Here is a 57,671-nt window from a genome sequence, read left to right on the forward strand (position 1 = left end):
GACAACTACGCCACGCACAAGACGCCCAGGATCAAGGCATGGCTCGCCCGCCGTCCGCACTGGCATGTCCACTTCACGCCCACCTCGGCATCATGGATCAATCAGGTCGAACGCTGGTTCGCTGAATTGACCCGCAAGCAGTTGCAGCGCGGGGTCCATCGTTCGACTGCCGAACTGGAGGCCGACATTGCCGCCTTCATCGAAGCACACAACGAGAACCCCAAACCATACAGATGGGTCAAGTCCGCCGATGAAATCCTCGCATCGGTCAAGCGGTTCTGCCAGCGAACCCAAACCCTATGCGGCGAACTTTAGATTCGGGTGACTAGCGGATCGACCTGTCATGCGTCCGGCCGTCCATGGGGACGGGGGAAGCGTTCGACCAAGCTACAGCCGCCGATCGTCGTGATCGGCGGCTTTCTTGTGCGGAAAGGTTGGTCAGGCCGAGCTTTGTTCTTCACGCAGCGCAGTTACGCAGTTCCAGCACGCCTGCGATCTCCGCAGAGCCTGAAGGTCGCGCCGCTCAGGTGAAGACGACGCCCCTTCGAGCAATACCTGCAAATGGTCCCGAAGGACCCGCTGGCATTCAGAATGCCGGGGATCGGTCGCCCGGTGATGGTCAGGACGCGTTCATCATGCCCTTTTCGCGGGCCAGTTCCTTCATGCGCTTCTGCAGCTTCTCGAAGGCGCGTACCTCGATCTGGCGGATGCGCTCGCGGCTGACGTCATACTGACCGGATAGCTCCTCCAGCGTGACCGGCGGCTCGGCGAGCCGACGCTGCGTGAGGATATCCTTCTCGCGATCATTCAGCGCGTCCATCGCCTCCAGCAGCAGGTCGCGGCGCACGGCCATCTCGTTGCTCTCGGCATATTGCTCGGCCTGGTCGGCGGTCTCGTCCTCCAGCCAGTCCTGCCACTGCGTGGTGGTGTCGCCGTCCGAGCCGACTGTGGCGTTCAGCGAAGCGTCCCCGCCAGAGAGGCGACGGTTCATCGAGACCACTTCTTCTTCGGTAACGCCCAGGTCGGTCGCGATCCTGGTAACGTTTTCCGGGCGCATGTCGCCCTCTTCGAGCGCGCCGATACGCGACTTGGCCTTGCGCAGGTTGAAGAACAGCTTCTTCTGCGCCGACGTCGTGCCCAGCTTCACCAGCGACCAGGAGCGCAGGATGTATTCCTGGATCGAGGCACGGATCCACCACATCGCGTAAGTGGCCAGCCGGAAACCTTTTTCGGGGTCGAAGCGCTTGACCGCCTGCATCAGGCCCACATTGGCTTCGGAAATGACCTCGGCCTGCGGCAGGCCGTAGCCGCGATAGCCCATGGCGATCTTGGCGGCCAGACGCAGGTGGGAGGTGACCATCTTGTGTGCGGCGGCGCTGTCCTGATGGTCGACCCATCGTTTGGCCAGCATGTATTCCTCTTCGGGCTCCAGCATCGGGAACTTGCGGATTTCCTGAAGATACCGGTTAAGCCCCTGCTCCGGTGAGGGGGCGGGAAGACCCGTGTAATTGCTCATGACTATCCCTCCGTGCCGATTGGACGAGCCTGCGCTCATGGGGTGGCGCAAGATCTTTACGTAATAACTAGGAACTGAACCGTTCGGTTCAAGTATTGATGTTTGCGGTACCTTTACCTTGCTTCAACGCAGGTGGGTGCCTTTTCCGTCGAGTTTAAGCCTGCTGAAACAAAAGTCACAGCCAATTCGGGAAATGTTTCAGCCCGCGCGCAAGGCTGTGACGAGCGCATCCATATCCGCCGGCAAGGGGCTTTTGAAGCTGAGCGCCTCGCCCGTGAGCGGGTGTTTGAAACCGAGCGAGGCCGCATGGAGGGCCTGACGGGGGAAGGTGTTGGCCAGCGTCGCGGCGTCCTCGCCCAAGGCACGCGCCGAGAGCTTGCGCCGCCCGCCATAGATCGGGTCGCCAATCAGACCGTGGCCGACATGGGCCATGTGTACGCGGATCTGGTGGGTGCGCCCGGTTTCGAGCCGGCATTCGACAAGCGCCGCGACCGGCGGCGTGCCGAACGGCTCCAGCAGCCGCGCCCGCGTCACCGCGTGGCGCCCACCGTTCCAGACGACGGCCTGCCGCTGCCGGTCGTGCTTGTGACGGGCAAGCTGGGTGGTGATCCGCAAGACTTCGCCGCTCTCCCAATGCGTGCCCTTCACCCCGCGCAGGCGCGGATCGGCCGGATCGGGGCAGCCATTGACCACGGCGAGGTAGTGCCGCTGGGCGCTATGGGCTTCGAACTGTGCGGCCAGCCCGTGATGGGCGGCGTCCGACTTGGCCACGACCAGCAGGCCCGAGGTGTCCTTGTCGATCCGGTGCACGATGCCGGGACGCTTCTCGCCGCCGATGCCCGAGAGCGTGTCGCCACAATGGAAAAGCAGCGCATTCACCAGCGTGCCGGAGGGCGAGCCGGGGGCCGGGTGAACCACCATGCCGGCGGGCTTGTCGATGACGATCAACACGTCATCCTCGTAGGCGATGGAAAGCGGGATGTCCTCCGGCACGGTCTCGACCTCGGCGGCTGCGGGCAGGGTGATCTCGATCACGTCGCCTTCGGCCACCTTCGCCTTGGCGTTGCTCAAAACGGTGCCACCGCGCGCAACCTGTCCCTCCTCGATCAGCCGGGCGAGGCGCGAGCGGCTCAGCGCTTCGCTCTCCGGCACGTCGCGCGCCAGCGCCTTGTCGAGGCGGGCGGGCGGATCGGGGGCGATCTCGACATGGATCAGGCGGGTTCCGGCGGTCATGGTTTTCCTTCGAAAGCGGGGAAAGACAGCCATAGGCCCGAACCCCGGTCGCGTGCAAGAGGGCAGGGGCCAATCCCGCGACCGGCTGGACCACGCTGCCCGGCTGGCCTATCACCTGTCGCAGCAAGGGGAGCCCGATCATGGAACCGACAGACGAGCAGCCGCTCAGCGAAGCCGATGCACGCAACCTGCGGTTCCTGCGCGTACTGGTGCTGGTTCTGACGGGGACGATGATCGCCGGCATGGTCCTGCTGGTCGCGCTGTTCTATGCGCGGCTGGGCGGTGATGCGCCGGCGCCCGAGGCGCTGGTCGTGCCGGAGCGGTTCGAGATCCCGGCCGGTTCGCAGATCGCCGCTATCACCCAGGCGAAGGCTTTCTGGGTGTTGGTGACCACGCAAGGAGAGGTCCTTTTCTTCGCGCCCACGGGCGGCGCGCCCACCCGGACGATCCCGGCGCCGGATTGAGCCAACTGCGCGGTTGCTGCGCTTGACTTGTGGCTAACAGGTGGTACGGCCTCGATTATGCCCCGTTTTTGGGGTTTCGAAGCCCGTATTTCAGATGGAAGGACGAAGATGGCCGACCAGGAAGACACCCCGCTTGACGACATGCACAAGGATTGGCTGGAAGCCGAGCTGGAGGAGACTCTGGACGAGACGTTCGAGTTGGAATTTTCCGAGCCGATGCTGAGCCGCGAGATCCGCAAGATCTATCGCAAGGCGCATCCAGACCTGCTAGACCGGCACACCTATTTCCGCAACCTGCTGCGGCTTCAGGCCGAGATGATCAAGGTGCAGGACTGGGTCGAGGCGACGGGGGCCAAGGTCTGTATCCTGTTCGAGGGCCGCGACTCCGCCGGCAAGGGCGGCGTTATCAAGCGCATCACCCAGCGTCTGAACCCGCGGGTTTGCCGTGTGGTGGCCTTGCCGGCTCCCAACCGGCGCCAGCAGACCCAATGGTATTTCCAGCGCTACGTGGAACACCTGCCGGCCGGCGGCGAGATCGTTCTGTTCGACCGCTCCTGGTACAACCGCGCCGGCGTCGAGCGGGTGATGGGTTTTGCATCCGAGGACCAGGTGGAAATGTTCTTCCGCGATGTGCCGGAATTCGAACGCATGCTGATCAGAAACGGGATCATCCTGCTGAAATACTGGTTCTCGATCACCGATGCCGAACAGCAATTGCGGTTCCAGGTGCGGATCCATGACCCGATGAAACAGTGGAAGCTGAGCCCGATGGACCTGCAATCGCGCGTCCGCTGGGAGCAATATACCAAGGCCAAGGAGGACATGTTCGCCCGTACCAACATCCCCGAGGCGCCTTGGTACATCGTCGAGGGCAACGACAAGAAGCGCGAGCGGCTCAACTGCATGGAGCATATCCTGACCAAGATCCCCTACGAGCCGGTCGATCATGAGAAGGTCGAATTGCCGGAGCGGGAATACAATCCCGATTACGAGCGGCGCGTGCTGCCCGACGAGCTCTACGTGCCTAAGGTCTATTGATCGCCGGTCCGTTTGAGGGGTAACACACCGCCGGCAACCATGTCGAAAACCCGCCCCGGGCGGGTTTTTTTCAATTCGGGAGAGGCGATGTTCATTCTGCGCCACGGCGAGACGGTCTGGAATGTCGAAGGGCGGATGCAGGGCGGGCTGGTTTCTCCGCTGACCGAACGTGGCCGCGCGCAGGCGCTCCGGCAGGGAGAGATCCTGCGCCGCGCCGGTGCCGAGGGGCTCCCCGTCTATTCCAGCCCGCAGGGCCGGGCGCTGGAGACGGCGCGCCTTGCCATGCCGGGGGCGGCCTTGATCGAAGATCAGCGACTGGCCGAGATCGACATGGGGGCGTGGCAGGGGTTGACCTATGGCGAGATCCGCCGCGTGTCGCCCGAAATACCCGCAGCCCCGGACAGCTTTCTGTGGAAATTCGCCGCCCCGGGGGGCGAGCGTCTGGAGGAGATGCTGGTACGTCTGCGCGATTTCCTCTCCGAAGTGCCCGCGGAGGCCGTCGTGGTCACCCATGGTGTCGCTTCGCAGCTCCTGCGCGGCTGCACACTGAAGCTCGATCTGGCGGCGATGGCGGCGCTTGATGATCCGCAGGGCGTGGTCCATCGCGTAACGGAACATGGAGAGATCTTGCTCTCGTCCTAGGCCCGGTGCCGCCCTTCGAAAGGTCTGCATCGAGCCCTGAGCAGTCTTGTAAAGGGGGCTTTTCCCCCCGCGCTCGTGCGAGCGCTCCCCCCAGGATATTTGAACGAAAGATGATGAGGGCGCTGTCTGCTTTCATTCTTTCCAGCAAATACCTCCGCCGGAGGCATGATCCGCAGGATCTTCGTTGCGCGCGAGGCGCGCGCGCCTGAGTGGGGCGGGGTCAACGTTCCCGTCGTTGCGTGGCTGTTTGCGATTCAATCTCCCGGCAAAAGGTTCTAGGGTCGGGCCAAATTTCAAACCGGAGTCCGCAATGAACGACACCCGCCTCGCTCCCGTTCTCGATCGAATCGATGCCGAACTGCCTGCCGCCCTTGATCGCCTGATGGAGCTTCTGCGCATCCAGTCGATCTCCACCGATCCCGCCTTCAAGGCCGAGTGCGACAAGGCCGCGGAATGGCTGGCTTCGGATCTGGCATCGATCGGTTTCAATGCGGCAAAACGTGCAACGCCGGGCCATCCGATGGTAGTCGGTCATGGTGAGGGTACGGGGCCGCATGTGCTCTTTTACGGCCATTACGACGTGCAGCCGGTCGATCCGCTCTCGGAGTGGAACACCGCGCCCTTCGAACCGGTGCTGCAGGACACGCCTGAGCATGGGCAGGTGATCCGTGGCCGTGGCACCTCGGACGACAAGGGGCAGCTGATGACCTTTGTCGAGGCCTGCCGGGCATGGAAAGCCGTGCATGGCTCGCTGCCTGCGAGGATCTCCTTCTTCTTCGAAGGCGAGGAGGAGAGCGGCTCGCCCTCGCTTATCCCCTTCATGAAGGAGAATGCCGAGGAACTGAAAGCCGATATCGCGCTGATCTGCGATACCGGGATGGTGGCACCGGGGGTACCGTCGATCGCCAGCCAGCTGCGCGGCATGCTGAAAGACGAGTTCACCATTGTCGGTCCGCGGATCGACTTGCATTCGGGCCATTATGGTGGCCCTGGTCTCAACCCGCTCAAGGAGATTTCGCGCATCGTCGCCTCTTTCCATGACAAGACCGGCCGTGTCGCGGTCGAGGGGTTTTACGAGGGTGTTCACGAGATCTCTGACGAGATGAAGCGGCAATGGGAAAATTGCGGCTTTGACGAGAAGACCTACCTGGAATCGGTCGGCTACACCCGGCCGCATGGCGAGACGGGCTATTCGACACTGGAGCAGCAATGGGCGCGTCCGACGCTGGAGGTGAACGGACTCTGGGGCGGCTATAACGGTGCGGGCTCCAAGACGGTGATCCCCTCAAAGGCGCATTGCAAGATCACCTGCCGCCTCGTGGGCGATATGGATCCCAACGCATTGCGGAAGAAAGTCCGCGCCCATGTCGCCGCCCAGCTTTCGCCGGACGCGAAAGTTGTCTGGGATAGCGATCTGGAGGGCTCGCCGGCTGCGGTCATGAACACCGAGCGGCCCGAATTCGAGGCCGCACGCGGAGCGCTTACTGACGAATGGAACCGGGAAGCAGTGCTGATCGGCATGGGCGGCTCGATCCCGATCGCGGGCTTCTTCAAGGATGTGCTCGGCATGGACGCGATGCTGATCGGCTTTGCCAATGAAGACGACGCGATCCATTCGCCCAACGAGAAATACAACGTGGAGAGTTTCCACAAGGGAATCCGTAGCTGGGCCCGCATTCTTGCGGCGCTCTCGGAGTAAGCCGCGCATCGTTCAGGTCACCTTGGTTTCTCAGATGGAAAGCTCGGGGTAACCTTTTTGGCCCATCCTCCGGTGCAGGAATCGAACCCCGCGCCGGATGGATGAGCCGCCCATGAACCACATAATCGCCGTCGAAGAAGATATCGACCGCCAGATCCGCCATATTCGGGACATGATGAACCTTGCCGGGCAGAGCGTCACCGCCTTGCCTGGCCGGCAGATTCTGCAGATCCGGAATGCGCGCTACCACACGGCAGGTTACCTGCCGAATCGGGCGGGAACGCCGACGTCACAAGCCTATGTCGTTTTCCAGGGGGAACCGACGCCGAGTTCACAGGCCACGGGCGGTATCCTGCGTTTCGTTCCGGACGAGGAGATGCGGGTTCCGGTCTATGATGCGTCGCGCCGGACGATCCAGCTCTGGGTGGACTGGTTCTATGTTTCCATGGTGATGGAGCAACTCAAGCACCGCCGCCATTACCTCTGGATCGGCTTCTTCGACAATGGACATGCCTTTGCGGATCTCTATTCGGATCCGTGATCGTCGCCGCGGCGCATGCGCAAGAGCTTTGCTCCTAGCAGAACCAGGGGAAGGCCATGCAGGGCGAGGTCGAAAATGTCGATTGGCCGCTGGAGGCTGCCCTCGAAAAGCATGCGGAGTTTCTCGACCAGGTGCGGTTCCGGCCGAAAGGGCGCCAGCCCGAGCAGCAGGGCGACAAGCAGCAATGTCGTCAGGTTTATCCTATCGAGAAGCCGCATTTCCTTTTCCCCCTCGGTCTGTTTTCGGACTTGAGATCAATGTCACCAATTTGCCCGCAGGCTCGCCGCAGCTTTGCCGCGATGGCGTGCCCGTGCAAGGCGGGGATCGGGTCGAATTGGGGGAGGAAGAAGTGGCGCGGTTGACGGGGCTCGAACCCGCGACCTCCGGCGTGACAGGCCGGCACTCTAACCAACTGAGCTACAACCGCGCGGTCCGCCGGAGGTAGTCCGTCCGCTCCGGCCCGTCAAGCAGAAAATGTCCGGTTACCGGGTGTGAGTTGATGCCCGGCCTGCTGCAGAAGGCGGCCACAGTCGGCAAGGGCGTGGCTGGGAACCGGTCTGCGCGAAGATGTCGGCAAAGTCGGGACGTCGGAGCAGAGCCGGTCATCGGAGTCGCGCGGGTACAAGCCGATATGGACGCTTGTGCGGGTGTCCCGGGCGTCCTGGAAACTTCCCAAAAGCAAAGGCCCCCGCCGGGGCGGAGGCCTTTGATTGAAGCAGCGATGGCGCGGTTGACGGGGCTCGAACCCGCGACCTCCGGCGTGACAGGCCGGCACTCTAACCAACTGAGCTACAACCGCCCGCTGCCGCCTGCGATGGCATCCATCGCTTGGCGTGAGCGGCGTTCTAGGCCGGGGCGCTGGCGGCGTCAAGCGACCTTTTTGCAGTTTTTTGCAGACAGGCCATTTCCTGTAATCGGCTCGGTTCGGGGGCGAGCGATCTTGCGGGCTGGCGCCCCGACATGTCCGGGCCCGGGGCGATCCAGGCCGGAATCACATGCGCGGCGCATCTTGTGTATCCGTGTGGCGCTCGGCTGGCGCATCCGGTGATTCACTTGAAGTTCCTGCAAATTGACAATGGCCCGCTGGCGGGCCGGGTATCTTTCTTGATCGTTCAAATGGCAGCGGCCCGGCAGCAGGACGTAAGATCGCCCTGACAAGGTCGCGCTCTTGCGCGTTCCCCCCAGAATATTTGGGGTCGGAGGAAACGGCTGTGGCGTAGTGAGTTTGGAAATGCCGGTAGCGGTGTCTCGATCGGGCGGTGGTTTCACCGATTCCGGTCGGGAGGGGACGTGAATGCGTTCAGACGCAAAAAGAAACCGGCGGTCTTTCGGCCGCCGGTTCTGGTTTTGGGAGGGGGCGTTGCTTACTCGGCCGGGACGGCCTTGGCGACATTTTGGACCGGGAGCGCGTCGGCCTCCGCCACCAGCGGTTTTTTCAGGGCAACCAGCAGGCCGGTTGTGATCAGCGTGCCGATCACGATGGCAACGGCGTAGGCACCGAGATTGGCGACCGCATTCGGGATAGCCAGCACGAAGATGCCACCATGCGGCGCCACCAGTTCGCAGCCCAGGAACATCACGAGCGCGCCGGTGATGGCGGAGCCGACGATGATGGCGGGGATGACGCGGGCCGGGTCCTTGGCGGCGAAGGGGATGGCGCCTTCGGTGATGAAGGACAGGCCCAGCACCGCGGCGGCACCGCCGGCTTCGCGTTCTTCCTCGGAGAAGCGGTTCTTGGCGACCAGCGTGGCCAGCGCGAGGCCCAGCGGCGGGGTCATGCCGGCGGCCATGACGGCGGCCATGGGGGCGTAGGTGTCGGAGGTCAGCAGGCCGACGGCGAAGGTATAGGCGGCCTTGTTGATCGGTCCGCCCATGTCCACGGCCATCATGCCGCCGAGGACCAGGCCGAGCACGACGGCATTGGCGGTGCCGAGGCTCTGCAGGAAGGCGGTCATCGCGGCCAGGATCGCGGCCACCGGTTCACCGATGACGTAGACCATGACGAGGCCGGTGACGAGCGTGGAGAGCAGCGGCAGGATGAGGACCGGCTTCAGCCCTTCGAGGTTCTGCGGCAAGTGGATATTGTCGCGCAGCCAGCGGGCGGTATAGCCGGCCAGGAAGCCCGCGACGATGCCGCCGAGAAAGCCCGAGCCCAGATTGACCGCGAGCATGCCGCCGATAAGGCCGGGTGTGAGGCCCGGACGGTCGGCGATGGAGAAGGCGATGAAGCCCGCCAGCACCGGCACCATGAGCTTGAAGGCGGCCCCGCCACCGATGGCCATGAGGGCTGCGGCGAGCGTGCCGTCTTCTTCGAAGGCCTTGATACCGAAGACGAAGGAGAGCGCGATCAGCAGGCCACCGGCAACCACCAGCGGCAGCATGTAGGAGACGCCGGTCAGCAGGTGCTTGTAGGGGCCGGAGCGCTGCGAGGAGCGGGCGGCCTTGGCCTTCTTGACCTCGTCGGCGAGGTTGCGGCCGGCGGGGGCGGCCCCGCCGAGGATTTCGCCCTCGGCGAGGGCGGCGTCCAGCACGGCACTCGCGCCTTTCACGGCGGCGCCGACGGAGGTCGAGTAGAATTTCTTGCCCACGAAGCGGCTGTCATCGACATGGGTGTCGGCGGCGATCACCACGAGGTCGGCGGCGGCGATCTGTTCTTCGGTCAAGGCGTTCTGCGAGCCGACCGAGCCTTGCGTTTCCACGGCGATTTCCCAGCCGCGTGCGCCTGCGGCCTTCTGGAGCGCGGCTGCGGCCATGAAGGTGTGGGCAATCCCCGTCGGGCAGGAGGTGATTGCCACCACCTTCAGTTTGTCTCCTGACATGTTTTCTGTCTCCTCTTGGATTAAGGCGAGGGCGGCGTCGAGCACGCCCTCTGTCTTGCGGAGCGCTTCGCTCGTGCTCGTCTCGAAGACGGGCTTGCCGGCGAAACGTTCCTTGTCGGACCCGATATCGGTGGCCAGCAACACGAGGTCGGCGGCGGCGACCTCCTCGGCGGTCAGGGCGTCCTCGACCCCCTGGGCGCTCTGGCGTTCGATACGGATGGAATGGCCTTTGAGCGCTGCGGTCTCGCGGAGCGCCTCGGCGGCCATGTGGGTATGGGCAATGCCGGTTGGGCAAGCAGTGACGGTGACGATATTCGACATGGGATCCTCGCGGTTCTTCTCGTCGTTCAATTGCAGTCGAGCGCGGTCACCTGGACCGCGCGGGCGAAGGTTTCGATCTTGTCGATGGCGGGCAGGCGCGGGCCGATCTCGCCGAGCGCGCCAAGCGAAAAGGCGGTCGCGAGCGCCGCGGTCTCGGAGAGCGGCAGCCCTTGCATGGCAGAGTGGATGAGCCCTGCGACCATCGCGTCGCCCGCGCCGACGGTGCTGGCGATCTCCGGGCTCGGGCCGATGGCGTGGACGGCCTCGGATGCGGTCACGAACATCGCGCCATCGGCGCCCATGGACACGACCACCAGGCCTGTGCCGCGGGCGACGATCTCGCGCGCGGCCGCCACCACCTGCCCATAGCCGTTGAGCGGACGGCCCAGCAGCTCGGAAAGCTCGGCGATATTGGGCTTGATGATGTCGGGTTGGGCGGCCAGCGCCAGCGCCAGCGGCGTGCCGGAGGTATCCAGCGCGACTTTCGCGCCGCCGGCCCGGGCAATCCCGGTCAGCTCGGCATAGGCGTCGGCATCGATCCCGGCGGGCAGGCTTCCGCAGAGCGCCACCCATTCGAGCCCGCACTGAAGCGCGGTCTGTAACCGGCCGGCAACGGCGGCGAGATCGCCGGCCACGGCGTGAATGCAGGGGAAGTTGAGATCGGTCACCGTGTCGCCCTGCGGGTCCACGATCTTGACATTGGTGCGCGTTGCGCCGTCGAGCCGCAGGCAAGCATCGTGCAGCCCGCTGGCCTTGAATTGCTCGGCAAAGAGCGCCTCGTTCTCGCGGCCGAGCAGGCCGGTGACGGTCACTGCGTGGCCGAAATGGGCGAGGAAGGAGGCGACGTTGACGCCCTTGCCGCCCGCGTCGGAGCGCACCGTCTCCACCCGGTTCACCGCGTCGATGGCGAAGCGGGGGACGGTGACGGTCTGGTCCACGGCGGAGTTGAGCGAGACGGTCGCGATGCGGGGAAAGCTCTCCATAACAGCCCCCTCAGCGCAGCGCGCGCACGGCGGCGGCATCGGCTGCGGCGAGGGCTTTTTGGGCCAGCGCGCGGTTATCCGCCATCGACTGCTGACGCAGTTGCGCCTTGACCGCCGCGATGGAGGGGATGGAGACCGAAAGCTCCTTGAGCCCCAGCCCGCTCAGGATCGACACGCCGAGCGGATCGGCCGCGATCCCGCCGCAGGCGCCGACCCAGATGCCCGCCGCGTCGGCGGCCTTTACCGTCTGGTCGATCAGGCGCAGCACGGCGGGGTGCAGACCGTCGGCCTGCCGTGCGAGCGTGGGGTGCATCCGGTCCATCGCCAGCGCGTATTGCGTCAGGTCATTGGTGCCGATGGAGAAGAAATCGACCTTCGCGGCCAGTTCCGGGGCCATCATCACCGCCGAGGGGATCTCGATCATGATGCCCATCTCGACCGGTTCCGCACCGATCTCGGCCCGGACCTGCTCGGCGATGCGCAACGCCGCGTCGAGTTCGGAGGTCATGGCGACCATCGGGAACATGATCCGCAGCGGTCCGTGAGAGGAGGCGCGGTAGATCGCGCGCAACTGGCTGCGGAAAACGTCCTCGTGAGCGAGGCAGAAGCGGATGCCGCGTTCGCCGAGGAAGGGGTTCTCCTCGACCGGCATCTTCAGATAGGGGATTTCCTTGTCGCCACCGACATCCAGCGTGCGGATGATGATCGGCAACCCGTTCATCGCCTCCAGCATGGCGGAGTAGATGCCGACCTGCTCCTCCTCGGAGGGGGCTTCGTCGCGGTTGACGAAGAGGAATTCGGTGCGCAGCAGGCCCACGCCCTCGCCACCGGCCTCGACCGCGGCAATCGCCTCCGGAACATCGGAGATATTGGCGACAACCTCGATCCGGGCGCCATCGGTGGTCAGCGCCGGCTTGTAGCAATCGCGTTTCTCGGCCGCGCGCTGTGCTTTCAGATCGACCAGCGCGGCGCGGGCGCGTGCCTCGTCGGTCGCGCTCGGGTTGGTTACAAGCAGGCCGTTTTCGCCATCGAGGATACCGCGCGTGCCAGGGGCGATGTCGAGCACCTGCGCGCCAGCGCCGACCACGGCGGGAATGTCCAGCGAACGGGCAATGATCGAGGTATGCGAGGTCGGCCCGCCCGAGGCGGTGCACAGGCCCTTGACCAGTGCGGGGTTGAGCTGGGCGGTGTCGGACGGGGTGAGGTCGTCGGCGACGAGAATGCAGGGTGCCGAGGGCAGAGCCGTCGCGTCGGAGGCCACCTCGGCCAGTTGACGCAGCACCCGCAGGCCGACGTCGCGCAGGTCCACCGCGCGGCCCGACAGGACCGGGTCCTTCATGCCGGCCAGGATATCGGCGCGCTCGTTGAAGGCGGCGTGCCAGGCATGGGCGGCGCTGCGGCCTTGCTTGATGCTATCCCAAGCGGCCTCGACCATTTCCGGGTCGTCGAGGAACTCCTGATGCGCCCGGAAGATACTGGCCTTGGCTGGGCCGGTTTTCTTCCAGACCTCTTCGTAGAGCGCGTCGAGTTGGCGCCAGGCCGTTTGAAGCGCGCCATCGAGGCGGGCAATTTCGGCATCCGGGTCGGCGGCATCGGCGGCAAAGGTGATTTGCTCGCGGGCGAACTGGAACACCGGGGCAATCGCGACGCCGGGGGAAGAGGAAATCCCCTGGATCATGGATCCGTCATAGCTGGCAGTTGCGGTCGTGGCCGCGGCTTGCCCAACGTGGACCGGCGCTTCGTCCGCCTCCTCCTCGTCTTCGAGACCGGCCGTGAACGCCTCCTGCAGGGCCTTCAGCGCGGCAGCGGCATCGGCGCCTTCAGCGCTGATACGCAGTTCTGCACCCTGTTTCGCGCCAAGCTTCAAAAGCGAAATCAGGCTCTTGGCGTTGCCGACGGTTTTGCCGTTGCGAATGCGGATCTCGGCTTCGAATGTCTTGGCAAGCTCGACCAGGGCCGTTGCCGGGCGGGCATGCAGGCCATGGGAACCGTCCACGATGGCGGTGAAACCGTCCGTGAAATCTTCCAGCGTCACACCGGGTGCGGCCGGGGCGAGCTCGGCGCCGGTCAGACGCGCGACGATGGTGGCCGGATTCAGGGTTGTGGCCAGCCGGTCGGCCTCCTCGGCGTTGCTCAACACGTCCGTCAGGTTGGAGAGCACTTCGAGATGCTCGTCCGAGCGCGCGGCAATGGCCACGACAAGGCGCGCGGTATCGCCCGGCGCCCATTCCACGCCGCCGGGCAGCTGGACCACGGCGATCGCGGTCTCATGGATCAGGTCGCGATCCTTCGGCAGGCCATGCGGGATCGCGATGCCATTGCCGAGGAACGTGTTCGCGACCTTCTCGCGGCCCAACATCGAGGCGCCGTAGCGCGGGTCGATCTTGCCGGCGGCCGAGAGCAGGTCTACCGCCTGCGCGATGGCATCGGCCTTGTTGGAGGCCGTCTTGCCGATTGCCACGAGTTCGTTCGAAAGGGTAAGCACGGTTGTTCTCCGCATCCTGCATCTGTTGTGTCAGGAAGGGCAAAGACAGCCGCCAGATGAATGGAGTATGTCTCGAAGCATGCGTTGGCTCGTAACATTTGTAACTGTCCTGGCGTTTCTGGGGCCCGTCGCCGCGGCACCGCTGCAGGTGCTCACGCGCGATGGCGGACCGATCGCCGGCCCGGCCATTCGCCATGGCGAGAGCTTCGCGCAAGCGCGAGGAACGGGTGTTTCGGTGATCCAGCGTCCGTTCAGTGGACTCTATGGCGAGATAATGATCGGCTTCGTTACCGGCCGCGAGACGGCGGATGTGCTGATCTTTCCTGCCGCGTGGTTGCCGGATTTCGCGCCCTATCTTTCCTCTGTTCCGCAAGCGTTGATCGACAGCCCGCTGGTGCGGGGCATTCATCCGGCCTATCGCGACACGCTGATGCGCTGGCAGGGGCAGTGGAAGGCGGTGACGTTGGATGGCGACCTGCATATGGGAGCCTACCGGCGGGACCTGTTCGAGGCGCCCGAGGCGATGGCTGGCTTCGAGCGCGCCTATGGCCGTCCGCTCGCGCCGCCACGTAGCTGGACGGAATATGGCGAGCTGGCCGCTTTCTTCCGCGACTGGCCGGCCCCGGGCGGCGGGGCGCTTGCGGGAAGCTTCGAGGCCTCGGCCGAGGGCGGGCAGCGGCTGTGGTACCTGTTCAGCCACGCCGCCGCCTATACCGCGCATCCCGACCATGCCGGGCATTTCTTCTTTGATCCCGAAACCATGACGCCCGAGATCGACAACCCGGCCTGGCGGCGCGCGCTGCGCGAGTATCTCGCCGCCGTTTCGACCGCGCGGCCTCGGACAGATGGCGGGCCGGGTCTGGACAGCCACGGCGTGCGTTCCGCCTTCGCCGCGGGCGGGGCGGCCATGGCCATCGACTGGACCGATATCGGGCTGGTGGCGACCGATCCGGAGGGATCCGCCATCACGAGCGATGTCGGCTTCTTCGTCTTGCCGGGGAGCCAGGAGGTCTGGAACCCGGCGACGAAACGCTGGGACCGTCTGGACGCGCCGCGCCCGGTGCCATTCCTCGCCTTCGGGGGCTGGATTGCCGCCGTACCGCTCGGTTCCCGGAATCCGGAAGCGGCGTGGGATTTCATCGCCTGGATGGCCGCGCCGGAACGCGCGGACCAGGACGTGACCGACGGCGCCTCGGGCTTCAACCCCTACCGGCTGAGCCAGTTCGAGGATTTCGAGCGTTGGGCGGGGCTGATGGGCGAACGGCAGGCGCGGGAATATCTCGGGGTGCTGCGCGAAAGCCTGTCCTCGCCGCAGACGGCGCGGGATCTGCGCATTCCGGGCTATCCGGCCTACATGTCGGCGCTGGACCGCTGGATCGGCCGGGTGATCGCCGGCGAGGTGTTGCCGGCGGAGGCGCTGGCCGCCGCTGCCGTCGAATGGGACCAGATCACCGACCGGCTCGGCCGCGCCAGCCAGCGGCGCCATTACCGCGAGGCCATGGGGCTGGAGGCGCAGGCGCCATGAGGTTGCGCGGAATCCAGGGGCGCCTGCTGCTCATTCTGGCGCTGTCCTCGCTGGCGATGGTTGTGGCGAGCTTCGCCGCGTTTCGCGCGCTGGACGAGATCGGCGCCGTCACCGAAACCATGACCGGGCGCGACGTTCCGGCGGTGACCTCGTCGCTGCGGCTTGCCCAGGTTGGCGAGCGGCTTCAGCAGCGCGGCGCGAGCCTCATGGCCGCCGGAACGCCCGAGGCGCTGGCCCGCGCAGAGCAGGCCATTACGGCGGATCTTGAGGCCTTCGCCCGCGAGGCGGAGGCATTGCAATCCGTTCAGGCGCTGTCGGGGGAGGTCTCGACCCTGTCGGTCGAACTGGCCAAGCGGCTACACGACCTGCGTCGTGCCCTGGCCGCGCGCAGCGTTCATGCCGAAAATCTCGAAATCAGCCGGCTTGCCATGCGCGGGCAGGCCGAAAATGTCCGGCAGTTGATCGGCCCCTCGATCCTCGCCATCGAGGCGATCACCAGCGGGCGGATGGGAACGGACATGGCGACGTTCCGCATCGCCATCCGCTCGCAGGCGCCGCTGCTCGCGGCGGAGCGGCTGACCGATCAGGTCACGGCGCTGCTGTTCCAGGCCCAGATCGCCGAAGACGCGCGCTCGCTGGTGGAATCGCAGGCAAGCTACCGCCGCACCGTCTCCCAGCTTGAAGCGCTGGTGCCGAATCTTCCGGCCGGGCTTCGGGGCGGGTTCTCGGAGGCGGTGGCGGCTTTTGCCGATCAGTCCGGTGCGGATGGCATCATGGCGCTGCGGCTGCAGGAACTGGCGGCGTTGAAGGAGGCCGAGGCCGCGCTGGAGGATAGCGGCAAGCGGGCCGAGGCGCTCAAGCAACTCGTGGACAGCCGGGTGATCGCTGCCAGCCGGAGCATGGCCGAGGCGACCGAAGACCTGCGCCAGACCATCCTGTCGCGCAACTCGCAATTCGCGTTGATCGGGCTGGCGGTCATCCTCGGCGCGGCTGGCCTGTCCTACCTGTTCGTGATCCGCCCCTTGAGCCGTAACCTCGCTGCCGTGACCGAATCCATGACGCGGCTGGCCGCCGGTGAGCGGGAGTTGCAGGTTCCCGGCGCGGAGCGGCGCGACGAGATCGGCGATCTGGCCCGCGCCTTCACGGTGTTCAAGGATAACGCCTTCCAGATGGAGCAGCTCGACCGCGAGCTTGCCGAGCGCTCGAACCTGCTTCTGGCCACGTTCGAGACGATGAAGGACGGCTTTTCCGTTTTCGACAGCGAACGCCGGCTCGTGGCCTGGAACCCGCAATACCTCGCACATTACCAACTTGAGGAGGCGGATATTTCGGACCGGCCCGATATCGAGGAGGTCAACCGGCGTCTGGCCGCGCGCGGCGTGCGGGCCTTCCTTCCGAACGGGGAGGAAACCGACATGGTGTCGCTGTCGCATCGGCGCCTGCTGCACCCGCAGCGGCACGAGCTGCGTTTTGCCGACGGGCAGGTGCTGGAATTGCGGTCCAACCCGATCCCGCAGGGCGGATTCGCCACGATTCACATGGACGTGACCGAGCAGCGCGGCACCGAAAGCCAGCTTCTGCAGGCGCAGAAAATGGAGACGGTCGGCCAGTTGACCGGCGGGATCGCGCATGATTTCAACAATATTCTCGCGGTGATCATCGGCAACCTGAATATCCTCGAACGCGAGACCGCCGAGGTGCCGGAGCTGCAGGCCCGGGCGGAGCGGGCGCTGGGCGCCGCGGATCGGGCGGCGGGGCTTGTGAACCGGCTGCTGGCCTTCTCGCGCAGGCAGCGGCTCGCACCCGAGAATATCGACATCAACGCGCTTGTCCGGGACATGCACGAATTGCTGGAAACCAGCGTCGGTTCCGCGGTGACGCTGCGGATGGACCTTGCCGAAGACCTGCCGCAGGTGCGCGTCGATCCGGGCCAGCTCGAAAACGCGCTGATGAACCTTGCCATCAACGCCCGCGATGCGATGGAGGGCGAAGGCGAAATCGCGATCTCGACCCGCGCGGCCAGCGGGGATTTCATCGAACTAAGCGTCTCCGATACCGGCAGCGGGATTGCGCCGGAGCTTCTGGAGCAGGTCTTCGAGCCGTTCTTCACCACCAAGCCCGTGGGCAAGGGCAGCGGGCTGGGGCTCAGCATGGTCTACGGTTTCGCGCAGCAATCGGGCGGCAACGTGCATGTGGAGAGTGCGCCGGGGGTCGGCACGAAAGTGACCCTGAGCCTGCCGGTGACAGTGGAGGCCGCACCGGAGGAGGCACCGGAACAGGTGAGCGGCGAAGGGGCGGGCGATGCCTGCATTCTGGTGGTGGATGACGATGCCGACCTGCTGGAGATTGCTGCCGACCAGTTGCGCGCGCATGGCTATGCCGTTGTCACTGCGCTCGACGGCGCAACGGCACTGGAGGTGCTGGCGGAAATCCCGGAGATCGACCTGCTCTACACAGACCTTGCCATGCCGGGCGAGATCGACGGTTTCGCATTGGCGCGGGAGGCGGAGAAGATCCGGCCCGACCTGCCGGTGCTGTTTACTTCCGGCGCGCCGGGCGAGGCGGGGGCCGGGTTGCCCAACTTGCTGCGCAAGCCGGTGCCCGAAGAGACGCTGCTCATGGCCGTGCGCCTGCAGCTGGAAACCTACAGCCGGCGGACATCCGTATCGAGCACGTAACCCGCGCCGCGTTCGGTGCGGATCAGCTGCGGTGCCTTCGGGTTCGGCTCGATCTTTCGGCGCAGACGCAGGATGAGCACGTCGATCGTGCGGTCGAACACCTCGCCGCCATCGGAACGCGTGCGCTCCAGCAACTGGTCTCGGCTGAGGATATGGCGCGGCGCCTTCACGAAGGCTTCCAGCAACAGGAACTCGGCATTGGTCAGCGGCACGGGCTGGCCGGTCGGGCTTTCGAGCACCCGTGCGGTCAGGTCGATCATCCAGCCGCCGAAGCTGCGGCAATCGTGGTCGAGCGCGTCTGGCGGCGGCGCTTGCGTCTCGGCGGTGCCTGTGCGGCGCAGAACGGCCTTGATACGTGCCACCAACTCGCGCGTGTTGAACGGCTTCACCACGTAGTCGTCCGCCCCCATTTCCAGCCCGATGATCCGGTCCACGTCGCCGCCGAGGCCGGTGAGCATGATGATCGGGATGGTGGATGTCGCACGGAGCCGCTGGGCAATGGTCAGCCCGTCCTGATCGGGAAGGCGCAGGTCGAGCAGGATCAGGTCGGGCGGCATACGTCTGATTGCATCGCCGATTTCGGCGCCGCTCCCGGCCTCCTCGACCCTCCAACCCTGAGCTTCCAGTTCGTATCGGACGATTTCCCGGATATCGGAATCATCGTCCACGATGAGAACATTGACCATTGGTATCCCTACTGCCCGTCGGAACGCGGCATTTCAAGCCTGATTACAGGGTTTTCGCATGCAGGCATATCAGGTTGCTTACGGTAGAAGAAAAGGGGCCGCCGCCTCCGTTCTGTCGCATTTTGCCACCTAGCCGAAGAGAATGAGCTGGGAGGTGGCGATGGACCACAGAACGGCGATGCCGAACAGCGCGAAACCGGCAAGGGAGAGGCGCGTCAGGTGCCGGATCGCCTTCGGCTGGACCCCGGCGAGGCTGTCGCTGTTTGCAACGGTTTTCAGAAGTCCCGTGGCCAACGCCAGCGCGGTTCCTGCGAAGAGCGGGACATAGAGCGCATAGCCGAAATAGCCGTATTCGCGCTTCAGCAGGCAGAAGGGGCAATGGTGGTTCGGGTGATCGTAGACATAGAGCGAGATCACCGAGACGATGGCGGTGAGGGCGGCGAAGAAGAAAGCGGCGCCGGCAAGGGCAAAGAGCCGCTCGCCACGTTTGCGCAGCACGATGGCAGCCCCCGAGACCAGCACCGCGCCGCCCGCCGCGCCCAGAAGCCAGAGCGCGTGCGCGCGGGCAAGCCCGGTCATCTCCGCCGCAAACCCCTCGTTGGAGGGCGTGAAGAGCTTCGAGCAGCAGGAGGTGATCACATCCGTCTTCATGTTGAGGAAAAAGGCCAGTTCGGTTGCAAAGCCGGCGAGCACGAGCGGCGCGATTCCGAGGATGGTGGCGAATTTGAGCCGGGTCAGCGGGAAATCCCGCCCCAGCCGGTCCACCCGGTCGAGGATCAGCCAGAGTGCTGCGGCGAAGAACAGCGTGATCTTGAGGTAGAGCGCGGGGAAACCCCAGCCATTCACGTTGAACGTGCCCACCGCGCACATCGCACCGACGAAAAGCGCGGCCATGCGGTCGGCATTGAAGACGAGCAGGAACAGCGCCGCGATTTCGATCAGCATGACGAAGCCGAACAGCGTGGAGACAAGCTCGGTGCGGCGTTCCAGATCCAACTGCCGCTGGCTGCCGCTCGCCAGATCCCAATGCTGCAGCAGGCGGATGCCGAACCACGCCGCCCAGAGGGCAACCGCGCTGGCGAGCGCCGAGGCGAGCAGCAGGGCGAGGATCGGGGTCTGGAGGATCATGCCTCGTTCTCCTCCAGCCGGCCGTCGCGCATCGACACCACGCGGTCAACCTGGTCTGCCGCCCAGATCCGTGGGTCATGGCTCGTCATGATCACCGTCCGCCCCTCCGCGCGTAGCCCGGACACGATGTCGAGAAAGCGGTGGGCCAACTCGGTGTCGAGATTGGCCGTCGGCTCGTCGGCGATGAGGACGGGCGGGTCGTTGATGAGCGCACGCGCGATGGCCGCGCGCTGCGCCTCGCCGCCGGAGAGGAACTCGACCCTTTCGCCCGCCTTCCCGGCAATGCCGAGCATCTCGAGCCGGGCCAGCGCCCGTTTGGCATCGGCGCGGCGCTCGCCGCCGAGCGGGGTGGCGGGCAGCAGCACGTTTTCAAGAACGCTCAGCCCACGGATCAGGTTGAAACGCTGGAACACGAAGCCGAAGGTACGGCGCCGTTCGAGGGTCAGGAAGCGTTCGGGCAGGCCGGAGACCATGCGCCCATCGATCAACACCCGCCCGGAGGTGGGCCGCGCCATGCAGCTGATGATCGACAGCAGCGTCGTCTTGCCGGAGCCGGAAGGCCCCTTGAACACGGTCAGCGCGTTGCGCGCGATTTCCAGGTCGATCCCATCGAGCGCGGTCAATGCGCTGGGACGGCCTTCGTTATATGTCTTGCAGACGGATTGGACCGAAATCATCACTGCCCCCTATCGCATGACCTGATCAGGGTCGGCTGTCGCCGCCCGCCAGATCGGAACGATCGTGGCCGCCATGTAGGGCAGCACGGTCAGGAAAAAGAGCGCCGTCAGTTGCAAGCCATCTATCCCCGGTGTCAGCGCGAAATCGGGATAGATGACGGACCAGCCCTTGAGGACGGAGGCAAAGAGGCCCGCGTCGAAGGCGAAGACGTGAAGATAGGCGAGCACCGTCCCGAGCAAGAAGGCGCCAAAGGAGACCAAGCCGCCCTCCCAGAGCTTCATGGCGATCACGTCGCCCGTGTCCCAGCCAATGGCCTTGAGGATGCCGATCTCACGCGTCTCCTCGGCGGACAGGCCCGAGGCCTTCTCGGCGGCGAAGATCACGAAGGCCAGCACGGAGGCTCCGGCCAGCAGCACCATGATCCCTTCGCGCCAGGAGAAGAGCTTCTGATAGGTGCGGGCAATCTCGTCGCGCGTGACCAGCCGTGCATTCGGCAGAAGGCGGCCGATCTTTTCGACGATAGTGTCGATCTCGCGCGGGTTGCGGATGGAGAGGGCGATATCGGTATAGACATCCTCCGGCAGCTCGAAGAAGGCGCGGAAATTGGCCTCGTTCAGCAGGATCAGGTCGGTCGAGACCAGCGCGCTGTCGGAGGAAAGCCGCTTGGCAATGTCGAAGCGGACGAGATCGCCGGGAGTGCGGCTGAGAAAGAGCGGCGCGGTCTCCCACGGCATTTCGCGCACACGCGGCAGGCTCTCGCCAATGATGGCTTGCCCCGCGGGCGGGGCCATGGCGGGATCGAGCGGCACCATCAGCGTGTAATTGGCGCCGTTCAGACGGTCATAGAAATAGCCCCAGAGCCGCCCCTTTATACTGGCCACACCGCGAATGCCGTCGATCTCGGCGATCACGTCGCCCGGGATCAGGTCATGCCGGCCCATGACGAGGTTCTGGATGATCACCTCCGGCGCCTCCGCCAGAACCACCTCTGCTTCCTTGCGCAGCGCGGTGGCAAAGAGCGTGGCCGACGCGACGACGAAGATCACCATCGCGTAGATCAGCAGGAGCCCGGTATTCTTGATCCGTCGGCGGGCGAGGGCGGCGAGGGTATATTCTGCCAGCGCGCGCTGGCGGCGCAGCCAGGATGTCATCGTGCCGCCTCCTCGGGGCCAAAGCGCAATTCTCCCCGCCCGAAACCGGCCGCGGGGCGCGGGGCGAAGGTGCCGGAGGGGAAATGCTCAAAGGACATGGGTGCGTCCTGAAACGCGGTCTGCAGATCCGCCAGCGCCGGATTGCGGGTGAAGCGGGCCTCGGTGAACAGCGCCAGATCGGTCAATCCGACAGCGCGGACCAGCGCGGCCGAGCGCGCCATCCGCGCCCGTTCCGGGGCGGTGGTGATCCGGGCGTGCAGGGATGCGAGCGCCAGCGTGGCGGTGCCGGCGGCGAGGAGCCCGAAGACGATACGCGTGCGTCGCATCACTCGAATGTCCCGGCATCGAGGGCGGCGAGCATCTCGCCTGTCACCGCGTCGAAGGTGACCCGCGCCTTGCCCTTGTGATCCTTCAGAAAATCCGCCGCGTCGGCGTCGGTGGCCAGCGGCACCAGCTCGCGCCCCATCGGCCCGTAGACATCCGAACCGATCACGTATTCGGCGGCCCGCGCATCCACCAGCGCAAGCCCGTAATACTCCGTCACCCCCATTCCCGCGATCTGCGCGGCGGCGCGTCCGGGGCGTATTTGTCCAGATTGTCGAGATACTTGAAGAAATCCTTCGCGCCGTCGAATTGGACGGCTATGCCGTCATCCCACAGGATCGTGGCCACCCATTCGGGATATTGGGCCACGAACATGCCGCAGACGGGGCAGGTGTCGCGCGGGCCGGGCGCGGGCAGCTCGACCTTTGGCGCATCGGCGCGGGCAGGGCTGAGGCCGAGACCGGCCAGAAGGGCAGCAGCGGGCAGGCTGGCGAGCAGGCGCCGGCGATGGGCGCAGGGGGAGCCGTGATGGCACATGGCGGGGTCCGTCTTGCTGGAAGGGCAGTCTGCCCGGCGCCGGGCCGGGCAGACCGGAACGCGTCAGTTGGCGGCGCGGGCGCGGCGTTCGGCCCGGCGCTTGCGGATGGCGATCGTGTCTTCGGCCATGGAGGCGAAGGCGGCGCGCAGCGCATCGTCGAAACCGACGATGGAGGTGCCCTCTGCCTCGGCTGCGGCGGCTTCGGCGGCGGCCTTGTCCGCATAGGCCCATTTCGAGACCTTGGTCATCGTGCCCATCTTGGCGGGGTTGATGACATAGGCCATCTCCGCCGTGTCCGCGAGCGGCTTCACCTCGCCCTCGGCGCCTGCATCGCCGGCATAGATCACGCGCGGGCCGCGATCCATGTTGAGCGACAGGCTGATCGCGGCGCAATGGATGGAGCAGGTGCCGTCCGCAGTGTCGTCGTCATAATGGATCAGGTGGCGCGTATGGCTCCACTGCTGCCGCATCATGCCGCAATGCCGAAATGCCGTGGCGAGGGTTTTGATCGCGGCTTGACCTGACGCGCCGTTGCCGCAGGAAGCGGCGAGCGACAAACGTGGCAAGCTGGCGATGCGATGGGGTCAGACAGGCAGGACAGGAGGGGCGCGGATCGAGGCCGCGCGCATGGAACGCCGCGCGGGCATGTCGTCCCGGCGGGGGATCTGCATCGTCAGGGCGAGCGCCACGATCGCGAAGTCGGGCGCGGTCGCGTTGCTGCTGTCGCCGAAATCCGCGACGGCGGCGCTTGCGCAGACCGGGCAGTCCTGCCCGTCGCCGCCGAGATCGACGAGTGCCACGCCGTCTCCGCTGCAGATCTCCATGATGCCAAGGCCGGTGCCGGGGGGCGCCACGCCGAGGGATCTCGCCGCCGAGGCGCCGAGGTGATCCGCGGTGAGGAGCACCTGAAAGACCATCGTCACCAGCGCCAGAACACGCAGGAGCGTGTTTCCGGTGGGTCTGGATCTCGGTCTTTCGATCTTGCGGGTCACTTGGGTGGGCTTTTCGTCATACAGCGGCAGCAGGGCATGCAGCCGATTGCGGATCAATGGGACACGAGGTCCGACTCAGGGTCATGGCTTCGGCTTTCCAAGTGAGAGCCGAAGGACAGCCGTGTAGCTCGCCGCGACGACGAGCGCCGCGAGGACAGAGAGGGCCAACGCGGCCATCCCGGAGGGAAGCGCTGCACCGCTCATGGCAAGCAGCCGCGCCGCCAGGTCCTGTCCGGGCCAGAACAGCGCGATATTGACCGCCACCATCACCCCGAGGGCTGCGAGCGTCAGCGCCCGGAGCGCGCCATGGCCACGCGGAGCGGAGAGCATCCGCCGCAGCGAGCGCAGGGAGCGGGCCAGGTCGGACTGGATGACCATGAGCGCTGGCACCATCAGCAGCACGATGAAGAAGCCGACCGAGAGACCGTAGACCAGCGTGACCACCGTTGGCTTGAAGAACAAGTACTGGCGGCTCTGCTCGAACATCAGCGGCGCGAGGCCGAGCACGGTCGTCAGCGTGGTCAGCAGGATCGGGCGCAGCCGGTCCTTCGCCCCGGCGATCGCCGCCGCGCCGACACCCATCCGGCGGGCATAGTCCTGCACCGTTGTAACCAGCACGATGGCATCGTTGATGATGATCCCCGACATGCCGATCAGCCCGATGATGGTGAAGAGCGACATGGCGAGGCCGAACTGGGAATGGCCCCAGATCGTCCCGATCAGCCCGAAGGGGATGACGGCGAGCACGATCCGCGGCTGGAACCAGCTGCCGAACACCCAGCCCAGCACGAGGTAGATCCCGAGGATGCAAAGCATGAACCCCATCATCGCCTCGCCGAGGAAATCCTGCTCCTGCATCGAGAGCCCGCCGAGTTCCCAGTCGAGATCATGCCGCGCCGCGATCTCCGGCAGAATGCTGTCGCGGAGCGCGGCGCCGATCTCGGCGGCGCGTTCTGGGCTGTCCTCGGCCAGGCTGCCGGTGATGGTCACCAACCGGCGGCCGTTCTCCCGGTTCACGGTGGAGAAAGCGGGCGCGCTGGTGGTGGTGACGATCGCGCTCAGCGGCACCCATTCGCCGCTCGGCGACCGCATCCGGGTGGCGAGCAGGAAGTCGCCCTTCTGTTCCTCCTCCGGCAGGCGCACGATGATCTCGGTGGTGCGGGTGCCCGCCGGGAATTCGGCCGCCGTCACACCGTTCAGCCGGGCAAAGAGCTCGGCCCCGATGGCCTCGGTCGTGAAGCCGAGCATTTCACCCAGCGGCGTCAGCGTGAGTACCATGTCTTCCTTGCCGAGCGGCAGGCTGTCCTGCAGGCCGGTGACCTCCGGGTACTCCCCGAGCGCCGCGAGAAGCTCCTCGGCGGCGGCTTTCAGCACGAAGGAGTCCGGTCCGTAGAAATTCACCGCCAGCGAGTCGCCGCCCGGACCGGCGCCCCGGCTGCGGAACGACAGCAGCGCCAGTCCGGCGGGGCGGGCGACCTCCTGTTGCAGCGCGCGGACGAATTCCTGGGCCGAGAAGTCGCGCCGGTCGGCGCCGACAAGACCGATATCGATGGAGCCGAGCGTGTCCGGGTCCATCGTCGACTCGCCCGGGATGCCCTTGGCCGCCGTGCCGCCGACCTGCGCCAGCGAATGCACGACAGGGGAGCCGCCATCCACCGCGGTCAGCTCCCCGGCGACGACGGAAACGGCGCGGTCCAGCTCGCGCGCCATGGCGCGGGCATCTTCGCGGGTGGCGCCCGGAAGGAAGGCAAAGTTGCCGGTGACCGATCCGCGCTCCGGCGCGGTAAAAAAGGCCCATGGCACGTCGCCGCGCAGAACCGAGGAGAAGGACACCGCCAGAAGCAGCAACATGGCCGACACCACGAGGTAGCGCAGGCGGACGACCCATTGCATCAAGGGCGCGAAGAGGGTTTCGGTCATCCAGTTGAAACCGCGGTTAAACTGCGTGGAGGGCCAGTCATACCAGCGCCGTCTGGAGCCAGCCTCCAGCGCGTGGCGCATGTGGTTGGGCAGGATGACGAAGCTCTCGACCAGCGACGCGATCAGCACCGCCGCCACCACGAAGGGGATATCTGCGATCAGCCGGCCGAAGCCACCGCCGACGAAGAGCAGCCCGACAAAGGCCAGCACCGTGGTGATGGTGGAGCTGAAGACCGGCCCGAGCATCCGCCGGACGGCGTTGACAGGGGCGAGGGCGGGGCTCTCGCCCAGCCTGCGGTGGCGGTAGTCGGCATGTTCGGCCACGACGATGGCGTCATCGACCACGATGCCGAGCGTGATGATCAACGCGAAGAGCGACATCATGTTGATGGTCAGCCCGGCAGCATACATCACCGCGATGGCCGCCAGCATGGAGACGGGGATGCCCATCGCCACCCAGAAGGCCGTGCGGGCCGACAGGAACAGGAACAGCGTGATCAGCACCAGCGCGAGGCCCGACAGGCCGTTCTCGATCAGGATGTCGAGCCGGTCCGTGATGTCCTGCGCGCGGGTATTGATCAGGCGTATGTCCACGCCCTCGGGCAGCTCTTCGCGCAACTCCTCGGCAAGCGCGCGCACGGTGGCTTCCATCTTGATCGCGTCGCCCTCGGGGGAGCGGTCCACCCGGATCAGCACCGCCGGGTCCTCGCCGACGAAATAGGCTCGCCCGGCATCCGCGCCGGTCACGCTCACCCGGCCGACATTGCGCAGGTAGAGCTTGGATCCGTCGGGATTTGTCCGCACGACGATGTTCCGGATCGCATCGGCATCGCGGGTCTCGTCGCCGGCGCGCAGGCGCACCGAGCCGCCAGACACCTCCCCGGCCGGGCGGGTGTCGACCTCGCCCGCGATGGCGGCCGCGATTTCCTGCATCGAGATGTCGTGGCGGATGCGGGACGCTTCCGGCACGTCGACCTCGATCTGCGGCGCGACGACGCCGGAGATGTCGGAGCGCGTGATCCCCTCGCGGTAGAGTCGCGAGACGAAGTCGTCACCAATCCGTCCAAGCTGTTCTGGCGCGATCGGCCCCCAGAGGACAACCTCCGTCACCTTGTCGCGCCATGTGCCACGGCGCACGACGGGCTCCTCGGCGCTCTCGGGGAGCGTCTTGATGCCATCCACGGCGGCCTTCGCCTCCTCGGTGGCGCGCGCCATGTCCCAACCGGGTTCCAGCAGCAGCGTGACCGTGGTCGAGCCGTCCTTGGACACGGCGGAGGATTCCGACACCCCTTCGACGCCCTGCAAGGCCGGCTCCAGCAATGCCACGACGGAGCGGTCCAGCTCCTCCGGGCCCGCGCCGTCCCAGTCGACCGTCACCGTGACAGTGTCGATCACCACGTCCGGGAAGAACTGCGAGCGGATCTTGGTGGTGGCCACGAGGCCGAGGACCAGCATCACCACCATGACGAAACTTGCCGCGGTGTTGTGACGGGTGAAATAGCCCAGAAGGCCGTTCGATTGATCCGCCATCACTGGCTCTCCGCGATCTTGGCTTCGAATTTCTCAACCGTGGCGCGGGGCACTTCGGGCTGGGCCAGCTCGGCCAGCCATTGCTCGCGTTTTTCCGGCTTCATCTGGTCGCTCGCCTCGATGAAGGCGACGATCGCGGCGCGGCGTGCGTCATCCAGCGCGATCATGTCGGGCTCGGGCGCGGGCGGCGGGGCACTGGCCGCGGCTGCGCCCTCGGGTTTCGGCTCCACCGGCGTGACCATGATGCCCGGGCCAAGCTGCAGCGCGCGGATCGTGACGAATTGCCGTCCGAAGGGCACACCGCCCACGATGACCGTGTCGCCCTGGTGGCGCAATAGTTGCGCCTGGTGGTCTTCCAGCCGGTTGCTCTCTCCGATCAGCAGGATCCGGCCATCCGTGGTCACGGCCGTGGCCGGGATGCGCGCCACGCCTTCGAGCGGGCGCTCCGGGATGCGCAGGGTCACGAAATCGCCCTGCTGAACGAAATTCGGATCCGGATCGACCAGGCGTGCATAGACAAGTCGGCCAATCTGCCCCTCGTCGCGTTCGGCGCCTGCCCGGTCCAGTTTCGCGGGCAGCACGGTGGTGGACCGCCCGCGTGGGACCAGCACCTCGACATCGGCCTTGCGCAACTGTCCCTGGTCGTTCAGCAGGCGGGCATGCTGGTTGTTTGTCACCCGGAAGGCCACTTCGAGTTCTCCGGTGTCGATCAGCGCCCCCAGTTGTTCGTTCGCGGAAACGAGCCGGCCCTCGATCGCCGTGACATCGCTTACCACGCCGGCGAAGGGCGCGCGGTGCACCGCTTCCGCGAGGTCGCGCCGCGCTTCGTCGAGCGCGATGGACTTGCGGCGCAGGGTGATCTCGGCCTGTGCCAGCCGCGCCTCGTCTCCGGCCACGACCCGTTGACGGTTCAGCAAGGTCTGGTTCGCCGCCGCCCTGGCCAGAGTCGCGGCTTCCAGGTCGGCTTCCGTCGCCACGCCGCGCTCGTGCAGCCCTTGCTGGCGCGTGGCGGCCTGCTGACGGAGGTCCAACTGCTCCCTGGAAGCCTCCGCTTCGAGCCGCGCAAGCTCCAGCGCCGAGGCCGCTTCGGCTTCGGCGACATCGGTTTCGGCTAGCGCCACGGCGGTTTCGAGCCGTGCCGGATCGATGGCGAACAGCACGTCGCCCGCTTCGACCACGCCGCCATCGCGGAAATTCTCCGACAGCGACACGAGTTTTCCGCCAACGGCTGCCCTCAACTCCAGGGTCCGTCCGCTCTCAAGGTGGCCGTAAGCGGTGATGATCGGGGAGACTGTCTCGGGCTGAAGCGTTGCTACGGTGACCGAGTAGGCGCGCTCCCGTGGCTGCTTCGTCTTGCTCGCGGCGCCGACCCGGTCCTGCCAGGCCTCGTTGAGAATTCCGGCTGCCGAAAACAGAAGCGCCAGCGAGACGCCACCAATTGCAAGGCCAAAGCCAGCGCGGGCGAGTGTTCCCATAATATCATTTCATGCGAATGTGTTTATTTGTTTGCGCGGATCCGATCATAAAGCGTCTCACCGGTCAATGATGATGCTGTTTCCACCCCATGCTGGGCGCATTTGCCGCCGAAGGCGGACGCCGCGAAGCGGCGCCATCGCCGCACGGCCTCTGGCCGGCGGCGAGCGCCCTGCGGGTCAGCCCATCCGCTCGGATTTGTAGCTGCCGGGCGAGGCCGGGAAGACCACCGTCTTGTTGCCGTTCAGGAACACGCGGTGGTGGATATGGGCGTGGACCGCCCGGCTGAGAACGAGGCTCTCCACGTCGCGGCCGAGCGAGACATAGTCCCCGGCCGACTGCGCATGGGTGACCCGCACGATATCCTGCTCGATGATCGGGCCTTCATCGAGATCGGCGGTCACGTAATGCGAGGTCGCCCCGATGAATTTCACGCCGCGCTCATAGGCCTGCTTGTAGGGGTTCGCTCCCTTGAAGGACGGCAGGAAGGAGTGGTGGATATTGATGATCCGGCCGGACATCTTCTGGCACATCCGGTCTGACAGTACCTGCATGTAGCGCGCCAGCACGATCAGCTCGGCCCCCGACTCCTCGACAATCGCCATCTGCTGGGCCTCGGCCTGGGGTTTGTTCTCCTTCGTCACCTTGATGCAGTGGAAGGGGATATCATGGTTCACCACGACCTTCTGGTAATCCATGTGGTTGGAGATCACGCCCACGATGTCGATCGGCAGCGCGCCGATCCGCCAGCGATAGAGCAGGTCGTTCAGGCAGTGACCGAAGCGCGAGACCATGATGATGACCTTCATCTTCTCGCTCGCATCATGGAAGGCATGTTCCATTCCGAACCGCTCGACCACGGGAAGGAAGGCCGCCTGAAGCTCTTCCATGGTGGCGCCTTTCTCGCTGTCAAAGGCCACCCGCATGAAGAAGTTCTCGGTCTGCATGTCGTCGAACTGATGCGCATCGAGGATGTTGCATCCGTTCTCGGCCAGGAAGGTCGAGACCTCGGCAACGATTCCGCGTGCGGACGGGCATTTTACGGTCAATGCGAAACGCGACATGAAGGGGCTCCGGGAAGATCTGTTCGATTGCGCTATCAATGCCGCGATGCAGAAACCCCTGAAAGGGAAAATACGCTGTCTTTGGCGCGAAAAGCGGCGCTGGGCTGCCTCAGGTCGGAACGGCGGTTTCCGATGTGCGTCCGCGCGGCGCGTTTTGGGGCAGATCCTCGGCCGAAGAGACCGTTTCAATTCTGCTGAAATAATGTGCGATCAACTCGGGGGACCTCGGAAAGGCCGCGAAAATCACCGATTCCAACGAATCCCGCTCGCATGGCCCGCGCGGCTGTGTTTGCACTGGGTCAACGTTGACCGCAGGGAGCGAAAATGAGCATCAAGGCCGCGATTCATCACCTGACGCATTACAAATACGACCGGCCTGTCACCCTGGGTCCACAGATCATCCGCCTGCGCCCTGCGCCACATTCCCGTACCCGCGTGATCTCTCATTCGCTCAAGGTCTCGCCCTCCGAGCATTTCGTGAACCACCAGCAGGACCCCTACGGTAACTGGCTCGCGCGTTTCGTGTTCCCCGAACCGGTCCGCGAGTTGAAGATCGAGGTCGACCTGGTGGCCGACATGACGGTCTACAACCCGTTCGACTTCTTCGTCGAGGAACGGGCCGAACACCTGCCCTTCGACTATCCCGAAGAGCTGACCGAAGACCTCCTGATCTATCTCAAGCCGGAAAAAGCCGGGCCGCGCCTGCGCCGCCTGCTCTCCAGCATCGAATTCAACCCCGAAGAGACCACGGTCGATTTTCTCGTCGGGCTGAACATGCGGCTGGAGAAGATGATCGATTACGTCATCCGCATGGAGCCCGGCGTGCAGACGCCGGAGGAAACGCTTGCCTTCGGCAGGGGCTCCTGCCGCGACACGTCCTGGCTGCTGGTCAATATCCTGCGCCACTTAGGCATCGCGGCGCGGTTCGTCTCGGGCTACCTGATCCAGCTTGAGCCGGACCTGAAGGCGCTCGACGGCCCCTCGGGAACCGATCACGATTTCACCGACCTGCACGCCTGGTGCGAGGCCTATATCCCGGGCGCCGGCTGGATCGGTCTGGACCCGACGAGTGGCTTGCTGACCGGCGAGAGCCACATCCCGCTCGCCGCCACGCCGCATTACCGCAATGCCGCCCCGATCACGGGCGTGGCCAGCGAGGCCAAGGTCGAGTTCGATTTCGACATGACCGTGACCCGCGTGGCCGAGCACCCGCGGATCACCAAGCCCTTCCCGCAGGATAGCTGGGAAAAGCTCGACGCGCTCGGCAAGGAAGTGGACCGCCACCTCGAGGAGGGCGATGTGCGGCTCACCATGGGCGGCGAGCCGACATTCGTCTCCATCGACGATTATGAGAGCGACGAGTGGAACACCGCCGCTGTCGGCCCGATGAAACGCGGGCTGGCCGATGACCTGATCCGGCGGCTGCGCGAGCGCTTCGCGCCCGGCGGCTTCCTGCATTACGGGCAGGGCAAGTGGTATCCGGGCGAAACGCTGCCGCGCTGGACCTTCTCGCTCTACTGGCGCCGCGACGGGCAGCCGATCTGGCGCAACCCGGAGCTGATCGCTAGGGAAAAGCAGGATACCAAGGTCGGCCCGGAACAGGCCGAGGCCGTGCTGCGCCATATCGCCGAGCGCATCGATGTCGATCCCGATCACGTGCAACCGGCCTATGAGGACCCGGCGGAGTGGATCCTGCGGGAGGCCAACCTTCCCGACAACGTGAGCCCGGACAATTCCAAGCTGAAGGATGCCGAGGCGCGCCACCGCATCGCGCGCGTATTCGAGCGCGGGCTGACGAAACCCTCGGGCATGGTGCTGCCGGTGCAACGCTGGCAGACGAAGGCGCATGGCGGCTGGGTGTCCGAACTTTGGCGCACAAGGCGCGGGAAACTCTACCTTATCCCCGGTGACAGCCCGGTCGGATACCGCCTGCCGCTGGAGGCCTTGCCCTATATCCCGGCGGGCAGCTACCCGTTCCATTTCCCGCCTGACCCTGCCAACCAGGAGGGCGAACTCCCGGTCTTCGATATCGACGCGCGCGCGCGCGAACCGGGCGAGCCGGACGTGACGCCCGGCCACCGGCAGCAGGGCACCTTCACCGCCGGCGCGCCCACGCAGGATCGCAACGCGATGGACGCTGTCTCGGGCGGCGCTGTGCGCACCGCGATGGCAATCGAGCCGCGCGACGGGCGGCTTTGCATCTTCATGCCGCCCACCGAGCGGATCGAGGATTACCTCGAACTGGTCGCGGCGGCCGAACAGGCGGCGGAAGATCTGCAGATCCCGGTCCATATCGAGGGCTATGCGCCCCCTAACGATCCGCGCATCAACGTGATCCGCGTCGCGCCCGATCCGGGCGTGGTCGAGGTCAATATCCATCCCGCCCATAGCTGGGAGGATTGCAAGGCGATCACCGAGGCTGTTTATGATGAAACGCGCCAGTGTCGGCTCGGCGCCGACAAGTTCATGATCGACGGGCGCCATTGCGGCACAGGTGGCGGCAACCACGTGGTCGTCGGCGGCTCGACCCCTCTGGACAGCCCCTTCCTGCGCCGCCCGGACCTGCTGAAATCGCTGCTCCTGCACTGGCAGCGCCACCCCTCGCTCAGCTACCTGTTCTCCGGCCTCTTCATCGGCCCGACCAGCCAGGCACCGCGCATCGACGAGGCGCGCCATGACAGCCTCTACGAGCTGGAAATCGCGCTGGACCAGATCCACGCACCGGGGCACGGAGACGTGCCGATGCCCTGGCTCACGGACCGGCTGCTCAGGAACATCCTGATCGACGTGACCGGCAATACCCACCGCGCCGAGATCTGCATCGACAAGCTCTATTCGCCCGACGGCCCCACCGGCCGGCTCGGCCTGATCGAGTTCCGCGGCTTCGAGATGCCGCCCGATCCGCGCATGTCGCTCGCCCAACAGCTTCTCATCCGCGCGTTGATTGCACGGATGTGGCAGAACCCGGTACAGGGCGCGCCGATCCGCTGGGGCACGCGCCTGCACGACCGGTTCATGCTGCCGCATTTCATCTGGGAAGACTTCCTCGACGTGCTGCGGGACCTCAAGGATCATGGCTTCGACATGGATCCCGGCTGGTTCAAGGCCCAGGCCGAGTTCCGCTTCCCCTTCTGCGGCGAGGTCGAGGCCGAAGGCGTGCACCTGGAACTGCGCCAGGCGCTGGAGCCGTGGCACGTGCTGGGCGAGACCGGCGCCATTGGCGGCACGGTGCGCTACACCGACAGCTCGGTGGAGCGCCTGCAGGCGCAACTGACCACGACCGACCCGGAACGCTACGCGATTACCTGCAACGGGCGTCGCCTGCCGCTTCAGGCCACCGGCATCAGCGGGGTCTCCGTAGCCGGCCTGCGGTTCAAGGCCTGGCAGCCGCCCGAGGCGCTGCACCCGGTGCTGCCGATCAACGCGCCGCTCACTTTCGATATCTTCGATACCTGGACGGGCAGGGCGCTTGCGGGCTGCACCTATCACGTGGCCCATCCCGGCGGGCGCAACTACGATACCTTCCCGGTCAACGGCAACGAGGCCCAGGCACGGCGCCTAGCGCGGTTCGAGCCGCATGGGCACAAGGCCGGTGCCTACTTGCCCCCGGCCGAATTGCCCCATAGGGAATTCCCGATGACGCTCGATCTGAGGCGAGCGCCGGGAATCTGAAGGCCGGAGGGCGGATGCAGTCACAGTCACAGGGCGAGGGTCCGCTCGATCAACTCCTGTCGGACTACGTGCCGCAGGAGGGGGTGCCGGACGAGCTTCTGGGGCCGGACGGCGAAGTGCGCCCGGTCTGGGCGGGATTCGTCAAGCGGCTGGCCTCCATGCCCGATGGGCGGCTTGCCGAGCGCATCGCGCATGGCGACCGCTACCTGCGCGACGCGGGAGTCTATTTCCGCCGCTACGGGCCGGAGGATCCGACGCGCCGCGACTGGCCGCTGAGCCATGTGCCGCTGCTGATCGCCGAGGATGAGTGGGACGAAATCTCCGCCGGCCTGATCGAGCGGGCCGAGCTTCTGGAGAAGCTCGCGGCCGATCTTTATGGCGAGAACCGGTTGGTGGCGGAAGGTCACCTGCCGGCTTCGCTGATCGCGGAGAGCCCGGAATGGCTGCACCCGCTCGTCGGGGTAAAACCGCGCGACGGGCATTTCCTCGACTTCATCGCCTTTGACATCGGGCGGGGGCCGAACGGCAACTGGTGGGTGCTGTGCGACCGCACGCAGGCACCCTCGGGCGCGGGCTTCGCGCTGGAGAACCGGATCGCCACGACACGCGTCTATTCGGACATCTTCCTTGGCGCCAATGTCACCCGGCTGTCGAACTTTTTCCGAAACTTCCTTGATCGCCTGATGGACTTGCGTCCGGGCCATCAAGGGCGTGTCGGCATCCTGACGCCGGGACCGATGAACGCGACCTATTTCGAGCACGCCTATATCGCGCGCTATCTCGGTTTCACCCTGCTCGAAGGCGACGACCTGACGGTGCAGAACGGCGAATTGATGATCCGCACCATCGACGGGTTGCGGCCGATCTCGGTCCTGTGGCGGCGGCTGGACGCTCAGTGGTCCGACCCGCTGGAGCTGAACGAGGGCTCGCAACTGGGCACGCCGGGGCTGCTTGGAGCGATCCGGGCTGGCAATGTCTCCATGGTCAACGCGCTCGGCACGGGCGTGCTGGAAACGCGGGCGCTGATGGCCTTCCTGCCGCGCCTGAGCGAGTTGCTCGACGGACGTCCGCTGCGGATGCCGAACGTCGCCACATGGTGGTGCGGGCAGGAAAGCGAGCGGGCACATGTGCGCGCGAACTCGGGCGGGATGCTCTTCAGCTCGGCCTGGGCGACGGGGCTGGCGCACGAGACGGGCGGGGTGATGCCGCCGCCCTCGGGGCTGGATACCTGGATCGAACGGCGGGGCACGTCTCTGGTGGCACAGGAGCAGGTGCAGCTCTCGACCGCGCCTGCGCTGATCGACGGAAAGCTCGTGCCGCGCCCGATGACGTTGCGCGTCTTCCTCGCACGCACCGAAAAGGGCTGGACCGCGATGCCGGGCGGTTTCGCGCGGATCGGAAGCTCCGAGGACAGCTCGGCCATTGCCATGCAGGAAGGCGGGCAGGTGGCCGATGTCTGGGTGATCAGCCGGAACACGGAGCTTTCCGACACGCTGGCCGACACGGCCGGAAAATTCGAGCGCACACCGCCCGGTGCCCTTCCGAGCCGCGCGGCCGATAACCTGTTCTGGCTCGGCCGCTATGTCGAGCGGTCCGAACATATTGTCCGGGTGCTCAGGGCGCATCATGCGCGGCTGGCCGAGAGCGATATGCCGGATGCGCCACTTCCGCTCTTCGCGGCGCGCTATCTTGAAAACCTCGGCTGCTCCAGCGTGGAAGCGGTGCCCAGCGAGCTGGTCGATTCCGTATCGGCGGCGCTGAATTCGGCCGGGAAGGTGGCCGACCGGTTCTCGGTCGACGGAACCCTGGCGCTGGTGGACCTGACGCGGACGGTGTGCGAATTCGCCGAACGCGTGCAGCCGGGCGACGATGCCGCGAACGCGATGAGCGTGCTGATCCGAAAGCTCAACGGCTTCTCGGGCCTTGTGCATGACAACATGTACCGTTTTGCCGGATGGCGCTTCCTGTCGATCGGGCGCGCCGTGGAGCGAGCAGTGAACATGACGAAATGTCTTGCTGATTTCGCAGACCCGTCGGCGCCCGCCGGCGCGCTGGACATGGCGGTGGAGATCGCCGACAGCGTGATGACCCACCACCGGCGCTACACGGTGGCGACGAGCCGGGCCACGGTGATCGACCTTCTGGCGCTGGACGAGCTGAACCCGCGCTCGATCCTGTGCCAGCTCGGCGATATCGAGGAGCACCTGTCGCACCTGCCGGGCACAGGTCAGCATCGGCAGATGACGCCGCTGACCCGCGCGGTTCTGCGCGCGCGCACGGATCTGGCCCTGCAATTGCCGGAGACGGTCAGCAGGAATGATCTTGAGCGGTTGGTGGACGACCTGTCCGGCATTTCCGACCAGCTCACGCTGGCCTATCTGAGCTGAGGGGGGGGACATGCAATACGATATCCGCATGAGCGTGACCTATCGTTACCCGGTGGCCGCAACGGCAGGGCGACACCTGTTGCGCATCATGCCGTCTTCGATCCCCGGCGAGCAGCGGCTGGACTCCTGTCGCCTCCTCGTGGAACCGGACCCGGTGGAGTGGCACCAGAGCGTCGATTTCTTTGGAAACCGGACGGATGAAGTGGCGCTGGACAGCCCGCATACCGAAAGCCGGTTCGAGATGTCCTGCCGGGTCGAACGGATGGTTGAGGGACAGAAGATCGACATCTCCCCGCGCCCCGAGGACCTGCCGCGGGAAATCGCGGCGCAGGCCACGCTCGCTTCGGAGGCGCCGCATCATTTTCTCGGCAACAGCCCGCGCATCACGCTCCATCCGGCCATGACCACCTATGGGCAGAAGGCCGCGCGCGGGGCGGAATCGGTGCTGGAGATGTTTCACCGCCTCGGCCGCGCCATCAATGCGGACTTCACCTTTGACCCGACGGCGACCGAGGTCGACACGCCGGCCATCGACGCTTTCGAGCGGCGCGAGGGTGTGTGCCAGGATTTCACCCATGTGATGATCTCCTGCCTGCGCGGCATGGGCATTCCGGCCGGCTATGTCAGCGGCTTCCTGCGGACGGTTCCGCCCGAGGGGCAGCCGCGTCTCGAAGGGGCGGATGCCATGCATGCCTGGGTGCGCGCCTGGTGCGGGGAGCGGATCGGCTGGGTCGAATACGACCCGACCAACGCGCTCGACGTTGCCAATGACCACGTTGTGATCGCCCGCGGACGGGACTATTCCGACGTGGCGCCGGTCAAGGGTGTGATGCGCATTGCCGGGGGGCAACAGACGACGCAATCGGTCGATGTGATCCCGCTGGGCGAGAGCTGACTGGCAAGGCGGCAGCACGCATCGCGGGGGCACGACGGCTGAAGCGCTCGTCATGGCCCGGGCAAGTTTTCCGCGCTTCTGCCCCCTGCACTAACCCTAACTGGCGTTAGAGTTGATGCCGTGGGCGGCTGGGGCCGCTCCCGGTTCCCCGCTCAGGAAACGCGCGCTCCCGATGAATCGAAGCTGAAGCTGTCGGCCTCGTCGAAATCGATGCCTACCACCGAGTCGGTTTCCACGTCATGCTGTCGGAACAGGCGGACCGTCACGACGCAGCCATCACCGAGATCGACCAGGACATTGGTGTCGCCCCCGAGTTTTTCGACATGGGTGACCTTGCCGGATGCCCGCCCTGCGCCATCGAGCAGGATATGTTCGGGACGAATGCCGATCGTGAGACCCGCCGCGCCGCCAAGGCGTTCGGCCGGCAGGAAATTCATCGACGGCGCCCCGAGGAACCCGGCGACGAATTGATTGGCCGGGTTGTTGTAGAGCTCCATCGGGGAGCCGACCTGCTCCACCCGGCCATCGCGCAGCACCACGATCTTGTCTGCCAGCGTCATCGCCTCGGTCTGGTCATGGGTGACGTAGACCATGGAAGCGTGGAGTTGCCGGTGCAGTCGGGCGATCTCGATGCGGGTATTCATCCGGAGCGCGGCGTCGAGGTTGGAGAGCGGTTCGTCGAAGAGGAACAGTTTCGGCTCACGCACGATGGCGCGGCCGATGGCCACCCGCTGCCGCTGGCCACCCGAAAGCTCCGAGGGGCGGCGGGCAAGGTAATCCTCCAGCGACAGCATCCGGCTGGCCATTGCGACCCGTTCCGCGATCAGATCTTTCGACTGCCCTTCCTGTTTCAGCGCCAGCGTCATGTTCCCCTCGACCGTCAGGTGCGGGTAAAGCGCGTAGGACTGGAATACCATGGCGATGCCGCGCTTCGCCGGCGGCACCTGGTTCACGATCTCGCCACCGATCTCGACCGTCCCTTGGGTCGCGTCTTCGAGCCCCGCGATCACCCGCAGAAGCGTGGACTTGCCGCAACCGGACGGTCCGACAAAGACGACGAACTCGCCTTCCACGACTTCGAGATCGATATTGCGCAGGACTTCGACCTTGCCGAAGGACTTGCAGATATTGGTGAGTTTCAGGGCGGTCATCGGCGTTTCCTTCAGAGGTCGATGGCGCGGCCGGAGCGGATGCTTTCGTCGGCGGCAAGGCAGATACGGAGCGATTGCACCGCATCCTGGGCGTGTCGGGTGAGATCGATATCCTGCGTGATGGCACGGAGCATGAAGGCCTGTTCGGCATCGCACAGCTCCTGGTGGCCCGGCTCGCCGGGGAAATCGACCAGCTCGTCGCCACCCGCGCGGTGGATCTTGAGCGTGCCGACCTTCGTGTGACCCTCGACGGAATCGGAATCGTGATCCGAGAGCGTAACGATGGACACCGCGCCCCTCGGCGAGACGATATCCTTCACGAAATGCGCGGTCTCGGACATCATCGGCCCCCATCCGGCCTCGTACCAACCGACGGAGCCATCGGCGAAGATCACCTGGAACTGGCCGTAATTATACATGTCCTCGGCAATTTCATCGGAAAGCCGCAGCCCCATCCCGTGAACGCGCACCGGCGCGGCATCGGTCACCTGGCACATCACATCCACGTAATGCACACCGCAATCGACGATGGGCGAGGTGGTCTGCATAAGCTGCTTATGCGTCTCCCAGGTCGGCCCGTCGGACTGCTGGTTGAGGTTGAGACGGAAGACATAAGGCCCGCCGAGGGCACGTGCTTCCTTGATCAGCCGGATCCAGGAGGGATGGTGGCGCAGGATATAGCCCACGACGAGCTTCTTTCCGAGCCTTGCCGCGGTGTCGGCCACCCGTTGCGCGTCCGCGACGGTGGTTGCCAACGGTTTCTCGACGAAGACATGCGCGCCGGCCTCCATCGCCGCCACGGCATAGTCCGCATGGCTATCGGAATAGGTGGCGATGCAGACAAGATCGGGTTTTGTGGCCGCCAGCGCCTCCTCGAAACTGGAAAAACGCGGGTAGCCGTCCAGTTCTTCGGGCAGGCTGCGTCCCGACCGGTCGACCAGGCCGACAATCTCGCTGTCTTCATGGTGGTTATGGGCAAGTGCGTGGCTCAGCCCCATATTGCCGAGCCCGGCTATGAGGGTGCGGATCATTTGACAGCTCCCGACGTGATGCCGCGGATCAGTTGCCGCGAGAAGATGACGTAAAGGATCATGACCGGCAGGATCGCCATGGAGAGCGCGGAAAGCACCGCGTTCCAGTCGGTCACGAACTGCCCGATGAAGACCTGGCTGCCGAGCGTCAGCGTCTTGGTCGCCTCGGCGGGCGCGAGGATCAGCGGGAACCACAGGTCGTTCCAGATCGGGATCATGTTGAACACGGCAACCGTTGCCATGGCCGGGCGTACCAGCGGCACGACGAGGCGGAAGAAAATCGTGTATTCCGAGAGCCCGTCGATCCGGCCCGCATTCTTCAGATCATCGGAAACCTGCTTCATGAACTCGCTGAGGATGAAAACGGCGAGCGGCAGGCCCTGCGCGGTATAGACGAGGATCAGCGCCATCAGCGTGTTCACCAGCCCGGTCGCGACCATCATCTCCAGAATCGCCACCGTGCCGATCCGGATCGGGATCATGATGCCGAGCGCGAGGTAGAGCCCCATCAGGGTGTTGCCCTTGAAGCGGTACTCGGCCAGCGCGAAGGCGGCCATGGCGCCGAAGAGCAGGATGAAGAAGAGCGAACAGACGGTCACGATCATCGAGTTCTGGAAGTAGAGAAAGAAATCCCCCTGCTTGAACACGGTCTCGTAACCGATGGTCGAAAAGGTCTCGGAGGAGGGCAGGGCAAGCGGCTCGCGGAAGATCGCCTTGCGGGTCTTGAAGGAGTTGATGACGATCACGAAAACCGGGAAGAGTGCGATCAGCGTGTAGGTCAGCAAGATTGCGTGGGCGGCGGCGGTGTTGAGCGGGCTGCGACGAGCTTTGTTCATGTTTCGCTCCTCAGAACTGGTAGCGGCGCAGCCGCGTCTGGATGCCGAAGAGGTAGATGCAGACGCCGATCAGGATGATGACGAACATCGCCGTTGCAATGGCCGAGCCCATATGCGGGTCTCCGAGCTGTAGCTGGAAGCCGAAGAAGGTGCGGTAGAGAAAGGTTCCGAGGATGTCGGTGGAGAAATCCGGCCCCGCCAGCGCCCCTTGCGCGGCATAGATCAGGTCGAAAGCGTTGAAATTTCCGACGAAGGTCAGGATGGAGATGATGCCGATGGAGGGCAGGATCAGCGGCAGCTTGATCTTCCAGAAGGCCGACATGCCGGTGATGCCGTCACATTCGCCGGCCTCCAGGATCTCCTCCGGGATCGACAGGAGCGCGGCATAGATCAGCATCATCGGGATGCCGACAAATTGCCAGACGGAAACCAGCGCCAGCGTGGTCAGCGCATACTCCTCCTTGCCGAGCCAGGGGGCGTAGAGGGATTTCAATCCGACCGCGTCGAGCATCGAGGGAGCGATGCCCCAGATCGGCGAAAGGATCAGTTTCCAGGCAAACCCCACGATCACGAAGCTGAGAATTGTCGGGATGAAGATCGCGGAGCGATAGAGATGCGCAAAACGCAGTCGCGGGTGGCTGAGGATCGCGGCCAGAAGGACACCGATCGGATTTTGCACGATCATGTGGATGAAGAAGAACCAGAAATTGTTTCCGAGCGCGTTCCAGAACTGCTCGGACCAGATCGCGTCGCCGAAAAGCGTTTTGAAATTCTGCAAGCCGACAAAGACCCGCTGCTGCTCGATCTCGGTGAAGAGCGCAAGCCGCAGCGTGTTGAACAGCGGGAAGATCATCACCGCCGTGTAGACGATGACGGCCGGCGCGAGGAACACGAGGACATGCCAGCGAATTCGGGAGGAACGGGGCTCAGACATGGGCGAAACACTCCGGCTCCAGCCAAGGCGCCGGAGTGTCATCACCTTTCACGATCATCGGCGTCCCCGCCTGTACCGCGACTGCGACCTTGATTGATGTTGATTGAAAAAGCATGAACGGTCTGCCTCCTGGCTGGCCTTTCAACGCCTCCGGCGGGGATATTTGAGGAAAGATGATCAATGGGCTGCGAACTGTCCGACCCTAATTATGGCGATAACCCGGGCGCCATCATCTTTCTTGAAATATCCCCGCCGGAGGCTCCCGAACTCCCGGCTGGCGGAACGCCCGGGATACCGGGCGCCCCGATTGCAGCCTGTTACTGCTGCGGCTCGTACCAGCTCGCAAGACCGTCCTGCAGGCGCTTGCCGGCATCGGCAGGGCTCTCGGCGCCCTTGATCACCTGCGCGGAGGCGTTCCAGGTCTCGTTCTCGAGATTAGGCGTGCCGCGCGAGAGGATCTGGTAGGTCGAGCGGATGGTCGATTCACACTCGCCGCGCCAGGAGACGAATTCCTGCGCCAGTGGATCTTCCATCGGCACGTCGTGGTTGCTGAGCGAGAAGAAGCCCGGCAGCGCGTTGGCGTAGATCGTGGCGAACTCCTCGGTGCCCATCCAGTCGAGGAATGTCCGGGCGGCTTCTGCGTTTGGCGAGGCGGCGTTGAGGCCCATGGCGATGTCGGTATGGTCCGAGATGTAGCAGGTGTCGCCCGCATTCACGACCGGCGGTTTAAAGGCACCCATCTCGAAATCGGCCTGTGTGTTGAAGCCCGAGATCTCCCAGGAGCCGGCCGGGTAGATGGCGGCGCGGCCGAGGGTGAAGATGTTCTGGCTGTCGGGATAGGTTTGCGCCTCGAAGCCGTCGCCCAGATAGGCCCCCCATTTGGCGAGCTGCTCGTAGGGGGCGATCCATTGCGCATCGGTCAGCTTCTGCTCGCCCTTGATCAGCGCCAGACGGCCTTCCTCGCCCTTCCAGTAGTTCGGGCCGATATTCTGGTAGCCCATGGTGGCGGCTTCCCACTGGTCATTGGTGCCCATGGCCATCGGGATATAGGTGCCGTCTTCCTTGATCTTGTCGAGCGCGGCGAAGAACTCGGCTTCCGTCGCCGGAGCTTCGATGCCCAGTTCCTCGAAGGCGTCCTTGTTGTAGATGAAGCCATGGATCACCGAGGCCATCGGCACGCAGAAGGTTGCCGCACCGTCATCGGTCTGCCAGGCGGATTTGGCGACGTCGGAGAAATTGGCCATGCCGGCGAGGTCGTTCAGATCGACCAGATGGCCGGCGTCGTAGAGCGCGAGCGAGGCATCGAAGGGACGGCAGGTGATCAGGTCGCCTGCGGAACCCGCATCGAGCTTGGAGTTCAGAACAGCGTTATACTCGGCCGGCGCCGAAGGTGTGAACTGGACCTTGATGCCCGGGTTGGCGGCCTCAAAAGCGGGGATGATCTTGTCCTGCCAAAGTGTCAGGTCGTCATTGCGCCAGCTCTCGATGGTCAGCGTTACATCCTGGGCCATCGCCGAGCCCGCCACGAGTGCCGTAGAGGCAAGCAGGGCCGCGCAGGTGATCTTCTTGGTCATCTTCGGTTTCTCCTTGTTGGGTCAGTTGGTTTTTCTTGTCTGCAGATCGGACAGTGCGTCCCGGATCCGCCCGCGTGTCGCGGCAAGCGCTTGCGCCGCTTCCGTCTCAGAATGGCCGGCGGCAAGCAGGACCGCCGGCTTTACGGCGCCCCCGCTGCGTTCGAGGCAGGCCAAGGCCGCTTCCTGCGGGACGCCGGTGATCCGGGAGACGATCCCGGCCGCTCGGCCGCGCAGCTTTTCGTTATCGGCCAAGAGGTTGACCATCATGCCGTCATGCACATGGCCAAGCTCGATGCCCATCAGGGTCGACGCGATATTGAGCGCCGTTTTCTGGGCGGTGCCGGCGCCAAGTCGGGTCGAACCCGAGATCACTTCCGGCGGCGTTTCCAGGCAGATCGCGATATCGGCGGCCTGCAGCAGCGGCGTGTCGGGGTTGTTGGCAATCGCGACGACGCGCGCGCCCTTTTCGCGGGCCGCGGCGACATAGGCGAGCGGGTAGGGCGTGCTGCCGCTGGCGCTGAGTGCGATCACGAGATCGTCGGGGCGTGTCTCGGCGGCGGCGGCCCGTGCCGCGGCGCTGTCATCTTCCGTGTAGCCGGGCATGGTTGCATTCACGGGCACGCCTCCGGCCATGGAGAGCCGGATCCGGTCCGCGGGGATGCCGAACGTGCCGCCGAGTTCGGCTGCGTCAGCCAGCGCCATGAGGCCGGAGGAGCCGGCCGCAACATAGGCCAGCCGGCCATCGTTGCGCAGGGTCTCGGCCATGAGCCGGGCGGCTTGCGCGATCGCATCAAGGGCCGGACGGACGGCTTGCAAGGCGGCGAGTTGCCCATCGAGAAGCAGGTTCGCAACATCGCGAAGCGGCCGTGTGTCCAGGCCGGGAGCGTCGGGATGGAGATGTTCCGTTGCGGGCAGCGGCATGCGATTCTCTCCTGTCGCGTGCTTTCTCGATACGATACCTATTCAATACCTATTGTCTACCATTTTTCTGGCGAGACGTTGGGCTGTCCAGAAAAAACGATGAAATTCTGGACCTTAAGGGGCAGTATTTCAGCCTCTTGAGATCTTTAGCCTAGGGATGACCGGGTTGGACTACAAGAGGGCTTTTCGGACTTTCAAAGGTATTATATAGGTATCGCTATGGTTGAGTCCCGATCCCCCCTGCTGATTGGTGTCGATGGTGGTGGCACCTCTTGTCGCGCGGCGTTGCAGGCCGGTGGCCGACGCTTTGAAGCCCAGCACGGCCCGGCCAATGTGTCGACGGATTTCGAAGGGGCAATAGCGACGATCCGCTCCGCCCTCGAAGCGGTTGCAGCACAGGCGGGCCTGTCGGCGGAGGCGCTGTCGCAGGGTTATGCCCATATTGGCCTTGCCGGTGTTCAGAGCCCTGCAATGGCCGACAAGGTGGCCGCTTGCCTGCCGCTGGCGAACGTGGCCGTCACCGAGGATCGCCCGACATCCATTGCCGGGGCGCTGGGCGATGCCGATGGCGCCGTCGCGGCGATCGGCACCGGGTCTTTTATCGGTTGCCAGAAGGCGGGCAAGATCACCGGGCTCGGCGGGTGGGGCTTCCATCTCGGCGATCAGGCCTCCGGCGCCTGGTTGATGCACCGGGCCTACGAGGAGCTCATGCTGGCGCTGGACGGTCTCGCCGAGATGACGCCCTTTGCGACGATGCTGCTTGATACGCATGGCGGTGATGCCGGCGACGTGGTGCGGTTCTCGCTGCAGGCGCGTCCGGCCGATTATGCCCTAAATGCCCGGAAACTGGTTAAGGCGGCCGAGGCGGAAGATCCGCTGGCCGCGCGGTTGATGACCGAAGGCGCGAGTTATATCCGCCGCGGTCTCGACCGGCTGGGATGGCAGCCGGGGGAGCCGCTTTGCCTGACGGGCGGGCTCGGGCCGTCCTATGCGCGCTGGCTGGGCCTGAGCCATGTGCCGCCGCGCGGCACGGCGCTCGACGGCGCGCTGACATTGGCCGCACGCTTGCAGGAGGGCGCAAGATGAAAGTTGCCGAATTCCTCGACCCCGGCGCGTGGATGGAGACGATGGTTGGCCCGCGCTACGTGCGGCTGCGCAAGCGGATCGAGGAAGGCATCGACACGGGCATCTTTCCCGCGCAGGGCCCGCTGCCGCCCGAGCGCGAGGTTGCCAGCCTCACAGGCCTGTCCCGCGTGACCGTCCGCAAGGCAATCCAGGAGCTGGTCGAAAAGGGCATCGTCGTGCAACGGCAGGGCGCGGGCTCCTTCGTGACCGGCGCGGAACCCGGTCGCCGGGTGGAACAATCGCTCTCCCGGTTGACCTCCTTCACCGAGGACATGGCGCGCCGTGGGCTGGAATCGCGCGCGACATGGCTGGAGCGGGGCGTCTTCGTGCCTTCGCCGCAGGAGGTCGTCGCGCTGGCCTTGTCCTCGGGCGATTCCGTGGCGCGGCTGGCGCGCCTGCGGATGGCCGGAAACCGGCCGATGGCCATCGAGCGCGCCTCGCTGCCGCTCGACATCCTGCCCGACCCGCAATCCGTCGACCGCTCGCTCTACGAGGTGCTGGAGCGCTCCGGCAACCACCCGGTTCGGGCGTTGCAGAAGATCTCGGCGATCAATCTTGGCGAGCAGGAAGCTGGGCTGCTCGGGCTCAAGCCGCAGGATGCCGGGCTGAAGATCGAACGCACCAGCTATCTCGAGAACGGACGGGTCGTCGAGTACACCAGATCAACCTATCGCGGGGACGCCTATGATTTCGTGGCCGAACTGCGGCTCGCAACCAGATAGGATGAGCCATGCAAGCACCAGATTCCCAGATGCGGCGCGAGATCCGCGAAATTCCCGAAGCCGTCGAACGTCTGCTGGCGGCACCCGAGGCCGTGAGGGCCGCGGCCGATGCCATCAGGGAGCGTGACCCTGCCTTCGCCATCACCGTGGCGCGCGGGTCCTCCGATCACGCCTGTAGCTACCTGAAATACGTTTCCGAATTGACCCTCGGATTGCCCTCTGCCTCGGTCGGACCCTCGGTCGCCTCGATCTATGGCGCCAGGCTGAAACTCGACCGCGCGCTCTGCATCGCGGTGTCGCAATCGGGCAAGAGCCCCGACATCGTGGAACTGGCCCGCACCGCGCGGCGCGATGGGGCCTGTTCGGTGGCGATCACCAACAACCCGCATTCGACGCTGGCCGAGACCTGCGATCACACGCTGGATATCCATGCCGGCCCAGAACGCAGCGTTGCCGCGACCAAGACCTTCGTCACCTCCATCGTGGCCGGGCTGATGCTGCTGGCCGAATGGAAACAGGACGAGGAGTTGCGCCGGGCGATCCACCGGCTGCCGGACCTGCTGGACGGGGCCACGAAGACAGACTGGTCCGAGGTCTGCGATTCAATCGGGCTGGAGGAATCGCTCTTCACCCTCGGGCGCGGGCCGTCCTGGGCGATTTCCAACGAGGCGGCGCTCAAGTTCAAGGAAACCTGCCAGCTTCACGCCGAGAGCTATTCGTCCGCCGAGGTGCTGCACGGGCCGGTTTCGATCGTGGACGAGGGCTTCCCGGTTCTGTGCTTCGCCGCCGCCGACGCGGCCGAAACCGCGGTGACCGGCATCGCCGACAACCTCGCCGCGATGGGCGCGAATGTCTTCGTAACCTCGGCGCAGGCGAAAAAGGCCCGCAGGCTCGAACATATCCGCACGGCGCACCCGCTCACCGATCCGGTCAGCCTGATCGTCTCCTTCTACGCGATGGTGGAGCAGTTCGCGGCTCGACTGGGCATCGATCCGGACTCTCCGCGGCACCTCAAGAAAGTGACGGAAACAGTATGACCGGTTCCCCCTACGCCCTCGTGGGGGCGCGGATATTCGACGGCGCCGGCTTCCACGATGGCGCCGCGCTGCTGGTCTCGGCGGGCAAGGTCGCCGGGATCGTGCCGGAAAGCGATATCCCTGCCGGGCACCGGGTTGTCACGCTGGAAGGCGGAACGCTTGCGCCGGGTCTGGTCGATCTTCAGGTCAATGGCGGCGGCGGCGTGATGTTCAACGACGCGCCCTCCGTCGAGACGTTGCGGATCATGGCCGAGGCGCACCTCTCTCTGGGGACGACCTCCATTCTGCCCACGCTCATCACCGACACGCCGGAGATCACCCGGGCGGCCATTGATGCCGTCGCGGCGGCCATCGCGCAGGGCGTGCCGGGCATTGTCGGGCTCCATCTCGAAGGCCCGCACCTGTCCGTCGCGCGCAAGGGGGCGCATGACCCGAACCTGATCCGGCCGATGACAGAGCAGGATCTGCGCCTTTTGGTGGAAGCGGATGCGCGCCTGCCGGTGCTGTTCGTGACGGTCGCACCCGAGAACGTGTCGATGGAACAGATTCGGCGGCTCTCCGATGCCGGGGTGATCCTGTCGCTCGGGCATAGCGACTGCAATTTCGACACCGCCTGTGCCGCCGCCGATCACGGGGTGCGCTGCGTGACGCATCTGTTCAACGCGATGAGCCAGCTTGGCCACCGCGAACCCGGCATGGTCGGCGCCGCGCTTGCGCGTGCGGACCTGTCCTTTGGTTTGATCGCGGATTTCATCCATGTGCACCCCGAGGCGATCCGGGTAGCGCTTGCCGCCAAGCAGGGCGTGGAGCGTGTCTATCTCGTCACCGATGCGATGGCGCCGGCGGGAACCGACCTCGAGGCCTTCACCCTGAACGGGCGGACCATCCGGCGTCAGGCAAGGCGGCTGACGCTGGCGGACGGCACGCTCGCGGGGGCCGATCTCGACCTGCCGACTGCCATTCGGAACCTTGCCAGTCAGGGCGTTCCGGAAGCCGCTGTGCTTGCCATGGTGACGTCGGTTCCCGCGCGCGTGATCGGGCTTTCCGGCCGGATAGGCTCCCTGCAGCCGGGATTCCCCGCCGATCTGGTTTTGCTCGATCCCGGGGGGCAGAGCGCGCGCGTCTGGAAAGACGGCGAGGCGTGCTCGCCCACAGCCTAGGCCGGCCTTCCGAGCGCGTTCTCTCGTCACCAGGGATCCCCGCGGGTCTTGCCTTGCCGTTGCGCCATGTGCTGAACGACGCCCCATTGAAACGCACCGTAATCACAGGCGCGCCGAGGCGCGGGCTGGTTCGACAGGGCCGCCGACACCATCGAGGATATGATATGAGACGGAAAATCCGGCTGGCCGCGACCCTCCTTCTTTGCGGCATTGCCGCCGGGGCCCTGGCCCATGGCAGCGCCACCGGCATCGTGAGGGAACGCATGGACGGCATGTCGGCCATGGCGAAAGCCATGAAGAGCATCGCGCCGATCGTGAAGGGCGAGACAGCTTTTGACGCGGCGGCCGTGGCGTCCGGGGCGGAGACTCTCGTCGGTCATTCCGGGGACGAGATCACCTCGAAATTCCCGGAAGGCTCGGACGGGATGCCCTCGGAGGCGACCGAGGAAATCTGGACCGACTGGGAACGGTTCGAGACGCTCGCGCATCAGTTGGCGAGATACGCCTCTGCGCTCGCGCGCTCTGCCGGGGCGGATGCCGAGGGTCTTGTCGTGGATGCACATGTTCAGCAGGTTGCCGAGATGCCGCCCAAGGAGATTTTCGGCATGATCGGCAAGACATGCGCGGCCTGCCACGAGAGCTATCGGCAAAAGCTGGACTAGACCGGCACCCAGAAGCGCGGCCGCATTTGCGACCTGCGCTGTCTCCAATCTTGTTTTTGGCCATTAGCCGTGCCTCTATGGGACGCACAACACGTCAGTCCGCGGGCGGGTGCCGGTAAGGTGCGAAGAGACCAGCGGCGATCGGTGCCCCAAGAAGGGAGGACACAGCGCATGTGCCTTGCCGTTCCGATGCGCATCACGGCCATCGACGGTTTCGTTGCGACCTGCGAGGCCAGCGGAATCGAGCGCGAGGTGAACCTGTTCATGCTCCAAGGCGAGAGGCTCGGTGTCGGCGATTGCGTGCTGATCCATGTCGGCTATGCCATCAAGAAACTGTCCGAAGACGAGGCCCGGTCGAGCTGGGGGCTCTTCGACAAGATCGCGCCCTCCGATGCATGAGCTTTCGATCTGCCGCGCCCTGATCGAACAGGTGCGGGAAATCGCCCGGAACAATGACGCCTCCCGCGTGACGGAAATATCCCTGGAGGTCGGGCCGCTCTCCGGGGTGATGCCCGAATTACTGCTGGAAGCCTTTCCCATGGCATCCGCCGGCAGCATGGCGGAGGGCGCGCGCTTGATTGTCGATATGGAGCCGGTGCGTGTCTGGTGCAGCCGCTGCCAGTTGGAGAGCGCGGCAACGCTCAACCGCCTCGTCTGCGCGCAATGCGGAGACTGGCGCACGGAGCTGCGTTCCGGCGATGCGCTGATGCTGAAATCCGTGGTGCTTGAGGAGGCACGTTCCGAGCCTTCCGGGCAGCCTGCCGAGGAGCAAGGATATGTGTGATAGCTGTGGCTGCAACCTCCCCGCCGAAACGGGAGCAAGCACCGAGAACCGGAAGACCATCGAGGTGCTCGGCCATCTGCTCGAAGCCAATGACCATCGGGCGGGCCACAATCGGCAGTGGTTCGAACGGCATGGCGTTTTTGTGGTGAACCTGATGTCCTCGCCCGGTGCGGGCAAGACGGCGCTGCTGGAGGCGACGGCCGAATTGCTCGGCGAACGGTTTCGGATCGGCGTGATCGAGGGGGATCTGGAGACCGAGAATGACGCGAACCGCCTCCGGGCCCGTGGCCTGCCGGTCGCGCAGATCTGCACCGGCACGACCTGTCATCTGGACGCGCATATGGTGTACGGAGCGGCGCACGAACTGCCGCTCGACAGCCTCGATCTCCTCTTCATCGAGAATGTCGGCAACCTCGTCTGCCCGGCCAGTTTCGACCTTGGCCAGCACTGCAACGTCGTGCTGCTGTCGACGCCGGAGGGCGATGACAAGCCCGCGAAATACCCGGTGATCTTTCGCAAGGCGGATCTCGTGCTGCTCACGAAACGCGACCTCGCGCCCTACATGCCGGAATTCGACCCCGCCAAGGCGACGGATTACGTGCGTCAGCTGGGAAATGCCGCGCCGATACAGGAGGTTTCGGCCAGATCGGGCCAAGGGCTCGATGCTTGGGCGGCATGGCTGACGCGAGGCGTTGCGGAGTTGCGAAAGACGCGCGCCCTTACGGAGGCCTGACCATGTCGCCGAAAGCCGCCGACTGGCTGGAACGCATCCGGGCACTGGACCTGCCGCGAAAGGTCCGAATCATGAATGTCTGCGGCGGGCATGAGCGCTCCATTTCCAAGGCAGGGCTGCGCAACGTGCTGCCAGACACTGTCGAGTTGATACCCGGCCCGGGCTGCCCCGTCTGCGTCTGCCCCGAGGAGGATATCTACCAGGCGATCCAGTGGGCGACGAACGAGGATCTGACCCTCGCTACGTTCGGCGACATGCTGCGCGTGCCCGTCAACCTGCGGAAAAACGAGATCCGCTCGCTGGAACAGGCCAAGGCCGCCGGCGCCGACGTTGTTCCCGTCGCCAGCCCGCAGGAGGCCGTGGCCCTTGCCCGCGCCCGCCCGGAACGCCGCGTGGTTTTCTTCGCGGCGGGTTTCGAGACCACCACGGCGCCGGTTGCTGCGATGATGGCGCAAGGTGTGCCGGAAAACCTGTTCCTGCTGCTCTCGGGGCGTCGCACATGGCCCGCCGTTTCGCTGCTGCTGAACGCGGGCGAGGTCGGTTTCGATGCCTTGATCGCGCCAGGCCACGTCGCCACGGTCATGGGGCCGGAAGAGTGGGAATGCGTCGCCACGGATCACGAAATGCCCGTGGCCATTGCCGGTTTCGATAGCGACAGCCTGCTGGCGGCGATCCATTCGGTGCTTCGGCAGGTGCAGGAGGGCGCGCCTTTGCTCGACAATTGCTACACCCTTGCGGTGCAACCCGGCGGCAACCCGGTGGCGCGCAGGTTGCTGGCGGATGTCATGGAGATCGCCGATGCCAACTGGCGGGGGATCGGGGAGATTCCCGCCTCCGGTTTCGTTCTGCGCCCGGAATACGCCGCGCATGATGCCCGCAAAGCCCTCCCGGTGGAGGAGGGTGAAGCGCGTCGCAGGATGGGCGAAATGCCGGCCGGTTGTGAATGCGCCTCGGTCGTGCTTGGCCGGATCTATCCCGCCCAGTGCCGCATCTACGGTGCGCCCTGCACGCCGCGAAACCCGGTCGGACCCTGCATGGTTTCTGACGAGGGGGCCTGTCGGATCTGGTGGAGCAACGGGCGCCGTGCCCGCGTGGAACAGGAGGCCGGATGAGATCTTCGCCCCAAGCTCCGTCTGGCGCGCACAGATTGCTTGCCCGTCGCGTCGTTCTGACCGGCCACGTGCAGGGGGTCGGGTTTCGCCCGCATGTCTATCGTCTCGCGGTGGCGCGCGGGTTGACGGGGTGGGTGCAAAACCGGATGGGCGCGGTCCATGCCCTTGTCGAGGGGCCGGAGGAGGCCGTGTCGCGCTTCCTGCGCGAGGTGGTGGAACAGGCGCCGCCCCTGTCGGATCCGCATCTCTCCGAGGCGGTTGAAACCGCTCCCGAGGGCGGCGGGAGCTTCACGATCCTCGAAAGCGATGCCGGTTCCGATGTCTCGATCTTCGTGCCGGCCGATACATCGGTTTGCCCGGACTGCCTGCGCGAGATGCGTGACCCCGGGGACCGGCGGTACAGATATCCTTTCATCAACTGCACGCAATGCGGGCCGCGCTACACGCTGATCGAGGCGATGCCCTATGACCGGGCCAACACGACGATGGCCGGTTTTCCGCTCTGCGAGGCCTGCCGCCGGGAATACGAGGACCCGTCGAACCGCCGCTTTCACGCCGAGCCCGTGGCTTGCCCGGATTGCGGTCCGTCGCTGCGCTTCGCGCGACAGGGCAAAACGGTGATCGCACAGACCGAGCCAGCCCTGGCCGCGACGGCCGCGGCGCTCAAGGCGGGGGATATCGTGGCCGTGCGCGGGATTGGCGGGTATCACCTGGTCTGCGATGCGCGCAACGAGGCGAGCGTGCAGCGGCTTCGCCAGCGCAAGCACCGTCCCGACAAGCCATTTGCCGTCTTGGTGCCCGAGGCTGGCGTTGACGGGCTGGATGGGGTTCGCGCGCTTGCACGGGTTTCTGCCCGAGCGGCCCGGGCGCTGTCGATGCCGCATCGCCCCATCGTTCTCATGCCCCGGCGCGAGGATGCGGAACTGGCCGCTTCGGTGGCGCCGGGCCTCGGCGTGTTGGGGCTTTTCCTGCCCTACAGCCCGCTGCACGTACTGCTGCTCGATGCGATCGGCGGGCCGCTGGTTGCGACCTCGGCCAATCCGAGCGGGGAGCCGGTGCTGACAACTCCCGCAGAGATCGAGGAACGGCTTTCCGGCGTGGCCGACGCGGTTCTGCACCATGATCGCCCGATTGCGCGCCCCGCGGACGATCCCGTGCTGCGCGAGATCGCGGGAACGGTTGTACCGCTGCGGCTCGGGCGCGGGAACGCCCCGGTAGAGCTGTCGCTTCCGTTTGCTTTGGAAAAAAACGCGCTGGCGCTCGGTGCCCAGATGAAAGCGACCGTCACGCTGGCCTTCGGAAACCGGGCCGTGATCTCACCCCATATCGGCGAGATGGAGGCCGCGCGCAGCCTGCAAGTGCTCGAGGACGTGTCGCGCAGCCTGCAGAGCCTCTATGGCGCGCCAGCCGGCGTGCTGCTGTGCGACGCCCATCCCGGCTACACCACTCACCGCTGGGCGCGAAATCAGGGCCTGCCGGTGGTGCCGATCCTGCATCACCATGCCCATGCCTCGGCACTGGCGGCGGAATATCCCGACGCAGTCGGCAACTGGTTGGTTTTTACCTGGGACGGTGTCGGCATGGGAACGGATGGCACGCTTTGGGGTGGGGATGTTCTTTGGGGGCGACCGGGAAACTGGCGGCGCGTCGCGCGGTTCCGCCCCTTCCGCCTGACCGGGGGCGACCGGGCCGGTCGCGAGCCATGGCGCAGCGCCGCCGCGCTATGCTGGGCGGTTGGGCGGGATTTTCACAATACACCGGATGGGGGCGAGATTGCGCGGCGGGCCTGGGACAAGGGGATCAATACGCAGGAAACCACTGCCGCAGGCCGGATCTTCGACGCGGCGGCTTGCCTCGTGATCGGGCGAACGCATGTCAGCTTCGAGGCGCAAGCTCCGATGTTGCTAGAAACGCTTTCCGAAGGGATCGAAGGGCAGGCAACCCCCTTGCCGATTTCCTGCGGCGAGAGCGGTCTGCTGGAGGTCGATTGGGCACCGCTGTTGGACCCGCTCAACGACAGGCGGCGCTCCGAAGGTGAAAGAGCGGCCGGGTTCCATGCCAGCATGGCGCAGGTCGTGCCGGATCTGGCCCGGGCATTGGCCCGGCAATTCCCCTTCGGCCAGATCGGGCTGACAGGCGGCGTGTTTCAGAATGCCCGCCTCGTGCGGGAGATACTGAACCGGGCGGTCGGGTTGGAGGCCCCTCTGCGGATGCACCGGCATGTGCCCTGCAACGATGCGGGGATTTCCTTCGGGCAGGTGGTTGAATATGCCGCGCGGGCGCGGGGAGAGGACGGATGAAGCTTGAGGACAGCCACATATCGCTGGCCCACGGCAATGGCGGGCGGTTCATGCGCGAGCTGATCGACGAAGTCTTTGCCCGGCACCTGTCGAATGACACGCTGGACACCAACGCAGATTCCGTCGCGCTCTCCCTTCCGGGCGAGCGGATCATGTTCACGACCGACGGTTTTACCGTCCAGCCGCTGGAGTTTCCCGGCGGTTCCATCGGCTCGCTCGCCGTGCATGGCACGACCAATGACCTCGCGGTTGCGGGCGCAGACCCGCTCTTCCTGAGCCTGAATGCCTTTATCGAGGAGGGGGTGGAGGTTGCGCTGCTCGAACGCATCGTGGCCGATCTGGGCCGGGCTGCCACAGAGACTGGCGTCCGTGTCGCCGCCGGCGATACCAAGGTGCTCCCGAGGGGGCAGGGGGGCGGGATCTATCTCGCAACAACCGGCATCGGCGTCTATCGGCATCCGGGTGTGCTGGCGATGAACGAGATCCGGGCGGGCGACGTAATGCTGGTGAGCGGGCCGATTGGCGATCACGGTATCGCGGTCATGCTCGCGCGTGAGCAGTTCGGATTGCGGGGCGACATCCGGTCCGACGCGGCCAGCGTGCTGCCGCTCACACGGGCTCTGCGCGCGGTGCCGGGTGTCCGTTTCATGCGGGATCCCACGCGCGGAGGGCTGGTTTCGGTCGCCCATGAAATAGCGCGCGCAACCGGGCTGGAAATCACCCTTGATGAGCCGTCGATTCCCGTTCGGCCGGCCGTAACAACCGTCTGCGACATGCTGGGATATGACCCGTTTTATCTGGCTTGCGAGGGAAGGGTGGTTGCGGTCGTGGCGCCGGATGCGGCGGCAGAGGCCTTGCGCGCGTGGAAGGCGCTGCCGGGTGGGGGAGATGCGTCCGTGATTGGCGAGATGCGCGCGTTGGTGCATGGCGGCCGGGTCTTGCTGAAGACGGAGCTCGGCGGGCTGCGCATTCTCGAAGAGCTGGAAGACGATCCGTTGCCGCGGATCTGCTAACGGCTTTCCCCGGCACCCAAGGAGAGACCGGGACGTTGAGCAAGGGAGGAACGCCCCGCCCGAAAAAACCGGGCGGGGCGTCGGGTCAGACTGCCTGGGCGGTGGGAACCGCAGGAGCGTTCTGGGTTCCGGCCTGAATGGCGGTCAGCGCGATCGTGTAGACGATGTCTTCGACCAGCGCGCCGCGCGACAGGTCGTTCACCGGCTTGCGCAGGCCCTGCAGCATCGGGCCGACGCTGACCACGCCGGCAGAGCGCTGCACGGCCTTGTAGGTGGTGTTGCCGGTGTTGAGATCGGGGAAGATGAACACGTTCGCGCGGCCGGCAACGGCGCTATCGGGCGCCTTCTGACGACCGACGCTCTCGACCGAGGCGGCGTCGTATTGCATCGGGCCGTCGATCAGCAGATCGGGGCGCAGGCTCTGGGCCAGACGGGTTGCATCGCGCACCTTTTCCACGTCCGAGCCGGTACCCGAGCCGCCGGTCGAATAGGAGATCATCGCCACGCGCGGCTCGATGCCGAAGGCGATGGCGGTCTCGGCGGACTGGATCGCGATGGTTGCAAGCTCCTGCGCCGACGGATCGGGGTTGATCGCGCAGTCGCCATAGATCAGCACCTCGGTCGGCATCAGCATGAAGAACACACTGGAGACGATCCCGGCGCCGGGCTGGGTCTTGATGAGTTGCAGTGCCGGGCGCACCGTGTCGGCAGTGGTGTGGATGGTGCCGGAAACAAGCCCGTCCACATGCCCCTCGGTCACCATCATGGTGCCGAGCACGACCGTGTCCTCCAGCTGTTCCTGCGCCTTTTCGAGCGTCAGCCCCTTGTGCTTGCGCATTTCCAGCAGCGGCGCGACATAGCGGGTGCGGATCGAGGCCGGGTCGATGATCTCGAGATTGGACGGCAGCGACAGGCCCAGCTTCGCGGCCTTGCCTGCAATCCGGTTGGGGGCGCCGAGCAGGACGCAGCGCGCGATCTGCTTCTCGGCACATTTGATCGCCGCGGCGATGGTGCGCGGTTCCTCGCCCTCGGGCAGCACGATCCGGCGATCCGCGCCGCGGGCCAGCTGCACCAGCTGGTGGCGGAAAGCGGATGGCGAAAGCAGCGAACGGGACGGCGCGCCGATCCGCTTCAACAGCGAGGATACGTCGATCCGGTCGGCGATGAAGCTGATCACCCGCTCCATCTGGTGGCTGTCATCGGCGCTGACATGGCAGTCCAGCTTCGCGAGCTGCGCCGCAACGTGGTAGGTGTCGTCAGTGGCCAGGAAGATCGGAAGGCCGGCCTCCACCGCGGGTTTCATGGTCTCGGTCACGATCGTGTCGGGACGGTTGCCGCAGGTCAGCAACAGCCCCGCCAGCCGGGTGCCGTTCAGGAAAGCGAGCGAGGCGGCAAGGCAGATATCGGCTCGGTCGCCCGGGGTAACGAGCAGCGCGCCATTTGCAAGGGTTGGCAGCACCAGCTCGACCGAGCGGGCGGCAACCACGACTTCGCTGACACGCCCGGCGGCCATGGCGCCTTCGTTCACAACGGTCAGATTCAGTGCGTCGACCATTTCCTGCAGGCGCGGTGCATAAAGGCTCGAATTGAACGGGATGGTCCCCAGAACGGGCAGGTTGGGGCCGAGATCCGCCTGCATGAGACCCTGCAACTGGTCGGGGTCGGTTCCCGCGGACACCTTGTTGACCAGGATGCCGGCATAGCCGTCTTCGACATCGGTCGATTCCTCGGCATTGCCGAACTGGCGGGCCACCCGCCGGACGAGGTCTCCGATATCGTCCGCCGAGGGACGGTTCGCGTTGACCACGGGCACAAGGTCCGCACCGAGCGCGCGGCACATCGCGGCGTTCACGGGCAGGGCGAGCGTGTCGGTCTCCACCGCGACAAGGCCTTCGACGACAAGGATGTCGTGATCGCCGTTCAACTCGTCCAACAGGTCGACGACCTCGTCCATGAGAGCGTCCATCTCGCCGGCGGCGATCAGGTCCTTGGCGCGGGAGAGCGGCAGCGTCCCCGTGACCGGCAACTTGCACAGATCGCGCGCGAAGGCGACGGAGGGATCGCTCGTTCCGCGCGCCCCGATCGGCGATTGGCTTATGGGCTTGGAGAACGCGACACTCAGTCCCTCGCGCTGCAAGGCGCGGACCAGACCGAGCGCCATGGAAGTCAGGCCGGCATCGTGGTTGGAAGAGGCGAGAAAGAGTACTTTTCTGGGAGGCATTTCGGACGTCCGGTGCAGTTGAGGCTCGCAAGCGTCGCGCGTTCAGCAGACAGAAGGCCACGCATGCGTGCAGAATTCGTTAAAATGATATAAGGAGCTGGCTCCGGCAGCACTACCCGCCCGTTGTGCACACCGGCATGCCGCCCGCTGCATATGCATTGTTGCGATGCAGAAAAATCGGGCACGCACGATTGCATTTTCCACGATGCGACGCCATTGCTGCGTGCTGCGCCCACTCTGTCATTGGCGCCACGCTCAGTTCAAAAAAAGGGGTGCCTACCCCCGGAAGGTCAGGATTTCATGAAGACGCAGACGCCCCGCAGATCCGAATTGCTCATGCCGGCCGGCTCGCTCGAACGGCTGAAGATCGCCGTGCAATATGGCGCCGATGCGGTCTATCTCGGCACGCCGGACATGTCCCTGCGCACGAAATCCAAGTTCTCGCTCGAAGACGTCAAGACCGGCATCGCCTATGCCCATGCCCATGGCGTGCGGGTCTACCTGACGCTGAACCTCTTCACGCATAACAAGGATATCGCCAAGCTGGCCGATTACACGCAGGTGCTGCGCGAAATGCGCCCCGACGGGGTGATCGTGGCCGATCCGGGCGTGTTCCGCTACCTGCGCAAACACGCGCCCGAGCTGTCGCTGCATGTCTCGACGCAGGCCAATGTCTGCTCCTGGCTGACGGTGAATTACTGGAAGGAAGAGGGTGCGGAACTGGTGGTGCTGGCCCGCGAGGTGAGCTTTGCCGAGCTGGCCGAGATCCGCGAGCACTGCCCCGATATCCGGCTGGAGACCTTCGTGCATGGTGCCATGTGCATGACTTATTCGGGGCGCTGCCTGCTGTCGAACTACCTTGCTGAGCGTGGCGCCAACCAGGGCAATTGCGCCAATTCCTGTCGCTGGATGTACAAGCTCCACCTGCGGCTGAAGGATGGCACGTCGCAGGAGATCGAGCTGAACGAACACAATAGCGAGCTGTTCGAGTTCCTGCTGGAGGAGGGCGTCCGCCCCGGCGAGTTCATGGCGCTGGAGGAGGATATGCGCGGCAGCTACATCCTCAACTCCAAGGATATGTGCCTGATGCCGAAGCTCGACCAGCTTCTGGAGATCGGCGTGGACAGCCTCAAGGTCGAGGGCCGCAACAAGAGCGCCTATTACGTGGCCAGCGTCACCCGCGCCTATCGCCGGGCCATTGACGCCTGGTATCGCGATCCGGAGGGCTGGGCGCCCGAGCCGTTCATGGCCGAGCTGGAAGGGGCGACCAACCGCGGCTTTACCATCGGCTTCCACGAGGGACGGCTGAAGAACCACGCCCATAATTACGACCACACCCGCTCGACCGCGCCGTGGGAATACGCGGCCATGGTCGGGGAGGTGCGCGATGACGGGCTGGTGCTGAACGTCAAGAACCGCATCGATGCGGGCGACGTGATGGAATTCCTGCCGCCCGATCCGGCGTTGGAGACGGTCCTGCTGCGCCTCTATGCCTTCGAGATCGACGGCGAGGACGAGACCATGGAGGTGGTGCACGGTTCACTCGGCCACCGCGTTTTCGTGCCGTGGAGCGCCTTTGACCGGGAGGACCCGGAGGTGATCCGCAAGGCGTTCCCGCCGATGACCATCGTTCGCAAGGAATCGATGTTGCCCGAGGATGACTGGGCCCGCATCCGGTTGGACAAGACCGCGCAGAAGATCGAGCTGGGCCAGGAGGGGCGCGAGAAAGCCTATCGCCGGCAGGTGAAGGCGCTGCAGGAGACGATCTCGGACGAGGCGGTCGCGCAGCGCGCCCACTCATCGCGCACGGGCGTGGAGCGCTGCTGCGGGCGTGGCTGCAATGGCTGCCTGATGTTCTGGAACGATCCGGAATATGCCCGCGCGCGGGAGGTGCTCGCCGCGCGCAAACATGGCGAATTGCTGGAACGCGATGGCCGCGCGCCGCCACTGCCGCCGATCGTCTCCACGTAGAC

The 57,671-nt window shown here is 65.4% G+C and carries 47 protein-coding genes, 2 tRNA genes and 1 pseudogene; 23 read left to right on the top strand and 27 right to left on the bottom strand.

The features are described 5' to 3' along the window. Window positions 1-315 (top strand): annotated as a pseudogene (locus BLR85_RS14775) (IS630 family transposase); the annotation flags it as partial. A gap of 304 nt (window positions 316-619) precedes the next feature. Here BLR85_RS14775 and rpoH read toward each other — a convergent pair. Together rpoH and BLR85_RS14785 are read right to left on the bottom strand one after the other, a co-directional pair. Continuing rightward, complete coding sequence (gene rpoH / locus BLR85_RS14780; RefSeq protein ID WP_093157512.1) at window positions 620-1,516, bottom strand: RNA polymerase sigma factor RpoH; 897 nt, start codon at window positions 1,514-1,516, stop codon at window positions 620-622. Window positions 1,517-1,714: 198 nt separating this feature from the next. After that, window positions 1,715-2,782: an RluA family pseudouridine synthase gene (locus BLR85_RS14785; protein ID WP_425284484.1), complete on the bottom strand. Its 1,068-nt coding sequence runs from the start codon at window positions 2,780-2,782 to the stop codon at window positions 1,715-1,717. A gap of 107 nt (window positions 2,783-2,889) precedes the next feature. Here BLR85_RS14785 and BLR85_RS14790 point away from each other — a divergent pair, with 107 nt between their 5' ends. The 5 genes from BLR85_RS14790 to BLR85_RS14810 all read left to right on the top strand — a co-directional run bounded on the left by BLR85_RS14790 (window position 2,890) and on the right by BLR85_RS14810 (window position 7,133). Beyond that, the gene (locus BLR85_RS14790) at window positions 2,890-3,213 is read left to right on the top strand and encodes a DUF6476 family protein (RefSeq protein ID WP_093157518.1); all 324 of its coding nucleotides are present in this window, start codon (window positions 2,890-2,892) and stop codon (window positions 3,211-3,213) included. A gap of 108 nt (window positions 3,214-3,321) precedes the next feature. After that, window positions 3,322-4,251 carry a polyphosphate kinase 2 gene (gene ppk2, locus BLR85_RS14795; RefSeq protein WP_244520744.1) on the top strand — a complete coding sequence of 310 codons (930 nt, stop codon included), beginning with the start codon at window positions 3,322-3,324 and terminating at the stop codon, window positions 4,249-4,251. Between the two features lie 87 nt (window positions 4,252-4,338). Next, a complete protein-coding gene (locus BLR85_RS14800) occupies window positions 4,339-4,893 on the top strand; it encodes a histidine phosphatase family protein (protein ID WP_170844584.1) in 555 nt (184 codons plus the stop codon). Between the two features lie 310 nt (window positions 4,894-5,203). Continuing rightward, window positions 5,204-6,592 carry a M20/M25/M40 family metallo-hydrolase gene (locus BLR85_RS14805; RefSeq protein ID WP_093157523.1) on the top strand — a complete coding sequence of 463 codons (1,389 nt, stop codon included), beginning with the start codon at window positions 5,204-5,206 and terminating at the stop codon, window positions 6,590-6,592. A gap of 112 nt (window positions 6,593-6,704) precedes the next feature. Then, window positions 6,705-7,133: a hypothetical protein gene (locus BLR85_RS14810; protein WP_139188411.1), complete on the top strand. Its 429-nt coding sequence runs from the start codon at window positions 6,705-6,707 to the stop codon at window positions 7,131-7,133. Here BLR85_RS14810 and BLR85_RS14815 read toward each other — a convergent pair. The 6 genes from BLR85_RS14815 to ptsP form a co-directional block, all read right to left on the bottom strand. Then, window positions 7,118-7,351, bottom strand: a complete 234-nt coding sequence (locus tag BLR85_RS14815) for an RND transporter (RefSeq protein WP_093157529.1) — start codon at window positions 7,349-7,351, stop codon at window positions 7,118-7,120. The two genes, BLR85_RS14810 and BLR85_RS14815, sit on opposite strands and share 16 nt — an antisense overlap. A 132-nt stretch (window positions 7,352-7,483) precedes the next feature. Beyond that, a tRNA-Asp gene (locus tag BLR85_RS14820) sits at window positions 7,484-7,560 on the bottom strand. 295 nt (window positions 7,561-7,855) lie between these two features. After that, window positions 7,856-7,932 (bottom strand) — tRNA-Asp (locus BLR85_RS14825). 565 nt (window positions 7,933-8,497) lie between these two features. Further along, entirely contained in the window at window positions 8,498-10,273 is a 1,776-nt protein-coding gene (locus BLR85_RS14835; protein WP_093157534.1) for a PTS fructose-like transporter subunit IIB, read from the bottom strand. A 26-nt stretch (window positions 10,274-10,299) separates the two neighbouring features. Beyond that, window positions 10,300-11,256, bottom strand: a complete 957-nt coding sequence (pfkB, locus tag BLR85_RS14840) for a 1-phosphofructokinase (protein ID WP_093157537.1) — start codon at window positions 11,254-11,256, stop codon at window positions 10,300-10,302. 10 nt (window positions 11,257-11,266) lie between these two features. Next, complete coding sequence (gene ptsP / locus BLR85_RS14845; protein ID WP_093157540.1) at window positions 11,267-13,741, bottom strand: phosphoenolpyruvate--protein phosphotransferase; 2,475 nt, start codon at window positions 13,739-13,741, stop codon at window positions 11,267-11,269. A gap of 79 nt (window positions 13,742-13,820) precedes the next feature. Here ptsP and BLR85_RS14850 point away from each other — a divergent pair, with 79 nt between their 5' ends. Both BLR85_RS14850 and BLR85_RS14855 read left to right on the top strand, forming a co-directional pair. Then, window positions 13,821-15,266, top strand: a complete 1,446-nt coding sequence (locus BLR85_RS14850) for an extracellular solute-binding protein (RefSeq protein ID WP_244520745.1) — start codon at window positions 13,821-13,823, stop codon at window positions 15,264-15,266. Further along, on the top strand, window positions 15,263-17,944 hold the full coding sequence (locus tag BLR85_RS14855; RefSeq protein ID WP_093157546.1) for an ATP-binding protein: 2,682 nt from the start codon (window positions 15,263-15,265) through the stop codon (window positions 17,942-17,944). Before BLR85_RS14850 ends, BLR85_RS14855 begins: the two co-directional genes overlap by 4 nt. Here the strand turns inward: BLR85_RS14855 and BLR85_RS14860 are convergent. The 12 genes from BLR85_RS14860 to purU all read right to left on the bottom strand — a co-directional run bounded on the left by BLR85_RS14860 (window position 17,911) and on the right by purU (window position 29,428). Beyond that, window positions 17,911-18,630: a response regulator gene (locus BLR85_RS14860; RefSeq protein WP_093157549.1), complete on the bottom strand. Its 720-nt coding sequence runs from the start codon at window positions 18,628-18,630 to the stop codon at window positions 17,911-17,913. The genes BLR85_RS14855 and BLR85_RS14860 overlap by 34 nt on opposite strands. Before the next feature lie 129 nt (window positions 18,631-18,759). After that, window positions 18,760-19,758 carry a hypothetical protein gene (locus BLR85_RS14865; RefSeq protein WP_093157552.1) on the bottom strand — a complete coding sequence of 333 codons (999 nt, stop codon included), beginning with the start codon at window positions 19,756-19,758 and terminating at the stop codon, window positions 18,760-18,762. Beyond that, on the bottom strand, window positions 19,755-20,435 hold the full coding sequence (locus tag BLR85_RS14870; RefSeq protein WP_093157555.1) for an ABC transporter ATP-binding protein: 681 nt from the start codon (window positions 20,433-20,435) through the stop codon (window positions 19,755-19,757). The genes BLR85_RS14865 and BLR85_RS14870 overlap by 4 nt, the downstream gene beginning before the upstream one ends. Window positions 20,436-20,444: 9 nt before the next feature. Then, window positions 20,445-21,587 (bottom strand): ABC transporter permease, encoded by a 1,143-nt coding sequence (locus tag BLR85_RS14875; RefSeq protein WP_093157558.1) that lies wholly within the window; start codon window positions 21,585-21,587, stop codon window positions 20,445-20,447. Next, complete coding sequence (locus BLR85_RS28530; RefSeq protein WP_139188413.1) at window positions 21,584-21,913, bottom strand: hypothetical protein; 330 nt, start codon at window positions 21,911-21,913, stop codon at window positions 21,584-21,586. Before BLR85_RS28530 ends, BLR85_RS14875 begins: the two co-directional genes overlap by 4 nt. After that, window positions 21,913-22,131 carry a nitrous oxide reductase accessory protein NosL gene (locus BLR85_RS30255; protein WP_212635094.1) on the bottom strand — a complete coding sequence of 73 codons (219 nt, stop codon included), beginning with the start codon at window positions 22,129-22,131 and terminating at the stop codon, window positions 21,913-21,915. Before BLR85_RS30255 ends, BLR85_RS28530 begins: the two co-directional genes overlap by 1 nt. Next, on the bottom strand, window positions 22,128-22,448 hold the full coding sequence (locus BLR85_RS30260) for a nitrous oxide reductase accessory protein NosL (protein WP_212635095.1): 321 nt from the start codon (window positions 22,446-22,448) through the stop codon (window positions 22,128-22,130). The genes BLR85_RS30255 and BLR85_RS30260 overlap by 4 nt, the downstream gene beginning before the upstream one ends. A gap of 63 nt (window positions 22,449-22,511) precedes the next feature. Beyond that, window positions 22,512-22,922 carry a nitrous oxide reductase accessory protein NosL gene (locus BLR85_RS14890; RefSeq protein WP_093157561.1) on the bottom strand — a complete coding sequence of 137 codons (411 nt, stop codon included), beginning with the start codon at window positions 22,920-22,922 and terminating at the stop codon, window positions 22,512-22,514. A gap of 111 nt (window positions 22,923-23,033) precedes the next feature. Continuing rightward, window positions 23,034-23,498: a hypothetical protein gene (locus BLR85_RS14895; RefSeq protein ID WP_093157565.1), complete on the bottom strand. Its 465-nt coding sequence runs from the start codon at window positions 23,496-23,498 to the stop codon at window positions 23,034-23,036. A 24-nt stretch (window positions 23,499-23,522) separates the two neighbouring features. Next, window positions 23,523-26,891 carry an efflux RND transporter permease subunit gene (locus tag BLR85_RS14900; protein WP_093157568.1) on the bottom strand — a complete coding sequence of 1,123 codons (3,369 nt, stop codon included), beginning with the start codon at window positions 26,889-26,891 and terminating at the stop codon, window positions 23,523-23,525. Further along, window positions 26,891-28,366, bottom strand: coding sequence for an efflux RND transporter periplasmic adaptor subunit (locus tag BLR85_RS14905; RefSeq protein ID WP_093157571.1), 1,476 nt, complete (start codon window positions 28,364-28,366; stop codon window positions 26,891-26,893). The genes BLR85_RS14900 and BLR85_RS14905 overlap by 1 nt, the downstream gene beginning before the upstream one ends. 177 nt (window positions 28,367-28,543) lie before the next feature. After that, window positions 28,544-29,428, bottom strand: a complete 885-nt coding sequence (gene purU, locus BLR85_RS14910; protein ID WP_093157574.1) for a formyltetrahydrofolate deformylase — start codon at window positions 29,426-29,428, stop codon at window positions 28,544-28,546. 324 nt (window positions 29,429-29,752) lie between these two features. Here purU and BLR85_RS14915 point away from each other — a divergent pair, with 324 nt between their 5' ends. The 3 genes from BLR85_RS14915 to BLR85_RS14925 are packed head-to-tail and all read left to right on the top strand — an operon-like array spanning window position 29,753 to window position 36,382. After that, on the top strand, window positions 29,753-33,100 hold the full coding sequence (locus tag BLR85_RS14915; RefSeq protein ID WP_093157577.1) for a transglutaminase family protein: 3,348 nt from the start codon (window positions 29,753-29,755) through the stop codon (window positions 33,098-33,100). 14 nt (window positions 33,101-33,114) lie between these two features. Further along, a complete protein-coding gene (locus BLR85_RS14920) occupies window positions 33,115-35,487 on the top strand; it encodes a circularly permuted type 2 ATP-grasp protein (RefSeq protein ID WP_093157579.1) in 2,373 nt (790 codons plus the stop codon). 10 nt (window positions 35,488-35,497) lie between these two features. Then, window positions 35,498-36,382 carry a transglutaminase family protein gene (locus BLR85_RS14925; protein ID WP_093157582.1) on the top strand — a complete coding sequence of 295 codons (885 nt, stop codon included), beginning with the start codon at window positions 35,498-35,500 and terminating at the stop codon, window positions 36,380-36,382. Between the two features lie 152 nt (window positions 36,383-36,534). Here the strand turns inward: BLR85_RS14925 and BLR85_RS14930 are convergent, their stop codons facing one another. The 6 genes from BLR85_RS14930 to BLR85_RS14955 form a co-directional block, all read right to left on the bottom strand. Next, complete coding sequence (locus BLR85_RS14930) at window positions 36,535-37,533, bottom strand: ABC transporter ATP-binding protein (RefSeq protein ID WP_093157585.1); 999 nt, start codon at window positions 37,531-37,533, stop codon at window positions 36,535-36,537. A gap of 11 nt (window positions 37,534-37,544) precedes the next feature. Further along, window positions 37,545-38,564, bottom strand: coding sequence for a Gfo/Idh/MocA family protein (locus BLR85_RS14935; protein ID WP_170844585.1), 1,020 nt, complete (start codon window positions 38,562-38,564; stop codon window positions 37,545-37,547). Then, window positions 38,561-39,400, bottom strand: a complete 840-nt coding sequence (locus BLR85_RS14940) for a carbohydrate ABC transporter permease (RefSeq protein ID WP_093157588.1) — start codon at window positions 39,398-39,400, stop codon at window positions 38,561-38,563. Before BLR85_RS14940 ends, BLR85_RS14935 begins: the two co-directional genes overlap by 4 nt. Before the next feature lie 10 nt (window positions 39,401-39,410). Continuing rightward, entirely contained in the window at window positions 39,411-40,334 is a 924-nt protein-coding gene (locus tag BLR85_RS14945; protein WP_093157591.1) for a carbohydrate ABC transporter permease, read from the bottom strand. 317 nt (window positions 40,335-40,651) lie between these two features. Beyond that, window positions 40,652-41,908 carry an ABC transporter substrate-binding protein gene (locus BLR85_RS14950; RefSeq protein WP_093157594.1) on the bottom strand — a complete coding sequence of 419 codons (1,257 nt, stop codon included), beginning with the start codon at window positions 41,906-41,908 and terminating at the stop codon, window positions 40,652-40,654. A gap of 21 nt (window positions 41,909-41,929) precedes the next feature. Next, window positions 41,930-42,829, bottom strand: a complete 900-nt coding sequence (locus BLR85_RS14955; RefSeq protein WP_093157597.1) for an N-acetylmuramic acid 6-phosphate etherase — start codon at window positions 42,827-42,829, stop codon at window positions 41,930-41,932. 219 nt (window positions 42,830-43,048) lie between these two features. Between BLR85_RS14955 and BLR85_RS14960 the strand changes: the two genes are divergently transcribed. The 11 genes from BLR85_RS14960 to hypE all read left to right on the top strand — a co-directional run bounded on the left by BLR85_RS14960 (window position 43,049) and on the right by hypE (window position 53,477). Then, on the top strand, window positions 43,049-43,915 hold the full coding sequence (locus tag BLR85_RS14960) for a glucosamine kinase nucleotide-binding domain-containing protein (RefSeq protein ID WP_093157600.1): 867 nt from the start codon (window positions 43,049-43,051) through the stop codon (window positions 43,913-43,915). Beyond that, window positions 43,912-44,676 (top strand): GntR family transcriptional regulator, encoded by a 765-nt coding sequence (locus tag BLR85_RS14965; protein ID WP_093157603.1) that lies wholly within the window; start codon window positions 43,912-43,914, stop codon window positions 44,674-44,676. The genes BLR85_RS14960 and BLR85_RS14965 overlap by 4 nt, the downstream gene beginning before the upstream one ends. Window positions 44,677-44,684: 8 nt before the next feature. Then, window positions 44,685-45,713 carry an SIS domain-containing protein gene (locus BLR85_RS14970; protein ID WP_093157606.1) on the top strand — a complete coding sequence of 343 codons (1,029 nt, stop codon included), beginning with the start codon at window positions 44,685-44,687 and terminating at the stop codon, window positions 45,711-45,713. Further along, window positions 45,710-46,873: an N-acetylglucosamine-6-phosphate deacetylase gene (gene nagA, locus BLR85_RS14975; protein ID WP_093157609.1), complete on the top strand. Its 1,164-nt coding sequence runs from the start codon at window positions 45,710-45,712 to the stop codon at window positions 46,871-46,873. The genes BLR85_RS14970 and nagA overlap by 4 nt, the downstream gene beginning before the upstream one ends. A 164-nt stretch (window positions 46,874-47,037) precedes the next feature. Then, a complete protein-coding gene (locus BLR85_RS14980) occupies window positions 47,038-47,535 on the top strand; it encodes a c-type cytochrome (protein ID WP_093157612.1) in 498 nt (165 codons plus the stop codon). 171 nt (window positions 47,536-47,706) lie between these two features. After that, window positions 47,707-47,934, top strand: a complete 228-nt coding sequence (locus BLR85_RS14985) for a HypC/HybG/HupF family hydrogenase formation chaperone (protein ID WP_093157615.1) — start codon at window positions 47,707-47,709, stop codon at window positions 47,932-47,934. After that, window positions 47,927-48,319 carry a hydrogenase maturation nickel metallochaperone HypA gene (gene hypA / locus BLR85_RS14990; RefSeq protein WP_093157618.1) on the top strand — a complete coding sequence of 131 codons (393 nt, stop codon included), beginning with the start codon at window positions 47,927-47,929 and terminating at the stop codon, window positions 48,317-48,319. The genes BLR85_RS14985 and hypA overlap by 8 nt, the downstream gene beginning before the upstream one ends. Then, window positions 48,312-49,052, top strand: coding sequence for a hydrogenase nickel incorporation protein HypB (gene hypB / locus BLR85_RS14995; RefSeq protein ID WP_093157622.1), 741 nt, complete (start codon window positions 48,312-48,314; stop codon window positions 49,050-49,052). Before hypA ends, hypB begins: the two co-directional genes overlap by 8 nt. Before the next feature lie 2 nt (window positions 49,053-49,054). Next, window positions 49,055-50,164 (top strand): hydrogenase formation protein HypD, encoded by a 1,110-nt coding sequence (hypD, locus tag BLR85_RS15000; protein ID WP_093157625.1) that lies wholly within the window; start codon window positions 49,055-49,057, stop codon window positions 50,162-50,164. Next, window positions 50,161-52,464, top strand: a complete 2,304-nt coding sequence (hypF, locus tag BLR85_RS15005; protein ID WP_170844586.1) for a carbamoyltransferase HypF — start codon at window positions 50,161-50,163, stop codon at window positions 52,462-52,464. The genes hypD and hypF overlap by 4 nt, the downstream gene beginning before the upstream one ends. Next, window positions 52,461-53,477, top strand: a complete 1,017-nt coding sequence (hypE, locus tag BLR85_RS15010) for a hydrogenase expression/formation protein HypE (protein ID WP_093157631.1) — start codon at window positions 52,461-52,463, stop codon at window positions 53,475-53,477. The genes hypF and hypE overlap by 4 nt, the downstream gene beginning before the upstream one ends. Window positions 53,478-53,562: 85 nt before the next feature. Here hypE and pta read toward each other — a convergent pair whose 3' ends face one another. After that, window positions 53,563-55,698, bottom strand: coding sequence for a phosphate acetyltransferase (gene pta / locus BLR85_RS15015; protein ID WP_093157634.1), 2,136 nt, complete (start codon window positions 55,696-55,698; stop codon window positions 53,563-53,565). 300 nt (window positions 55,699-55,998) lie between these two features. Here pta and BLR85_RS15020 point away from each other — a divergent pair, with 300 nt between their 5' ends. Beyond that, complete coding sequence (locus BLR85_RS15020) at window positions 55,999-57,669, top strand: peptidase U32 family protein (protein WP_093157637.1); 1,671 nt, start codon at window positions 55,999-56,001, stop codon at window positions 57,667-57,669. The last annotated feature ends 2 nt before the right edge of the window (window positions 57,670-57,671 follow it).

Origin of the sequence: Aliiruegeria lutimaris (assembly GCF_900099935.1) — a bacterium.
Taxonomy (GTDB): Bacteria; Pseudomonadota; Alphaproteobacteria; order Rhodobacterales; family Rhodobacteraceae; genus Tropicimonas; species Tropicimonas lutimaris.

Coding starts and splice junctions, on each gene's coding strand:
- rpoH (WP_093157512.1), bottom strand. CDS start 1,516: ATGAGCAATTACACGGGTCTTCCCGCCCCCTCACCGGAGCAGGGGCTT.
- BLR85_RS14785 (WP_425284484.1), bottom strand. CDS start 2,782: ATGGCTGTCTTTCCCCGCTTTCGAAGGAAAACCATGACCGCCGGAACC.
- BLR85_RS14790 (WP_093157518.1), top strand. CDS start 2,890: ATGGAACCGACAGACGAGCAGCCGCTCAGCGAAGCCGATGCACGCAAC.
- ppk2 (WP_244520744.1), top strand. CDS start 3,322: ATGGCCGACCAGGAAGACACCCCGCTTGACGACATGCACAAGGATTGG.
- BLR85_RS14800 (WP_170844584.1), top strand. CDS start 4,339: ATGTTCATTCTGCGCCACGGCGAGACGGTCTGGAATGTCGAAGGGCGG.
- BLR85_RS14805 (WP_093157523.1), top strand. CDS start 5,204: ATGAACGACACCCGCCTCGCTCCCGTTCTCGATCGAATCGATGCCGAA.
- BLR85_RS14810 (WP_139188411.1), top strand. CDS start 6,705: ATGAACCACATAATCGCCGTCGAAGAAGATATCGACCGCCAGATCCGC.
- BLR85_RS14815 (WP_093157529.1), bottom strand. CDS start 7,351: ATGCGGCTTCTCGATAGGATAAACCTGACGACATTGCTGCTTGTCGCC.
- BLR85_RS14835 (WP_093157534.1), bottom strand. CDS start 10,273: ATGTCGAATATCGTCACCGTCACTGCTTGCCCAACCGGCATTGCCCAT.
- pfkB (WP_093157537.1), bottom strand. CDS start 11,256: ATGGAGAGCTTTCCCCGCATCGCGACCGTCTCGCTCAACTCCGCCGTG.
- BLR85_RS14850 (WP_244520745.1), top strand. CDS start 13,821: ATGCGTTGGCTCGTAACATTTGTAACTGTCCTGGCGTTTCTGGGGCCC.
- BLR85_RS14855 (WP_093157546.1), top strand. CDS start 15,263: ATGAGGTTGCGCGGAATCCAGGGGCGCCTGCTGCTCATTCTGGCGCTG.
- BLR85_RS14860 (WP_093157549.1), bottom strand. CDS start 18,630: ATGGTCAATGTTCTCATCGTGGACGATGATTCCGATATCCGGGAAATC.
- BLR85_RS14865 (WP_093157552.1), bottom strand. CDS start 19,758: ATGATCCTCCAGACCCCGATCCTCGCCCTGCTGCTCGCCTCGGCGCTC.
- BLR85_RS14870 (WP_093157555.1), bottom strand. CDS start 20,435: ATGATTTCGGTCCAATCCGTCTGCAAGACATATAACGAAGGCCGTCCC.
- BLR85_RS14875 (WP_093157558.1), bottom strand. CDS start 21,587: ATGACATCCTGGCTGCGCCGCCAGCGCGCGCTGGCAGAATATACCCTC.
- BLR85_RS28530 (WP_139188413.1), bottom strand. CDS start 21,913: ATGCGACGCACGCGTATCGTCTTCGGGCTCCTCGCCGCCGGCACCGCC.
- BLR85_RS30260 (WP_212635095.1), bottom strand. CDS start 22,448: ATGTGCCATCACGGCTCCCCCTGCGCCCATCGCCGGCGCCTGCTCGCC.
- BLR85_RS14890 (WP_093157561.1), bottom strand. CDS start 22,922: ATGATGCGGCAGCAGTGGAGCCATACGCGCCACCTGATCCATTATGAC.
- BLR85_RS14900 (WP_093157568.1), bottom strand. CDS start 26,891: ATGGCGGATCAATCGAACGGCCTTCTGGGCTATTTCACCCGTCACAAC.
- BLR85_RS14905 (WP_093157571.1), bottom strand. CDS start 28,366: ATGGGAACACTCGCCCGCGCTGGCTTTGGCCTTGCAATTGGTGGCGTC.
- purU (WP_093157574.1), bottom strand. CDS start 29,428: ATGTCGCGTTTCGCATTGACCGTAAAATGCCCGTCCGCACGCGGAATC.
- BLR85_RS14915 (WP_093157577.1), top strand. CDS start 29,753: ATGAGCATCAAGGCCGCGATTCATCACCTGACGCATTACAAATACGAC.
- BLR85_RS14920 (WP_093157579.1), top strand. CDS start 33,115: ATGCAGTCACAGTCACAGGGCGAGGGTCCGCTCGATCAACTCCTGTCG.
- BLR85_RS14925 (WP_093157582.1), top strand. CDS start 35,498: ATGCAATACGATATCCGCATGAGCGTGACCTATCGTTACCCGGTGGCC.
- BLR85_RS14930 (WP_093157585.1), bottom strand. CDS start 37,533: ATGACCGCCCTGAAACTCACCAATATCTGCAAGTCCTTCGGCAAGGTC.
- BLR85_RS14935 (WP_170844585.1), bottom strand. CDS start 38,564: ATGATCCGCACCCTCATAGCCGGGCTCGGCAATATGGGGCTGAGCCAC.
- BLR85_RS14940 (WP_093157588.1), bottom strand. CDS start 39,400: ATGAACAAAGCTCGTCGCAGCCCGCTCAACACCGCCGCCGCCCACGCA.
- BLR85_RS14945 (WP_093157591.1), bottom strand. CDS start 40,334: ATGTCTGAGCCCCGTTCCTCCCGAATTCGCTGGCATGTCCTCGTGTTC.
- BLR85_RS14950 (WP_093157594.1), bottom strand. CDS start 41,908: ATGACCAAGAAGATCACCTGCGCGGCCCTGCTTGCCTCTACGGCACTC.
- BLR85_RS14955 (WP_093157597.1), bottom strand. CDS start 42,829: ATGCCGCTGCCCGCAACGGAACATCTCCATCCCGACGCTCCCGGCCTG.
- BLR85_RS14960 (WP_093157600.1), top strand. CDS start 43,049: ATGGTTGAGTCCCGATCCCCCCTGCTGATTGGTGTCGATGGTGGTGGC.
- BLR85_RS14965 (WP_093157603.1), top strand. CDS start 43,912: ATGAAAGTTGCCGAATTCCTCGACCCCGGCGCGTGGATGGAGACGATG.
- BLR85_RS14970 (WP_093157606.1), top strand. CDS start 44,685: ATGCAAGCACCAGATTCCCAGATGCGGCGCGAGATCCGCGAAATTCCC.
- nagA (WP_093157609.1), top strand. CDS start 45,710: ATGACCGGTTCCCCCTACGCCCTCGTGGGGGCGCGGATATTCGACGGC.
- BLR85_RS14980 (WP_093157612.1), top strand. CDS start 47,038: ATGAGACGGAAAATCCGGCTGGCCGCGACCCTCCTTCTTTGCGGCATT.
- BLR85_RS14985 (WP_093157615.1), top strand. CDS start 47,707: ATGTGCCTTGCCGTTCCGATGCGCATCACGGCCATCGACGGTTTCGTT.
- hypA (WP_093157618.1), top strand. CDS start 47,927: ATGCATGAGCTTTCGATCTGCCGCGCCCTGATCGAACAGGTGCGGGAA.
- hypB (WP_093157622.1), top strand. CDS start 48,312: ATGTGTGATAGCTGTGGCTGCAACCTCCCCGCCGAAACGGGAGCAAGC.
- hypD (WP_093157625.1), top strand. CDS start 49,055: ATGTCGCCGAAAGCCGCCGACTGGCTGGAACGCATCCGGGCACTGGAC.
- hypF (WP_170844586.1), top strand. CDS start 50,161: ATGAGATCTTCGCCCCAAGCTCCGTCTGGCGCGCACAGATTGCTTGCC.
- hypE (WP_093157631.1), top strand. CDS start 52,461: ATGAAGCTTGAGGACAGCCACATATCGCTGGCCCACGGCAATGGCGGG.
- pta (WP_093157634.1), bottom strand. CDS start 55,698: ATGCCTCCCAGAAAAGTACTCTTTCTCGCCTCTTCCAACCACGATGCC.
- BLR85_RS15020 (WP_093157637.1), top strand. CDS start 55,999: ATGAAGACGCAGACGCCCCGCAGATCCGAATTGCTCATGCCGGCCGGC.